The organism is Candidatus Poriferisodalis sp. (assembly GCF_965219595.1).
Lineage (GTDB): Bacteria > Actinomycetota > Acidimicrobiia > Acidimicrobiales > Poriferisodalaceae > Poriferisodalis.
Genome location: NZ_OZ244781.1, coordinates 634387 through 692057 on the forward strand (window position 1 = coordinate 634387; position 57671 = coordinate 692057).

General features: G+C 66.7%; 53 protein-coding genes (2 of these 53 only partly in view). 26 read left to right on the plus strand and 27 right to left on the minus strand.

Going from position 1 to position 57671, the window contains the following annotated elements:
- Positions 1–218: the 5' portion of a PPOX class F420-dependent oxidoreductase gene (locus ACOQPE_RS02550; RefSeq protein ID WP_420610357.1), read on the minus strand. The gene continues 190 nt to the left of window position 1, outside the view; 218 of the gene's 408 nt are visible here — the first part of the coding sequence; the start codon lies at positions 216–218; the stop codon falls past the left edge of the window.
- Positions 219–347: 129 nt separating this feature from the next.
- Here ACOQPE_RS02550 and ACOQPE_RS02555 point away from each other — a divergent pair, with 129 nt between their 5' ends.
- The 11 genes from ACOQPE_RS02555 to ACOQPE_RS02605 all read left to right on the plus strand — a co-directional run bounded on the left by ACOQPE_RS02555 (position 348) and on the right by ACOQPE_RS02605 (position 10440).
- Positions 348–1325, plus strand: a complete 978-nt coding sequence (locus ACOQPE_RS02555) for an LLM class flavin-dependent oxidoreductase (protein ID WP_420610358.1) — start codon at positions 348–350, stop codon at positions 1323–1325.
- 80 nt (positions 1326–1405) lie between these two features.
- Positions 1406–2116, plus strand: coding sequence for a helix-turn-helix domain-containing protein (locus ACOQPE_RS02560; RefSeq protein ID WP_420610359.1), 711 nt, complete (start codon positions 1406–1408; stop codon positions 2114–2116).
- 5 nt (positions 2117–2121) lie between these two features.
- Entirely contained in the window at positions 2122–2349 is a 228-nt protein-coding gene (locus ACOQPE_RS02565) for a hypothetical protein (protein WP_420610360.1), read from the plus strand.
- The gene (locus ACOQPE_RS02570; RefSeq protein ID WP_420610361.1) at positions 2349–2687 is read left to right on the plus strand and encodes a hypothetical protein; all 339 of its coding nucleotides are present in this window, start codon (positions 2349–2351) and stop codon (positions 2685–2687) included. The genes ACOQPE_RS02565 and ACOQPE_RS02570 overlap by 1 nt, the downstream gene beginning before the upstream one ends.
- Before the next feature lie 148 nt (positions 2688–2835).
- The gene (locus ACOQPE_RS02575; protein WP_420610362.1) at positions 2836–4239 is read left to right on the plus strand and encodes an ammonium transporter; all 1404 of its coding nucleotides are present in this window, start codon (positions 2836–2838) and stop codon (positions 4237–4239) included.
- A 170-nt stretch (positions 4240–4409) separates the two neighbouring features.
- Positions 4410–4622 (plus strand): hypothetical protein, encoded by a 213-nt coding sequence (locus ACOQPE_RS02580; RefSeq protein ID WP_420610363.1) that lies wholly within the window; start codon positions 4410–4412, stop codon positions 4620–4622.
- A 28-nt stretch (positions 4623–4650) separates the two neighbouring features.
- Positions 4651–4794 carry a hypothetical protein gene (locus tag ACOQPE_RS02585; RefSeq protein ID WP_420610364.1) on the plus strand — a complete coding sequence of 48 codons (144 nt, stop codon included), beginning with the start codon at positions 4651–4653 and terminating at the stop codon, positions 4792–4794.
- Between the two features lie 144 nt (positions 4795–4938).
- Positions 4939–5379 (plus strand): hypothetical protein, encoded by a 441-nt coding sequence (locus ACOQPE_RS02590; RefSeq protein ID WP_420610365.1) that lies wholly within the window; start codon positions 4939–4941, stop codon positions 5377–5379.
- A 7-nt stretch (positions 5380–5386) separates the two neighbouring features.
- Positions 5387–7765, plus strand: a complete 2379-nt coding sequence (locus tag ACOQPE_RS02595; RefSeq protein WP_420610366.1) for a DUF1989 domain-containing protein — start codon at positions 5387–5389, stop codon at positions 7763–7765.
- A gap of 89 nt (positions 7766–7854) precedes the next feature.
- Positions 7855–9198, plus strand: coding sequence for a flavin-containing monooxygenase (locus tag ACOQPE_RS02600; protein ID WP_420610367.1), 1344 nt, complete (start codon positions 7855–7857; stop codon positions 9196–9198).
- A gap of 30 nt (positions 9199–9228) precedes the next feature.
- Positions 9229–10440 (plus strand): NAD(P)/FAD-dependent oxidoreductase, encoded by a 1212-nt coding sequence (locus ACOQPE_RS02605; protein WP_420610368.1) that lies wholly within the window; start codon positions 9229–9231, stop codon positions 10438–10440.
- A gap of 50 nt (positions 10441–10490) precedes the next feature.
- Here the strand turns inward: ACOQPE_RS02605 and ACOQPE_RS02610 are convergent, their stop codons facing one another.
- The 6 genes from ACOQPE_RS02610 to ACOQPE_RS02635 form a co-directional block, all read right to left on the minus strand.
- Positions 10491–11822 (minus strand): NAD(P)/FAD-dependent oxidoreductase, encoded by a 1332-nt coding sequence (locus tag ACOQPE_RS02610; RefSeq protein WP_420610369.1) that lies wholly within the window; start codon positions 11820–11822, stop codon positions 10491–10493.
- A 15-nt stretch (positions 11823–11837) separates the two neighbouring features.
- Positions 11838–12293: a hypothetical protein gene (locus ACOQPE_RS02615; RefSeq protein WP_420610370.1), complete on the minus strand. Its 456-nt coding sequence runs from the start codon at positions 12291–12293 to the stop codon at positions 11838–11840.
- Positions 12294–12295: 2 nt separating this feature from the next.
- Complete coding sequence (locus ACOQPE_RS02620; RefSeq protein ID WP_419855393.1) at positions 12296–13699, minus strand: FMN-binding glutamate synthase family protein; 1404 nt, start codon at positions 13697–13699, stop codon at positions 12296–12298.
- A gap of 20 nt (positions 13700–13719) precedes the next feature.
- Entirely contained in the window at positions 13720–14514 is a 795-nt protein-coding gene (locus ACOQPE_RS02625) for a GXGXG motif-containing protein (protein ID WP_420610371.1), read from the minus strand.
- Positions 14502–15431: a glutamine amidotransferase gene (locus tag ACOQPE_RS02630; RefSeq protein WP_420610372.1), complete on the minus strand. Its 930-nt coding sequence runs from the start codon at positions 15429–15431 to the stop codon at positions 14502–14504. Before ACOQPE_RS02630 ends, ACOQPE_RS02625 begins: the two co-directional genes overlap by 13 nt.
- A gap of 88 nt (positions 15432–15519) precedes the next feature.
- Positions 15520–16920 (minus strand): glutamine synthetase family protein, encoded by a 1401-nt coding sequence (locus ACOQPE_RS02635; protein WP_420610373.1) that lies wholly within the window; start codon positions 16918–16920, stop codon positions 15520–15522.
- Positions 16921–17197: 277 nt separating this feature from the next.
- Here ACOQPE_RS02635 and ACOQPE_RS02640 point away from each other — a divergent pair, with 277 nt between their 5' ends.
- On the plus strand, positions 17198–17398 hold the full coding sequence (locus ACOQPE_RS02640; protein WP_420610374.1) for a hypothetical protein: 201 nt from the start codon (positions 17198–17200) through the stop codon (positions 17396–17398).
- Between the two features lie 164 nt (positions 17399–17562).
- Here the strand turns inward: ACOQPE_RS02640 and ACOQPE_RS02645 are convergent, their stop codons facing one another.
- The 3 genes from ACOQPE_RS02645 to ACOQPE_RS02655 form a co-directional block, all read right to left on the minus strand.
- The gene (locus tag ACOQPE_RS02645; RefSeq protein WP_420610375.1) at positions 17563–18966 is read right to left on the minus strand and encodes a hypothetical protein; all 1404 of its coding nucleotides are present in this window, start codon (positions 18964–18966) and stop codon (positions 17563–17565) included.
- Positions 18967–19109: 143 nt separating this feature from the next.
- The gene (locus ACOQPE_RS02650; protein ID WP_420610376.1) at positions 19110–19673 is read right to left on the minus strand and encodes a DUF6642 family protein; all 564 of its coding nucleotides are present in this window, start codon (positions 19671–19673) and stop codon (positions 19110–19112) included.
- Between the two features lie 44 nt (positions 19674–19717).
- A complete protein-coding gene (locus tag ACOQPE_RS02655; protein ID WP_420610377.1) occupies positions 19718–20920 on the minus strand; it encodes an ATP-binding protein in 1203 nt (400 codons plus the stop codon).
- Positions 20921–21416: 496 nt separating this feature from the next.
- Here ACOQPE_RS02655 and ACOQPE_RS02660 point away from each other — a divergent pair, with 496 nt between their 5' ends.
- From ACOQPE_RS02660 to ACOQPE_RS02675, 4 genes are all read left to right on the plus strand, one after another.
- Positions 21417–21671: an antitoxin gene (locus tag ACOQPE_RS02660; RefSeq protein ID WP_420610378.1), complete on the plus strand. Its 255-nt coding sequence runs from the start codon at positions 21417–21419 to the stop codon at positions 21669–21671.
- 9 nt (positions 21672–21680) lie between these two features.
- Positions 21681–22076, plus strand: coding sequence for a type II toxin-antitoxin system VapC family toxin (locus tag ACOQPE_RS02665; RefSeq protein ID WP_420610379.1), 396 nt, complete (start codon positions 21681–21683; stop codon positions 22074–22076).
- Between the two features lie 221 nt (positions 22077–22297).
- A complete protein-coding gene (locus tag ACOQPE_RS02670) occupies positions 22298–22537 on the plus strand; it encodes a DUF1971 domain-containing protein (RefSeq protein WP_420611342.1) in 240 nt (79 codons plus the stop codon).
- Positions 22538–22683: 146 nt separating this feature from the next.
- Complete coding sequence (locus ACOQPE_RS02675) at positions 22684–23733, plus strand: transporter substrate-binding domain-containing protein (protein ID WP_420610380.1); 1050 nt, start codon at positions 22684–22686, stop codon at positions 23731–23733.
- Here ACOQPE_RS02675 and ACOQPE_RS02680 read toward each other — a convergent pair.
- The 7 genes from ACOQPE_RS02680 to ACOQPE_RS02710 all read right to left on the minus strand — a co-directional run bounded on the left by ACOQPE_RS02680 (position 23730) and on the right by ACOQPE_RS02710 (position 31535).
- Positions 23730–24575, minus strand: coding sequence for an MBL fold metallo-hydrolase (locus ACOQPE_RS02680; RefSeq protein WP_420610381.1), 846 nt, complete (start codon positions 24573–24575; stop codon positions 23730–23732). The two genes, ACOQPE_RS02675 and ACOQPE_RS02680, sit on opposite strands and share 4 nt — an antisense overlap.
- Before the next feature lie 119 nt (positions 24576–24694).
- Positions 24695–25489, minus strand: a complete 795-nt coding sequence (locus tag ACOQPE_RS02685; RefSeq protein WP_420610382.1) for an alpha/beta hydrolase — start codon at positions 25487–25489, stop codon at positions 24695–24697.
- Between the two features lie 20 nt (positions 25490–25509).
- Positions 25510–26382 (minus strand): hypothetical protein, encoded by an 873-nt coding sequence (locus ACOQPE_RS02690; RefSeq protein ID WP_420610383.1) that lies wholly within the window; start codon positions 26380–26382, stop codon positions 25510–25512.
- 359 nt (positions 26383–26741) lie between these two features.
- On the minus strand, positions 26742–27485 hold the full coding sequence (locus tag ACOQPE_RS02695) for an ABC transporter ATP-binding protein (protein WP_420610384.1): 744 nt from the start codon (positions 27483–27485) through the stop codon (positions 26742–26744).
- Positions 27482–28228, minus strand: a complete 747-nt coding sequence (locus ACOQPE_RS02700; protein ID WP_420610385.1) for an ABC transporter ATP-binding protein — start codon at positions 28226–28228, stop codon at positions 27482–27484. The genes ACOQPE_RS02695 and ACOQPE_RS02700 overlap by 4 nt, the downstream gene beginning before the upstream one ends.
- Entirely contained in the window at positions 28225–29250 is a 1026-nt protein-coding gene (locus ACOQPE_RS02705) for a branched-chain amino acid ABC transporter permease (protein WP_420610386.1), read from the minus strand. Before ACOQPE_RS02705 ends, ACOQPE_RS02700 begins: the two co-directional genes overlap by 4 nt.
- A gap of 107 nt (positions 29251–29357) precedes the next feature.
- A complete protein-coding gene (locus ACOQPE_RS02710) occupies positions 29358–31535 on the minus strand; it encodes an ABC transporter substrate-binding protein (RefSeq protein ID WP_420610387.1) in 2178 nt (725 codons plus the stop codon).
- A 188-nt stretch (positions 31536–31723) separates the two neighbouring features.
- Here ACOQPE_RS02710 and ACOQPE_RS02715 point away from each other — a divergent pair, with 188 nt between their 5' ends.
- Positions 31724–32179, plus strand: coding sequence for a hypothetical protein (locus ACOQPE_RS02715; RefSeq protein ID WP_420610388.1), 456 nt, complete (start codon positions 31724–31726; stop codon positions 32177–32179).
- 4 nt (positions 32180–32183) lie between these two features.
- Here the strand turns inward: ACOQPE_RS02715 and ACOQPE_RS02720 are convergent, their stop codons facing one another.
- The 4 genes from ACOQPE_RS02720 to ACOQPE_RS02735 all read right to left on the minus strand — a co-directional run bounded on the left by ACOQPE_RS02720 (position 32184) and on the right by ACOQPE_RS02735 (position 39548).
- The gene (locus tag ACOQPE_RS02720) at positions 32184–32873 is read right to left on the minus strand and encodes a potassium channel family protein (protein ID WP_420610389.1); all 690 of its coding nucleotides are present in this window, start codon (positions 32871–32873) and stop codon (positions 32184–32186) included.
- 10 nt (positions 32874–32883) lie between these two features.
- Entirely contained in the window at positions 32884–35340 is a 2457-nt protein-coding gene (locus ACOQPE_RS02725) for an efflux RND transporter permease subunit (RefSeq protein ID WP_420610390.1), read from the minus strand.
- A gap of 200 nt (positions 35341–35540) precedes the next feature.
- A complete protein-coding gene (locus ACOQPE_RS02730) occupies positions 35541–38222 on the minus strand; it encodes a Calx-beta domain-containing protein (protein ID WP_420610391.1) in 2682 nt (893 codons plus the stop codon).
- A gap of 15 nt (positions 38223–38237) precedes the next feature.
- Positions 38238–39548, minus strand: coding sequence for a hypothetical protein (locus ACOQPE_RS02735; RefSeq protein ID WP_420610392.1), 1311 nt, complete (start codon positions 39546–39548; stop codon positions 38238–38240).
- 334 nt (positions 39549–39882) lie between these two features.
- On the opposite strand from ACOQPE_RS02735, the gene ACOQPE_RS02740 reads away from it, so the two are divergent.
- Positions 39883–41145 carry a cytochrome P450 gene (locus tag ACOQPE_RS02740; protein WP_420610393.1) on the plus strand — a complete coding sequence of 421 codons (1263 nt, stop codon included), beginning with the start codon at positions 39883–39885 and terminating at the stop codon, positions 41143–41145.
- Complete coding sequence (locus ACOQPE_RS02745; RefSeq protein WP_420610394.1) at positions 41145–42071, plus strand: SDR family NAD(P)-dependent oxidoreductase; 927 nt, start codon at positions 41145–41147, stop codon at positions 42069–42071. The genes ACOQPE_RS02740 and ACOQPE_RS02745 overlap by 1 nt, the downstream gene beginning before the upstream one ends.
- A 107-nt stretch (positions 42072–42178) precedes the next feature.
- Here ACOQPE_RS02745 and ACOQPE_RS02750 read toward each other — a convergent pair whose 3' ends face one another.
- The 3 genes from ACOQPE_RS02750 to ACOQPE_RS02760 all read right to left on the minus strand — a co-directional run bounded on the left by ACOQPE_RS02750 (position 42179) and on the right by ACOQPE_RS02760 (position 44659).
- A complete protein-coding gene (locus ACOQPE_RS02750; protein ID WP_420610395.1) occupies positions 42179–42388 on the minus strand; it encodes a hypothetical protein in 210 nt (69 codons plus the stop codon).
- Between the two features lie 145 nt (positions 42389–42533).
- Positions 42534–44174 (minus strand): FAD-dependent monooxygenase, encoded by a 1641-nt coding sequence (locus ACOQPE_RS02755; RefSeq protein ID WP_420610396.1) that lies wholly within the window; start codon positions 44172–44174, stop codon positions 42534–42536.
- Positions 44175–44221: 47 nt separating this feature from the next.
- A complete protein-coding gene (locus tag ACOQPE_RS02760) occupies positions 44222–44659 on the minus strand; it encodes a nitroreductase family deazaflavin-dependent oxidoreductase (RefSeq protein ID WP_420610397.1) in 438 nt (145 codons plus the stop codon).
- A 223-nt stretch (positions 44660–44882) separates the two neighbouring features.
- Here ACOQPE_RS02760 and ACOQPE_RS02765 point away from each other — a divergent pair, with 223 nt between their 5' ends.
- The 3 genes from ACOQPE_RS02765 (at position 44883) to ACOQPE_RS02775 (ending at position 47472) form a co-directional block, all read left to right on the plus strand.
- Complete coding sequence (locus ACOQPE_RS02765; protein ID WP_420610398.1) at positions 44883–46172, plus strand: hypothetical protein; 1290 nt, start codon at positions 44883–44885, stop codon at positions 46170–46172.
- Between the two features lie 289 nt (positions 46173–46461).
- Positions 46462–46596, plus strand: a complete 135-nt coding sequence (locus ACOQPE_RS02770) for a hypothetical protein (protein ID WP_420610399.1) — start codon at positions 46462–46464, stop codon at positions 46594–46596.
- 54 nt (positions 46597–46650) lie between these two features.
- Entirely contained in the window at positions 46651–47472 is an 822-nt protein-coding gene (locus ACOQPE_RS02775; RefSeq protein ID WP_420610400.1) for a L,D-transpeptidase family protein, read from the plus strand.
- A gap of 144 nt (positions 47473–47616) precedes the next feature.
- Here ACOQPE_RS02775 and ACOQPE_RS02780 read toward each other — a convergent pair whose 3' ends face one another.
- Complete coding sequence (locus ACOQPE_RS02780; protein ID WP_420610401.1) at positions 47617–48225, minus strand: pyridoxamine 5'-phosphate oxidase family protein; 609 nt, start codon at positions 48223–48225, stop codon at positions 47617–47619.
- Positions 48226–48476: 251 nt separating this feature from the next.
- Here ACOQPE_RS02780 and ACOQPE_RS02785 point away from each other — a divergent pair, with 251 nt between their 5' ends.
- The 4 genes from ACOQPE_RS02785 (at position 48477) to ACOQPE_RS02800 (ending at position 55232) form a co-directional block, all read left to right on the plus strand.
- Positions 48477–51158 (plus strand): DEAD/DEAH box helicase family protein, encoded by a 2682-nt coding sequence (locus ACOQPE_RS02785; protein WP_420610402.1) that lies wholly within the window; start codon positions 48477–48479, stop codon positions 51156–51158.
- Between the two features lie 313 nt (positions 51159–51471).
- Complete coding sequence (locus ACOQPE_RS02790) at positions 51472–54264, plus strand: DNA methyltransferase (RefSeq protein ID WP_420610403.1); 2793 nt, start codon at positions 51472–51474, stop codon at positions 54262–54264.
- A gap of 25 nt (positions 54265–54289) precedes the next feature.
- Positions 54290–54517, plus strand: coding sequence for a DUF433 domain-containing protein (locus tag ACOQPE_RS02795; protein WP_420610404.1), 228 nt, complete (start codon positions 54290–54292; stop codon positions 54515–54517).
- 265 nt (positions 54518–54782) lie between these two features.
- On the plus strand, positions 54783–55232 hold the full coding sequence (locus ACOQPE_RS02800) for a hypothetical protein (protein WP_420610405.1): 450 nt from the start codon (positions 54783–54785) through the stop codon (positions 55230–55232).
- A gap of 152 nt (positions 55233–55384) precedes the next feature.
- Here the strand turns inward: ACOQPE_RS02800 and ACOQPE_RS02805 are convergent, their stop codons facing one another.
- On the minus strand, positions 55385–56764 hold the full coding sequence (locus ACOQPE_RS02805) for an alpha/beta fold hydrolase (protein WP_420610406.1): 1380 nt from the start codon (positions 56762–56764) through the stop codon (positions 55385–55387).
- 211 nt (positions 56765–56975) lie between these two features.
- Positions 56976–57671, minus strand: the 3' portion of a protein-coding gene (locus tag ACOQPE_RS02810) for an FAD-dependent monooxygenase (protein ID WP_420610407.1). It continues 885 nt past the right edge of the window; 696 of the gene's 1581 nt are visible here — the last part of the coding sequence; its start codon lies beyond the right edge, outside the window — the gene reads right to left on this strand; the stop codon is at positions 56976–56978.

Genomic DNA, 57671 nt, shown 5'->3' on the forward strand with positions numbered 1-57671 from the left:
CGGCCCAGCCATTTCTCGGGGAACACGCACAGCCACGACTGCGGGTCGCGATGCAGGTTCTTGACCTTGAACGCCGTGTCCCGGGTGCTCATCACCACCGTGTCATCGACCACGGCCAACGTCACCGGCGACAGCTGCGGCGTCCCGTCGCGTGCCTTGGTGGCCAGCACAGCGCGGTCGTTGCTGCGCACATAGTCCAATGCCTTGGAGATCTCCATGCGCGCAGCTTCGCACATACGAGCCCGGCGGCCGGGGCCGCCGACCCGGCCCGGGCCTCGCGCAACGAGCCGCAGCACGTCAGAACCGGCAGTCCTGTGGCACCGAGCGCGGTTCGCGAGACTGCCGCCATGAAGATCTCTGCTGCGTTCCCGCCCGTTCCCGAGACGCCAGACCACATCGTGCTGGCCGAAGAGCTCGGCTACGAGACCGCCTGGGTGTACGACACCCCGGCACTGCAGCTCGACGTGTGGATGACGCTCGCACTCGCCGGCGTGCGCACAGAGCGCATCCGCCTGGGTCCTGGCGTGCTGATTCCGTCGCTGCGCCACCCGATGACCACGGCTGCGGCCATCGCCACGCTGGTCGGGCTCATCGGGCCTGAACGAGTCATCATCGGTGCTGGCACCGGATTCACCGGCCGCCGGGCCATGGGCCAGAAGCCGCTGCGCTGGGCCGAGTTCCCCGGCATGGTCGCAGATACCCAGGCACTGCTTCGGGGCGAGACCGTCGAGGTCAACGGCAGGGCGGCACGCATGCTGCATTGGCCGGGCCAAGCGGTGGAGCGGCCCATCGAGGTGCCATGGATCCTGGGCGTGAACGGCCCTCGGGGCCTCGCCGCAGCTGCCCAGATGGGCTGCGGGGTGTTCACCTCACGGCCCCGCCCCGACGCCGACTACGCCGGGATCGACGACGTGATTCTCCTCGGCTTCGGAACCATCATGAACGACGACGAGACGATCGAGTCTGAGCGCGTCATGGACACCGCCGGACCGGGTGTGAGCGTGGCGTACCACGCCTTCCTCGAGCAGCGCGACGCCCGGCTCAGCACGCTGCCCAACGCCGAACGCTTCAGCGAGATCACCGGCCCCATGGACCCCGACACCCTCCACCTCTCGCTCCACGAAGGCCATCTCACCGAGCTCAACCCGATCGACCGGCAGGTGCTCACCCCCGAATCGCTGCGCATTGCCCCGTTCGTCTGCCATGCCGGCGAGGTGCCCGAGCGCATGGAACGCCTCGCCGCCGCAGGCATCACCGAAGTCGCGTTCCAGCCGATGGGCGATGTAGAACGCGAGCTGCGCGCCTTCGCCGCCGCGGCGCTCTGAGCCACGCAGCGCTTTCCGCCGGCGAGGGCAATGCAATGCTCAGTCCCGGCTCGCGGCTGCCATCTGGCACTATCGGGGCGATGACGAGCGGCAGGGAGGAGAACCCGGAGAGGGACGCAGATTCTGGGGCAACCCCCGATATCCGCCAGATCGACTCCTTGGAGCTCTCAGCGGCGGCAATGGACTCGCCGCTCACCACCGCGGAACTGTGCCGGGTGGTGGGCAGCCGGGTCCGCGAACTCCGCCAAGCGCTCAACATGACCATGTCGGCGTTCGCCGACGATGCCGGCATCTCGCTGGGGATGCTGTCGAAGATCGAGCACGGCCAGAGCGCGCCCAGCCTCTCGACGCTTGCGCGGCTGGCCGCGACCGCCAAGGTGCCGGTCACCGCATTGTTCCGCGGCCTTGACGAGGAGCACGACCTGGTGATCGTGCGTGCGGGCGAGGGTCACCAGATCCACCACGACCGCGGCGGGCCCGACCGGCTCTACCAGGATCTCGGGACACTGCGCGGCGCCAACCGGGTCATCGAGCCGATGATCACCACCATCACCGAGCGGGGCGGCGAGTTCCCCCTCTACCAGCACCCCGGCGTCGAATTCCTCCACGTGCTGGACGGGTCGCTCTACTACGGCTACGGGGGAAAGGCCTACCTGCTCAACACCGGCGACACCATGCAGATCCACGGCGAGGTAGCCCACGGCCCGGTCGAACTCGTCGAGTTGCCGGTGCGGTTCATCTCCATCAAGGTGTACCCCGCCAGCGAGTCGCGCACCGCGGCGGGAGGGTGACGCTTATGGGTTTCCTGCTCCTGATCGAATTCCTCACCCAGCGCCAGGGCATCGCGCAAAGCGTGATGCTGTGGCTGCTGCTCGCCGGGGCCGTCGCGCTGACGCTCTGGGAGTGCCGCGAACGGGGCTACCGGCTCAAGGTGCTGCTGTGGTGGGTGTCGTTCGCGGCGCTGACTCATGTGGTGGGCTACATCGTGCTGCGGCTCGTTCCACGCCGTGAAAGAGAATCATGATGGGAAATCGCAAGTGGGTGCTGATCGGAACCGGCGTGCTGCTGGCGATCATTCTGATCTTCTTCGACGGTTGCTCGGGCGTCGAGGTCGAGGAGGAAGCCGCTGTCGCTGCGGCACGAGCTGCGCTCGACGTGACGCCAGAAGGCTTCGAGCCCGACCGCTCAGAAGTGCGCCTGATCCGGCGGGGCTTCCCGCCACGGCCGGCGTGGGCGGTCGTGTTCACCCTCACCGATCCCGCTGGCGGCCGCAACGACTTCCTGCGGCAGGCTGCGATTGTCGTCGATGCCGGCACCGGCGCCGTCGTCGAATTCGAGTTCGTCGAACCCGACAGCGGTTGAGGGGCACAGATCACCCGCAAGGTTCAACATCCACCCGCCTGGCGGCAGGTGTCGGGCGCGAGATTGCAAACATGTTACGGTTTCCCGAACTGGTCTGCCGCTCGGATCATGGGGACTTGAGCGCAGAACGAGAACAGGGGGAGGCGCAATGGACATTGCTGCCGTGGCCACGGACGGGATTCTGACCGAGGCCTACTACTACTTCACCGTCGCGATCATGTGGCTATTGCACGTCGGCTTCATGACCTATGAGGCCGGCGTCAGCCGTCGCAAGAACATCATGTCGACGGCAATGAAGAACATCATGACCATCGCCGTGGTGACGCCGACGTTCTATTACGTCGGCTTCTGGGTGTACTTCTGCATGCAGGAGGGCCTGAAGTTCACAGGGACGGCCGACGGCAACGGCAACGCCGGCGAAGCGGCCTACTCCTGCGGCGAGGGTTACGTCGTGCCGTGGGACGCCAGCATGAGTCCCAACATCGGAGACAACCTCACGGGAGTCTTCTGGGCGGCGTTCGTGCTCTTCTCGTGGACGACGGGCTCGATCATGTCGGGCTCGGTGCTGGAGCGAATCCGGATCTCGGCCTATCTCTGGCTGACGGCCCTGATGGGCGGCATCGTCTGGGTGATCGCTGCTGCGTGGGGCTGGAGCTACGGAGGCTGGCTGGTCATCCACTTCGGCTACCACGACTTTGCCGCGTCGGGCGTGGTGCACGGCATCGCCGGCATCTTCGCCTTGGGCGTGCTGTTCAACCTCGGCCCGAGAATCGGCAGATACGACGCCAACGGCGGAACGCGAGCGTTCAAGCCCCACAACCTGCATCTCACGTTGATGGGGCTCATGATCATCTTCACCGGGTTCTACGCCTTCTACGCCGCATGCCTGTACATCCAGGCCGACACCACCGGCGGCTACGTCAACATCTACTTCGTCCCGGCCACGCTGTCGGCGATCACGTTCACCATCACCATGGCATTCGCGGGCGGCTTCGCCGGCGGCTACATCTTCGCCAAGGGCGACCCGTTCTGGACGCTGTCAGGCGGCCTGGCCGGCGTGGTGGCCGTATCGGCTGGTGCCGACATCTACAGCCCGTCGCTGACGTTCGTCCTGGCCTTTTTCTCGGCGGGGCTCGCGTATGCGGCAGGCAACTGGATCGAGCAGAAAGCTCGCATCGACGATGCTGTCGGGGCGGTCAGTGTTCACGGCGTGATGGGCTTCTGGGGCGTGCTGCTCCTGGGCATCTTCGCCGGCGGATTCCCCGCGAGCGGCGTGGTGGATGTCAAGACTTCGTTCTTGGGCCAGCTCGTCGGTGCCGCAGCGCTCATCGCCTTGGCGTTCTTCACGGGCTACATCGCTTCGTGGATACTCAAGAAGCTGAACCTGCTGCGGGTGCCGCCAGAAGTGGAGCTCGAAGGCCTCGACATGGCCGAGTTCGAGACGGACTTCTTCCCCGAATTCGGCCGCGCGGACGAGCCCATTGTCCACGCCGACGGTTCCGAAGAGCCCGCTGCAGGGGTCCTGCAGGGCGCCTACCGGGACAACCGTTAGCTCACGGTGTCGGGCGGATGGCTCCAGTTCATCGGCGCTCTCGTGCTGATGTACCTCGTGGTAGGTGCAGCAGGACTGTGGGCGAAGAAGCAGCGGGCCCGTCTGAACGACACCAGCGACAGCACACAGAACGCTGAGCACCCCGCTCACAATCGGTCTAGGAGAACCACATGAACACTTTTCCCTACGAAAGCTTCAATGAAGCCGTGGAAGCGGCTGGGGGCTATTCGACATGGGGCGCGCCCGCGGGCACCAACGGGACGATGGTCGTCCTCGCCCTCCTCGGCATCGCCATCTCGGTGATTTCCGCAGTGATGGTGACTGTCCGCGAAGACGCGCTGCTCAACCACGCGGCCGACCGGCTCGCTGAGAAGTACAACTAGCTCGTAGAGCTCACTCGTTAGGACTGACATGGCTCGCAGAAAGCAAATCGAGTTCCAGGGCTTGCAGGGACACAACAAGAACGTTGAGAGGGCCGTCGTGGTCTTCTGCGTCGCCTGCATCGTCTTTGTCATCATCGCCGTGCAGGCGGTCGGCGGCGGCACATTTCGCTGATTTCCGGCCTGGCCTGAGCAGTCAGCGCTTCTTGGGCCTGCGCACCGGCAAGCCTCGCGGCGTAAGCAGGTCACGGTGCCTGCTGGCTCACGTGCCAGCAGGCACCGGACTGACCGGTCGTCACGCGATGCAAAGATTGGCGCCGTGAACACTTCTCGCAAGCTGATCGCTCAGGCGTGCTTGGTGGCGGCGGGCGCAGCGATGCTGCTGCCGTGGCACCTCAACGCCGGTCTCAGCGGCAACCAGACGGTGCTCGGCATCAGCATCGGCGAAGGCCGGCTGCTCATCTTGGCCTGCGCGGTGACGATCGGGCTGATACGGATCGCATGGCGTCCTGCGTGGATCGGTGCCGGTTTCGCAGGTGCCATCGCGGCACGAGAGATCTTTGATCCGTCCGGGATCGGCCCGCCCGGCCAACCGCCCGATCCGGGCATCGGCGTATGGATCGCTGTTGTCGCCTCCGCAACGGCCGTTGTGCTGCTGGTGTGGGAGATGTTCGCCGACGTCTCGGGTGCCGCCGGCGGCGGTGACACTGATGAGCCGCCGAGACGCGGATTCTCGGGGCCGCTCGGCCGGCGGAGATGACGTCTCGATGACGTCTGTGGCCGCAGTCCAAGCCGAGGTCGTGGTGCCGGGCCTGATGCTGCTTGGGCCGGGAGTAGAGCGCTACCGGGTGACGGGGGGCGGAGCGACGGTGCTCGCGCTCGCCGCCGGCGATGAATTGGAGATCGTCGACCCCGAAGGCTGCCAGCCATGCGAGCTGGTCGCTTTCGATGCCGACGGGCAGTCGGATCCGGGCCTGCTCGAGGTAATCAATGGCAGCGCTGCAGCGTCCGCCCCAACCGACCCGGCGGCTGTCGGCATCCTCTCGGCAGCGCTGACCGACGCCCGCCGAGTACGGGCCGGTCTCGAGCGCGTCGGCGTCGACATGCGCGCCGTGCAGGCAGCGACTCCGCTGAGGCTGCTCGACGGTGACACGCCGGCGAACGTCACGGCTCGGGTGACCGCGCTCGACGATGTCGCCTGCGTGGTCGCGGCACCCGGTGGCCCCATGTCAGCGCACGAGGGTGCTCCGCCCACCGATCTCATCGCCTACATCCATCGCCGTGACCCTGCCGGCAACGACACCGAGCCGTTGCTGCCGACGCCGCTGGCCGACCCCAGCCAGGACTTCATCGTGCTGGCCAGCACGGCACGCGCCTACCAGGTGTCGAAGGGCGACTGGTTCCAGGTGGTGGACATGGAGGGACGGCAGTGCTCAGACTTCCAGTGCTTCGCCGTGGCGGATCTTGAAGCGGGCGAAGACCTCTGCCTCGATGCCACCATCACCCGGTCGCTCATGGGCGCGAGTTACCCGATGCCGGGCCTGTACTCCAAGTTCTTCAACGCCAAGATGCAGCCGCTCGTGGAGGTAGTGCAGGACACGGTGGGCCGCCACGACACCTTCAACACCGCCTGCAACGCCCGCTACTACGAGGAGATGGGCTATCCGGGCCACATCAACTGCACCGACAACATCAACGGTGAGCTCGAGTCCTACGGCGTCGCCGCACGGAGGGGCTGGGAGGCGATCAACTTCTTCTACAACACGCAGGTGGACGACGCGAATCAGATCTACCTTGACGAGCCGTGGTCACGCCCCGGCGACTACGTGCTGCTGCGGGCGCTGGAAGACCTGGTGTGCGTCAGCACTGCCTGCCCGTGCGATGTCGACGCTGCCAACGGCTGGAACCCCACCGACATCGCCGTCAGGGTCTATCCCGCAGCGAACATGTTCAAGAAAGCGACGGCCATCAGAATGACCGCGGACTCCGAAGCCCAGCTCACCAAAGAGACCGGATTCCACTCCCGCACCGCTGCGCTGACGCGCAGCTTCAGCGAGTACTGCGGGTACTGGCTCGCCGACCACTTCACGGCCCATGGCGCCGTCGAGGAGTACTGGGCGTGCCGGCAGGCCGCAGCCGCTATCGACCTGTCGCCGCTGCGCAAGTACGAGGTGACCGGGCCCGACGCCGAGCTGCTGATGCAGACCTGTGTCACCCGCAACGTCCGCAAGCTGGCTGACGGGCAGGTCGTGTACACCGCCATGTGCCATCCCACCGGCGGCATGATCGACGACGGCACCGTCTTCCGGATCGGGCGCGAGAACTTCCGCTGGATCGGCGGCCAGCTCGGCTACAGCGGCGTCTGGCTGCGCGAGCAGGCCGAGCGGCTCGGTCTGAATGTCTGGGTGCGCAACTCCACCGAGCAGCTCCACAACCTGCAGGTGCAGGGACCTCACAGCCGCCGCATCCTCGACGAGGTCATCTGGACGCGCCCCGACCAGCCGACGGTTTCCGAGCTGGGTTGGTTCCGGTTCGCGATCGCCCGCATTGGCGACTACGACGGCATCCCGATCGTGGTATCACGCACCGGCTACACCGGCGAGCTCGGCTTCGAGGTGTTCTGCCACCCCTCCGACGCCCCGGCCGTGTGGGACGCCATCTTCGACGCGGGCACACCCCACGGGCTCGTGCCCATGGGCCTGAACGCGCTCGACATGCTGCGCATCGAGGCCGGGCTGGTGTTCGCCGGCCACGAGTTCTGCGACCAGACCGATCCCTACGAGGCGGGGATCGGCTTCACCGTGCCACTCAAGACCAAGGAAGACGACTTCATCGGACGCGATGCGCTGTTCGACCGGCGCGACAACCCCCAGCGGAGGCTGGTGGGGCTGGAGCTCGACGGGGGTGAGCCGGGGGCGCTGGGCGACGGCGTGTACGTGGGGCGCAATCACGTCGGCGAGATCACCAGCGGCACCATCTCGCCCATCCTGCGCAAGAACATCGCCCTGTGCCGCATGACGCTGCCCTACAACGAGATCGGCACGGCCGTCGAGGTGGGCAAGCTGGACGGACACGAGAAGCGAATAGCCGCCGAGGTAGTGCGCTACCCCTTCTACGACCCGGACAAATCCCGAGTCCGCGCCTAGCTGCGTCCCGCGCCAGTGCACGCAAGTGCAAGACTGGGCGACGTTCTACTCTCATTGCATAAACGTCTAACCACATGGGGGATTCCGACATGACACGGGTAGCCATCATCGGTGCAGGACCGTGCGGACTGTCGCAGCTGCATGCGTTCGCCAGCGACAGCTCGGCAGAGGCCGCAGACGTCGAACTTGTCTGCTTCGAGAAGCAGGACGACTGGGGCGGTCTGTGGAATTACACATGGCGCACGGGCCTCGATGAGCACGGCGAGCCCTGCCACGGCTCCATGTACCGCTACCTGTGGTCCAACGGCCCCAAGGAGTGCCTGGAGTTCGCCGACTACGGCTTCGAAGAGCACTTCGGCAAGCCGGTGGCGTCATTCCCGCCCCGGGAGGTGCTCTACGACTACATCGTGGGCCGGGCCAACCGCAGCGGCATCCGCGACAAGATCCGGTTCAACCACGCCGTGCGGGGCGTGAGCCGTTCGGCTTCCGGCGACGGCTTCACGGTGACCACCCACAATCACGCCACCGACGCCACCACCAGCGAGGACTTCGACTGGGTGGTGGTGTCGACTGGGCACTTCTCCACCCCCAACATGCCTCACTACCCCGGCTATGAAACGTTCGGCGGCACGCTCATACACGCCCATGACTTCCGTGACGCCGTGCAGTTCGAGGGCGATGTGGTGATGGTCATTGGGTCGAGCTACTCGGCCGAGGACATTGCGTCGCAGCTGTGGAAGTACGGGGCATCGGAGGTCATCTGCTCGTCACGCAGCGGGCCGATGGGCTTCGACTGGCCCGAGGGCATCAATGAGAAGCCGATCCTCACCCACGTGGACGGCCGCACGGTGCACTTCACCGACGGCACCACCGCCGAAGTGGACGCCATCGTCTCGTGCACTGGCTATCTCCACCACTTCCCGTTCATGGACGACGAGCTGCGGCTGGTGACCGCCAACCGGCTCGCCAGCTCGATGCTCTACCGGGGCGTGGTGTTCCAGCCCGAGAACCGCGTCCTCTACCTGGGGATGCAGGACCAGTGGTACACGTTCAACATGTTCGACGCCCAGGCCTGGTACGCCCGTGACGTGATCCTGGGTCGCATCGAGCTGCCGAGCGCCGATGAGCAAGCTCGCTGGATCGACGACTTCCAGGCCGCCGAGGATGCCGTGGCCGACGACTACGAGGCCATCGACTTCCAGGGCGATTACACCCAGGACCTGCTCGACCAGACCGACTGCGGTGACCCGAACACGCAGCTCATCAACAAGATGTTCAAGGACTGGAAGAAGCACAAGAAGGCGTCGATCATCGGCTACCGCGACCACGGCCACACCTCGCCGGTGACCGGCACGATGGCGCCGGTGCATCACACGTCGTGGGAAGAGGCGCTCGACGACTCGCTGGCGTCGTACCTGGCCGAGTCCAGCTGATCGGCCGCAGCCCCAGCCCGGGCGCACGTCATGGCCGCGTTGCCCAGCGAAGCCGACGTCATTGTCATCGGCGCCGGGGTAACCGGTGCCAGCATCGGCTACCAGCTCGCCCAGCACTCGGACCTGCGCGTGGTCATCATCGATGCCCGGGCGCCGGTGGGCGGCATCTCGGGCCGTACCTTCGGCCAGATCCGCCAGCACTACTCCAATGAGCTGATGGTGCGGATCGCGCAGCGCGGCTTCCACTGCATCCAGAACTGGGATTCGGTGGTGGGCTTCGGCGATCCCGGCTACTCGCGCTTCGGCTACATGCTGCTTGTCGTTGAGGACCAGCTCGACGGCCTGCGCCACAACATCGAGCTCGGCCGCAGCCTCGGCGTGGACACCAGCTTCGTGGTGGGCAGCCAGATCACCGAGATCGAGCCGCTGGTGAATGCCGACGGCCTCGCCGGCGGTGCCTACGAGCCCGAGGGCGGCTACATCGACGTCACGAAGATGGTGCTGAGCTGGCTCACCGCAGCGAGCGCCGCAGGGGCCCATGTGCTCGCCCCGGTCAACGTCGAGGAGGTCATGACCTCGGGCGGGGCAGTCTCCGGCGTGAACACCGCCGGCGGCGAGATCCGCGCCCCAACTGTCGTTGCCGCTACCGGGGCATGGGCACGCGACCTGCTGGATCCGCTGGGTGTGGAGGTGCCCATCGAGCGGCGACGGCTGGAAATGGCAGTGCTCGAACAGCACGCCGGGGCACGGGCACTGGGAACCTGCATCACCGATGGCAACTCCAACCTCGTAATCCGACCTGACATGGGTCGTCACATCGTGGCGGTGGCCTACCCGCGGCAGATGCCTGTAGTCGACGATCCGCTCGCTGATGCATCCGGAGCTGACCACGCAGCTCACGACGTGCGACTGCGGGCCGCCATTTCCGAACGGCTCCCGAGCCTGACCATCGCATCCACCGTGAGCACCACGGCCGGGGCCTACGACGTCGCGCCCGACTACCACCCCATCCTGGGCTGGGCCTCGGAGATAGCCCCGGTGGAAGGCCTGTACCTCGCCGTCGGACTCTCGGGCCACGGGCTCAAGCTGTCGCCGGCCCTCGGCGAGATCGTGGCCGCACGCGTACTCGGCGTCGATCAGGTCGGCGACGCGCCCCCCATCGACATCAGCGCGCTGCGACCCTCACGCTTCGCCGAGGGCGACTTGATGCACCTGTCCTACGGCCCCAGCGCCCGCGCCTAACAGCCTTCTGGGGCGAGCGCCGGCGAAGCCTCGGCGCTCGCAGAGAACAGTTAGCTCCAGGGGTAAGGCGAGTTGCTCACCGGGTGGAGCCGGCCTTCGGCGTAGCGCGAGTAGCGAAACGGCTCCAGCAGCGCCTGAGGCTCGCCGAGCAGCTCCTTGGCAACCAGTGCGCCCACGCCGATCATCTTGTAGCCGTGATTCGAATCGGCGATGAAGAAGGCGTTGTCGCAGAAGGTGTCGAACACCGGGAAGTTGTCGGGCGAGAAGCTGCCGATGCCGCCTGAGGGCTCGTCGCTGATGAGGTGGTTCTTGCCCTCGAAACGCTTGTGGCAGTGCGCCAGCGCCGCTGTCCAGGTGCGGTAGAAGTCGCCGCCCACCACGAAGTCGGGCGAGTCAGGCCCGTAGGGGTCGACCGCCACTTGGTCGGACGGCTTGTCGACCACGTAGGGCATGTAGCCGCCCTGCACACCGCCGAAGTTGAAGTCGGGCTTGTAGTAGATGCCCCACGGGCCTTCGGTGACCAGGCCGTCGGTGTCGTACAGCGGGGCGTCGGTGTCGACGTGCACCACCGGCGGCATGTTGCCCTCGTTGTCGGTGAGGTAGCCGGGATCGACCGTCAGCGTGCCCTCCTGCAGGCACATGTAGGTCCACGTGGGCACGTTGTGCAGCTCACCGTCGCTGCCCGCGATGTCGGTGGTGGTGGGCAGGTTGAGCATCGCCCAGATCTTCTGCACCCACGGCCCCACGGCCACCACCACGTGCTCACAGCGCACCGGGCCCTGATCGGTGAGCACCGTGGTGACTGCCCCCGATGCGTCCCGGTCGAACCCGGTGACGGTCACGCCGCCGACCACGTTGACCTCTTCGGCTTCAGCCTTGCCCAGCAGACCTTTCAGCGAGGCCATGTTGTTGGCATACCCGCCGCGGTGCTCGTGCAGCACGCTGGTGATGCCCTGGGCCTGCCAGTCGTCGAAGATGCCCTTCATGTAGCTGTCAGAGGCAGCGGCGCCTTCGACGAACGTGGACGAGTAGCCGATGGCCTGCTGCTGGGCATGGATCGACGCCACATCGGCGCGCATCGCCTCGTGGCTGATCTGCATGTAGCCCACGGGGTGATACGAGAACGCTTCGGGATCGCTGTCCCACACGTCCACCGAGTGCGCCATCAGCTCCCGCATGGCCGGCTGGAAGTAGTTGTTGCGGATGACGCCGCAGGCAATGCCCGAGGCGCCCGCACCCACTCCCGACTTGTCGATCACCACGATGTCGGCGCCCGAGCCCCGACCCGACGACCGCAGATCGCGGGCCAGGTTCCACGCCGTGGACAGGCCGTGGATGCCCGAGCCGATGATGACGTAACGAGCGCCGCTCGGTAGTGCCATGTACCAGAACCTTCCTCAGTGAGCTGTGGGGGCTTCCCAGCCCTCCAGCACCGGCGGGCGCCATTCGGTGCCGACGATGCGGGAGTTCTCCACCCACGGTCCCAGCTCCACCTGCGGGAACTTGCAGTGGATGTCTTTCAGCGTGATGCCGTAGCTGTTGCCCTCGGTGAGGTGCTTCATCAGCACCTTGCGGGCGATCTCGTCTTCACGGCCCTCGGGGATGTCGAAGTAGATCTTCAGGAACGAGTTGGAGTAGCGGTCGAACACGGCGGGGACACCGTCTTCCTCCAGCAGCGTGATGTCCTCGAGCCAGTTGATGTCGGGACCCGGCGTGAGCGCTAGCAGGTCGATGTCCTCCACCAGCGACATGTCCTCCTGGTACCGGAACCGCTTGCCTGCCAGCACCTCCGCGTCGATGGCAACCGTGCGAGTCTCGCGGGTGCTCTCGCCTGTGCTTGCTGAGTTCGCCATGCCTACAGCCCTCCGTCGATTACGTGCTTGTCGAAGAGGTCACGGATCTCCGCCAGGGTCCGCTCCTCGGTGACGCCCGGGATGTAGTTGGTGCCGGCGATCGGCACCTTGGCCATGGCGGCCGCCTCGTGCGTCAGCGCTGCGAGGTCCTCGGGCTCGAGTGAGTGGATGTCGGTCTTGCCGCAGGCCCGGGCCAGCATCTGCACTTCCATGGTCAGGGTGATCAGGAAGTTGTAGACCCGCAGCGCCGCCTCGTCGACGTCGAGACGCTTGCGCAGCTCCACGTCTTGGGTGGCCACACCCACGGGGCAACGGCCGGTGTGGCAGTGGTAACACTCGCCCGCCGGTACGCCGATGGTGCCCTCATAATCGGTGACGCCGGGGATCTCCTTGTTGCAGTTGAGCGCCATCAGCGCTGCGGTGCCGAGCGCAACCGCGTTCGCGCCCAGCGCCAGGCACTTGGCCACATCGCCGCCGTTGCGGATGCCGCCCGCAACCACCAGGTCGATGTCGTCAGCCAAGCCGACATCCTCCAGCGCCCGGCGGGCCTCGGGGATGGCAGCCATCAGCGGGATGCCGGTCTCCTCAGTGGCCAGGTGCGGCCCCGCACCGGTGCCGCCTTCGGCTCCGTCGAGGTAGATGACGTCGGGGCCGCACTTGGCGGCCATGCGCACGTCGTCGTACACCCGGGCCGATCCCAGCTTGAGCTGGATCGGGATCTGGTAGTCGGTGGCCTCGCGCACCTCTTGGATCTTCAGCGACAGGTCGTCGGGACCGAGCCAGTCCGGATGGCGGGCCGGTGAGCGCTGGTCGATGCCTGCGGGCAGCGACCGCATCTCGGCCACCTGCTCGGTGACCTTCTGACCCATCAAGTGGCCGCCGAGGCCCACCTTGCAGCCCTGGCCGATGAAGAACTCCACGGCGTCGGCCAGCATCAGGTGGTGGGGGTTGAAGCCGTAGCGGCTCTGGATGATCTGGTAGTACCACTTGGTCGACAGATCACGCTCGGGCGGGATCATGCCGCCCTCGCCCGAGCAGGTGGCCGTGCCGGCCATAGAGGCGCCCTTGGCCAGCGCCATCTTGGCCTCCAGCGACAGCGCGCCGAAGCTCATGCCGGTGATGTACACCGGGATGTCGAGCTCGAGCGGCTTCTCGGCGAAGCGTGAGCCGATGACCGTCTTGGTCTCGCACTTCTCCCGGTAGCCCTCGATCACGAACCGGGTGAGGGTGCCCGGCAGGAACACCAGCTCGTCCCAGTGGGGGATCTTCTTGAAGATCGAGAATCCCCGCATCCGGTAGCGGCCCAGCTCGGACTTCACGTGGATGTCGTTGATGACCTCGCGGGTGAAGATCCGGCTCTTGCCGAGCACGTCGGTGCTCGCATTCACCTCGTTTTCGTCAGCCATGACTGTTCTTCCCCCTGCCTCTAGTGGATCACGAGCTTGCGCTCGGACGGCTCAAGCTGGTCGTAGTTGTGCAGCACCTTGCCGCAGACGAATTTCTGGAATTCGGGCGGGTCGCCGAGCCCGTGGATACGGAACTTGCGCTCGATCAGCTCGCTGTCGGCATCGTTCCACTCACCAGGAACACAGTCGACACCCAGCGAGGCCACCGTGCCGGCCACGTAGATCTCGCCGTCGTACATCGAGTCGCCCAGGTTCATGCCGGCGTTGCCGCAGATGATCTGCCGGCCCCGCTGCATCATGAAGCCGGTATTGATGCCGACGTCGCCGAGCACGATGATCGTGCCGCCCTTCTGGTCGATGCCGGTGCGGGCGCCCACATCGCCCTTCACGATCAGGTCGCCGCCGCGAATGGCGGCACCGGTCAGCGATCCGGCGCTTCGTTCGATGGTGACCACGCCCGACATCATGTTCTCGGCCACCGACCAGCCGACACGGCCGTTGATCGTCACCTCGGGTCCGTCGATGAGCCCGCAGGCGAACCAGCCCGGGCTGCCTTCGAAGTGGATGCGGCAGCGCTTCAAGATGCCGACCGCCAGCGAGTGCTTCGAGGCCGGATTCAGGATCGTGACGTCGGTGATGCCGTCGTCGTAGATGAGCTTGCGCAGCGCCATGTTGATCTGGCGGATGGTCAGATCGGCCGCATCGAAGCGTGCCCGGCCGCCCTCGACTTCGATGTTGTCGGGCATGTCGGCAGTGGGCTCGACCAGACCTCGGGCGTCGTAGGAGACGCCGCTGCGGGAACCTACACCTGCCACACCAGCACCTCCCGCTCGTAGGGATCGCGGGTCTCGACCTCTCGCTTCACCAATGACCGGATGGCCACTTCCTCAGTCGCGACCGCCACGAGCGGCTCCGACTCGAACAGCACCAGCGGCTTGGCCGCCATCTCGTCCTTGGCAACGCCCAGCTGGTTGCCGGTGACGCAGACGTAGGTGAACACGCCGTCGAGATCATCGAGGCTGTGCTTCATCGACGTTTCGAGCGTCAGGCCACGGCTCATGTACTCGGCGAGGTACACAGCGATGATCTCTGAATCGCACTCGCTCTGGAACCGGTGGCCGTGCTGCTCGAGGCGGCGGCGCCACTGGTGGTAGTTGGTGAGCTGGCCGTTGTGCACCACCGCCACGTCAGCGAAGGGGTAGGCCCAGTAGGGGTGGGCGCTGGCGAGATCCACCTCGGACTCGGTGGCCATGCGCACATGGCCGATACCGTGTGTGCCCTGGAACGAGCCCAGGTTGTACAGGTCGCTCACGGTGGAAGCGTCGCCCAAGTCCTTGATGATCTCCAGCGAGCTGCCCAGCGACAGCACCTCGCAGCCGGGAACGTCTTCGAGGTAGTCGGCCAGGGCCTTGAGGTCGCCGCCGTAGCGGATGGTGGCCCGGAAGGCGTACCCGGTCTCGCTGGTGACCGTGGCCACCTCGGCGCCGATCTTGGCCAAGCGGCTCTCCACCTCGGCCCGGTTGCGCTCGAGGCGCTCCGCCATCCCGATGCCCGTGCTCTTGTTGGGCTCGGCCAGCACGAACCGGATCACGACCAGGTCGTCGGCCGGCCCGTACACCGCGTAGCCGGTGGAATCGGGCCCCCGGTGCTTCATCGATTGGAGCATCGCCGTGAGCTCTGCTCCGATGTCGGCGGTTCCGTCGCGGTGGATCACTCCGGCTATGCCGCACATGGTGCTCCCCCCTTCGTGGGTGCTGTTGGTCTTTCAGGTTGTGTGCCGGGCCGCCTCGGCGAACCGGCCGGACGGCTGTCGGCCTCTCTCACGGCAGGACGTCGAGGTATTCCTCCACGTCCCAGTCCGAAACGGTGTGCAGGAAGCGCTCCCACTCGTCGGTCTTGTAGTGGAAGAACACCTTGGACATCTCGCCGGGCAGCGACCGCATCACGCACTCGTCGTTGCGCAGCGCCTCGAGGGCCTCGCCCAGCGTGAGCGGGATCTTCTGCACGTCCTTGCCGGCCTCCATGGCCTCGTAGATGTTGCGCTCTTCGGGCTCGCCCGGGTCGAGGCTGCGGTCGAGGCCGTCGTCCATCGCCATGAGCAGCCCGGCAAACGACAGGTGGGGGTTGACCGAGCTGTCCGCCGAGCGGTACTCGAAACGGCCAGGCGCGCTCACCCGCAGGGCGGTGGTGCGGTTCTGGAAGCCCCAGTCCGCGAAGACCGGCGCCCAGAAGCCTGTGTCCCACAGACGGCGGTAGGAGTTGACCGTCGGCGAGGACAGGCACGTCAGCGCCCGGACATGCTCGAGAATGCCGCCGATGGCCTTCATGCCGACAGGCCCGGGGAGCTGCGGATTGTCGCCTTCGGGCATGAACTTGTTGTTGCCCTCGGAGTCCCACAACGAGATGTTGTGGTGGCAGCCGTTGGCTGACACGCCCATGAACGGCTTGGGCATGAAGCACGGGAAGGCGCCCATCTCACGCCCGACCTGCTTGCACACCTGCCGGTAGGTGGTGAGGCGGTCCGCGGTGAGCTCGGCCCGGTCGAAGTTGAAGTTCAGCTCGAGCTGGCCGGGAGCGTCCTCATGGTCGCCCTGGATCATGTCGAGCCCCATGGCCTCGCAGTACTCGATCACCTTGTGGATGATGGGCTGCAGCTCGGCGAACTGGTCGATGTGGTAGCAGTTCGGCTTGGTCATGCCCTCCACGGTGGGCTTGCCGTCTGCATCGGCCTTGAGCCACATCATCTCCGGCTCGCAGCCGGCCCGCAGGTGCAGCCCGTGCTTGGCCTCGAAATCGGCGTGCAGCCGCCGCAGATTGCCCCGGCAGTCCGACGTGAGGAAGGCACCGCCGCCGACCTCTTCTTCGCGGCCCCGGAACAGGGTGCACCAGACCCGTGCCGTGCGGGGATCCCACGGCAGCGGCATGAACGTCTCGGGCTCGCCGATGCCCACGAGCTCGCGGGCTTCGGGGCCGTAGCCGATGTAGTTGCCATGACGATCGATGAAGAGGTTGGCGGTGGAGCCGTAGACGAGCTGAAAGCCCTTGCGGGCGATCATCCCGAAGTGCTTCGCGGGGATGCCCTTGCCCATGATCCGGCCGGTGACGGACACGAACTGGCAGTAGAGGTAACCGATGCCGTCGGCCTCTATCCGGCGCTCGACTTCGGCAATCTGTTCCTCGCGGCCGTCGGCGTTGACGAACATCTCAAGATCTGTGGCCATTGCTCCCCCTGTCGGCATGGCTGATGGATTCATGCGAACCGTAACGCCTCGCAGCATCCGCCTTCGAACGTGCCCGAACCACGCCGCAACCTAGCACAATTCCCGAGATGATGTCTAACCTGAGTAGCGACGCTTTCCCCTGAGTAGAGGATCACAGCACCTCCGCTTGCCCTGCTGCCCGACGGCGATCACTGCCGCGTTGGTGGCGGGGCTGTTCGAGCTCATGTTCTAAAGCCGCGACGGGCTGCGTGGTGACATCAGCGCGCTGCGCAGCCACATGGACACCCAGATCGGATCCCTGCGTGCCGACATGAACACGCAGGGTGCCTCGCTGCGTGCGGACATGGACGCGCAGTTCCGGGAAGTCAGCGCGATTTTGCTGGATCACACCGACCGGCTCGCCCGCATCGAGACGCATCTCGACATTCAGCCTCGTCCCGATGCGCCGCCGGTCGAGCTTCAAGGCCAGCCGGGCTAGGAGGGTGACAGTCCGACGCTGCGAGGACACACCGGCGGCCTCGGACGCACGGGCACGAGCAGCCGCGAACCGCAAGCCACGCTGCTGCTGTCGCGGCACGCACTGCACATCGCTGCGAAATCAGACGCCTAACGCCAGACGCCGACTCCGACGAGCAGCACCGTTCACCATGGCCGGTCACCCGCTCCCGCAGCGGTGTGGCGAAGGCGGGTGAGCACGGCTGCTGTGCCCGCCTCAGTCAGCGACTGTCGCTCATCTGGCCGTGTGCCTGCCGAACTGAGCAATCCACAAGCTGTCCACAGGTGCAGCGTTTCGGAAAACGCCCACGACGCTTCGTGCGCCGATGGCGTGCGTTGCTCGCCGTCGTTCCACGAGCGCCAGCCGCATTCGGTCGCCATCACGCTGACTTGGGCGTCGAGATCCCTGTCGGCCATCTCACCGCCGCTGCATAGGAGCGCCAGCGCTGCATTCTCGACGACGAAACCGTCCCAGCCGGTCGGGAACAGATGCTGCGTCAGCCGCTGCCACGCCAGCGACGGGTCGTGTGCCATCTTCGTGCCTGCCTGGGTGCGGTGCAACCTGTTGTGGCGCTTGCGCAGCGCATTGGCCCGCTGCAACCAGTGGCGCAGCGCCGACAGGATCACGTCGTCAGCCTCGACGTGGCGCTGCTCGTAGGGAGGCGGCGGCGCGAGCACCCGCCACGGGCAGTCCTGATGCACCGTGCGGATGAACGCCACTCGAAGGTTTCCCGCCTGGGTTAGCGGCTGTTCGTCGCCGAATCGCGTCAGCAGCCACATCGGCAGATGCAGAGCCTCGGCGACTTCGGACGGCGGTTCGATCGGATGCAGCAGCCGGTTCGCGGCCTGTGCCCGCGCAGCTCCCACAGATTCGCTCAGGGTGTCGCCCTGGCTGACCCAGCGGGCGAGCCGTTCAGTGACCAGCGCCGTGCGCCATGACTGGCCCGGCTGTGCATCGTGGTCAGCGTCGAGTGCCGTCGCCACTATCCTTTTCTGCTCCGCCCGCCAGCCCCGCGCTCCGACCGTCAACTCGCCGGCGGCGATCGCTGCTTCGAGCGCGTCTTGCGCGGCGGCATACGCGTCTGCCTCGTCGAAGCCCATGAACCTGTTCCATTCGAAATCGTCGAGATCAGGCGGCGAGATGCCCGAGTCGCGCATTGCCGTGCGCAGCGCCGCGAAACCTTCGCTGTCGCGCTCGCCGAATGCCGCGTGCACGGTCGCGGTGGTTTCGCTTCGACAGATCGCGGCGTAGCCATGCAGGCCGAGCTCGTCGAGCAGCCTGGCGGCGACATCCGCCAGGCGACCCATGTAGCCAGCCTCGTCGCTGACGTACTTGCAAGGCAGCTCATACCACAGCCACGACTGCACGCGAGCCTGCCTCAGCACGCCGGGTCCCTCACCCCATGTGAGCACCTCATAGACCTCGCGTGCGCGAGCGCCGACATCGGGGTCGTCTGCCTCGATGCGCCGCAGTGCCGCCTCCGCCTCGCTGTCGGCGATGTCGGCAGGGGCGAGGAGATTCTGGTGCTGTTGCGTGGGTGATGACGTCATCCGGCCATCTTTTCAGCCTCGCATGGCCGCGGAGGCGATCCGCAGGAAGCCACATCCTGGACAGTGGCGCTCTCGAAACCGCGGTCGCCCGCGAATGCGCCGACCGTCGCGCCCGCGCCATCGCCCGCCGAGCGGCCCGCGGATCAGCGGATGATCTCGAACCCGAGGTGCTCTCGAAGTTTGCCAGCGACTCTGTCGAGGTAGTTCGCGGCGTCACCAAGTCTCGTGTAGTGATGCAGGGCGTTGAACACCAGCGTTTCGAATGCCATGGACTCGGCCCAATCCACATCGGTGCGGTACCCCATGACTGCACTCGCGCCAGTCTGTTGGCGGAATTCCTGAAGCCGGGTGCTGCCGAGTCGAACGACAGAACATGCGCAGAAGTGAATGATCCGGCCCGCGGCCCGACCTTCGAGCCAGCCTCCTAGTTCTTCCAGCGTGAGGGGCCGCTTGCGCCCGTCCGGGAAGCAGAGCTCGCCGGGCGAGCCATGAAAGCTGAAGTACCCGATGTTGTACTTGCTGTTCTTGGCCAGTGTCCACTGCCGGAGGTAGTGCCTGAGTTCGTCGGCAGTGCCGATGTCTCGGAAGATGAAGTCCGTCCCGTTGAGGTCCCTGAGAAACTGCAGGATGGGCCGTACCGAGTAGCGGGCATTCAGACTCAGTTCAGGGTCTCCCTCTAGGGCGAAGATTCCGGATGCGACTCCCATGACTGTCTCCCGTGGCCGTTTGCTTGACGGTTGTGATGAGCGCGCTATGGGGCCGTGCCGAGGGTGCTGTGGTGGAGTTCGTGCCAGGCGACCAGTGATCCGTCGCTGCGGTGCTGGGTTTCGGTACCGCCGTAGACGGCGACGGCGACGGCGGACGCTCTTGGGTGCTCGTCCGTCAGATGTGCCCGGACGCGACGTGGACCGTCGAGCAGGCGCCCGCTTGGCGTGGCAGTGGCACGGGCTTCGACGAGGGAGATGCCCGCTTGCGGCTCGTCGGCGTTTTCCACCACGAGATCGACCTCGGTGCCGCTGCGGTCCCGGTAGTGCGTGACACCGCCGCGGACGCCTCGATTGGCACGATGCTTGACGATCTCCGAGGCCACCCACGTCTCGTACATCGCACCGCGCAGCGGATGGGAATGCAGCTGCTCGGGCGTGCGTATGCCCAGCAGCCAGCAGGCCAGCCCGCTGTCGTAGAAGTGCAGCTTGGGCATGCGTACCAAGCGCTTGCGTGTATTGGCGGCGAACGCGTCCAGGCGGAACACGACGAACAGCGCCTCCAACACGCTCAGCCAAGCTTTGGCCGTCGGCTGCGATATGCCACAGTCGCCGGCCAGCGCTGAGTAGTTCAGCAGTTGCCCGCTGCGGCCTGCACAGAGCTGCACGAAGCGGTTGAACGTGTTCAGGTCGCCGACGTTGGTGATGGTTCGGGCATCGCGTTCGAGGTACGTGGCGACGTAGGAGGCGAGCCAATCAGAGGCCTCGAAGCCGCGGTCGAAGATAGGCGGGAAGCCGCCGACGATCAGGGCTTCATCAAGGCTGTGCGGGAAGCTGTCGAAGCGGATCGCCTCGCTGCGAGCCAGCGGCAGCAAGTGCAGCACAGCGGTACGCCCGGCCAGCGATTGGCTCACTGACTGCACCAGCGCGAGATTGTGCGAGCCGGTCAGTATCCAGCGGCCGGGAACCGGGTCAGCGTCGATGATCCCCTGCAGGTACGACGGCAGGTCGGGAACGCGTTGCACCTCGTCGATGACTGCCCCGTCGTCGAACTGGGCCAAGAAGCCGCGCGGATCCTCATCGGCGAATGCGCGCGTGTCGGGATCTTCCAGAGACACCTGCGGACGGTCACCGAAGACCGCCGCACAGAGTGTCGTCTTGCCGCTCTGACGGGGTCCGGTCAGCGTCACCGCAGGCCACTGCTCGGCCGCCGCCCGGAGCTTGGGGGCGAGATCGCGCTCGATCGGCACGAATGCCAGACTACGCGACTGCGGGCTATTTCAAAATTTAATTTTGAATTAGCCGTCTAGAAGTGCTGGCAGTCTGCTGACCGAGAACAGTGACCTGCCTGCCGAGGTCGGGGTGCCGCGGTGGGTCTGGGCGACCAGATCGCGCACAGAAGCGATCAGCGTCGCGTCAATGGCCAGCGCAGACTGCTGCGGCGCTGTTCAATTGCAGAACTGAACGTGAAAGACGGCGTCGGCGGCGTCAGCGCAGAGAGAACGGCGGGTAGCGGTCGGTGATGAGGAGCCACATGTAGGCGCCGACTCGCAGACCCCAGCGATGCACGCCCAGCACGAAGTCGAACAGCCCTGGTGGGTAGCGACTCTTTCCTCACAGTAGATAGGCCGCTCGATGGAAGGCAGTCCGTCGTGCCGAGTGGCTCCCTTGACTGTGTTCATCCCTGCCAGTTGCGAGAGCATGAGTCAGTTTTGATATCTCTTGCAGTCAGATAGGCTAAGCCATGTGTCGAAACGACTTCAAGTCTTGGTGCATGAGGACGAATACACGGAGATCCAGGGAGCGGCGCGGACATGTCGCCTGACGGTCGCTGAGTGGGTCCGGCAGGCGATGCGCCAAGCGCTGCGCGACTCGAGCCGCTTGCCCGAACCGTCTGTGGCGAGGCTTCAGGCAATCGCAGAAGCATCACAACACGAATTCCCGACAGCCGACATCGACGGGATGCTCCGAGACATCGAAGCCGGCCGATTGGCCTCGTGATCTGCGGCAATGATTTTCGTCGACTCCAACGTGCCGATGTACCTCGTCGGCGCTGCACACCCGAACAAGGATCGAACGGTCGCTGTGCTGACTCGCCTGACGCAAGCCGGCGAGATGTTCGTCACTGACGTCGAGGTTTACCAAGAGATTCTCCACCGCTATGTCGCTCTCGGTCGGCTCGACGCAATCGACCCGGCCTTCGCAAGCCTCGATGCCTTGGTCGACGATGTCCTCGCATTCGGCGTGGCCGAGATTCGTGCCGCTCGGACACTGCTGGAGAACGTCAGCAGCCTGTCAGCCCGAGATGCGTTGCACGCGGCGGTGATGGGCAGCGCAGCTGTGACTCGCATATTCAGCTTCGATCAAGGCTTCGATGCCATCGGCGGACTCGAGCGCCTGAGTTAGCTCTCGCCCTTCTTGAACCGGCGAGCGTCACTCGCTCACTTGCAGAGCCGGAATCCTGCTGTCGCCGACGATTCGCCACAAGCACCGACGCCCTGGCGAGGCCTCGCCCCGGACCGAGCGTGACGCACGACTGCGCACATCGCGAAGCGCGCAGGTGAGAACATGATGCAGTGGACGGGCAGGGCCGGGACGGACACGACGCGGAAGTGCCGCCGACGGCCGTGCCGGTACGGCGAACCCCCAGCTTTATGGCTGCCTCCATGCCGCCCGCACTTGGCCGCGATCACCTCACTGCGGTATGGGCCGAGTTGGTCGTCGAGAAGGGATCAGTGCTCTTCGCTGACGAATCTGCACGCAGCGTCACCGTGCAAGCCGGCGGCACCGTCGCCATTCCGCCGAGAGTGCGACACCACATCGAGCCAGCCGACGACGCTGTGTTCCACATCCAGTTCTACAAGTGAGTTTCACCGACATGCTTCGATGCTGTGCCTCCCGTCTCACCTCGATCAAACCGAGCCGAAATGCGGTCCCGCCGGTGATGCGTCGTGCGACCGCCGGTGTCGGCAGCACGACGCGTGGGCGGTACGTGCGGATTGCGATTGCGGTGATGAGTGTCGTGCTGCTGGCTGTCGGCTGTACTTCGACAGAATCGGACGGAGGCGCAGAGGCAGCTTCGTCGGGGTCGAGCCCGCGCATCGTGCGTCTCGCGTTCTATGCGCACTACGCACCGGTCAGCAGTTCGCTGGACTCGCGACCGGGCACTGCGGGCTTCGACACTCATGTCGGCTACGAAGCCGACCTGCTGAGCGCTGTGGAAGCGATGCCGGGGATCGACATGACGTTCGAGCGTCACGGCGTGGACGCGTGGGACGGCATCTGGCTGCTGCCCACCGCCGAGGGCATTGACATGGCATGCGGCGGCATCACCATTGCCGCCGACCGCACCCGCGGCCCCGACGGGCAGGCCGTTCGGTTCACCGACGGCCACATCGAGTTCCGCCAGTCGCTGCTGGTGCGCGCTGGCGACGCTGACCGGCTGTCGTCCTATTCCGCGCTCGACGGCAGCGACCGGGTGGGGGTGCAGACCGCTACGACAGGCGAGTCGCGGCTGCTGCAGCTCATCGGCGTGGCGGATCAAGACGGCAGGCTGGCCGACGGCACACGCGTCGTCATCGACGCGGCTGACGGCAGCGGAGCAGAGCCGGTGGTGGAGGCCACAGCCGGCAACGATCTGTGGATCAGCCCAGGCGGTTCGTCGGACGAACTGGCGAGCAGGCTGCGGCTGATACCCGCCGACCCGGCCAAACCCAAGGTCGTCAACCTCGACCGGCTCCCAGAAGCCGATCTTCGCACCGAGGACTCATCCGAAACCCAGCTCGAGGCGCTGCGCAACGGCACCGTCGACGCCATCGCGCAAGGCATCGTCGAGACCGCTGCCACCGCGGCCGCCTACGGAGACGAGTTCGTTGTCAGCGTGGTCGACCGGCACATCGAGACCGGCGGATGCACCGTCGCCGCCGACGACACCGATCTCGCCGACCGCATCAACCTGGCGCTGGGTTATCTCACCGACGACGGCAGCATCGGCTTCGAGGACTGGGCCAGCAACCCCAACGTGTTCGCACAACGCGCCGCCGAGGGAGACTCGCTCGGCTAGCCGACGGTGAGGTCGTCGGAGAGGACGAGATCGCCGGTGTAGGTCGATGAGATGGCGGCGGCCAGTGCGGCGGGGTCGAAGGCGTCGGGGATGTAGTGGGTGAGCATGAGCTTGCCCACTCCGGCGGCCTGGGCGATAGCGCCGAGTTGGGTCTCGTCGGTGTGCCACTCGGCCATGACAGCGAAGACTCGTTCCTGGTCGGCCTCCGGCAGGCCGAAGGCCTCGAGCTGGGCACGTGTGGAGGCTCGGTGCTCGATCTCGTGCACCAGCACATCAGCGCCTGCCGCGAGCTCGACAAGGGCCTCGCTGGGCGAGCAATCGCCAGAGATCACGATCGAGCGGTCAGGCGCATCGAACCGGAACGCGAACGAGGGGACACAGTCGCCATGAGGGACGACTGCTGCGGTCACGCGCAGACCGTCCTCGTCGAACACCGGCCCAGCGCCGGTGATCTCAGTGACGTCCTGGCGGCCGCCTTCGTCGGACTGGAGCACCGGCCGATGCTGGCGGTCGTAGCTGAACGCGTCGTGCGTCGCTGCACAGAACGTGCTGGTGAACGGCGGGCCGAAGACGCGCCATGGCTTGGCGCGGCCCATCTGCCACCCCGACATCAGCAGATCGGACCAGCCGACGTTGTGATCCATGTGATGGTGGGTGAACAGCACCGCGTCGAGATGAGGCCACGGGATCCCCGCCTGCTCGAGCCGCAGCGACACCCACCGCCCCGCATCCACCAAGTAGTGGTGCGCCGGAGAATCCGGACGGCGTTGGTAGGTGATCAGCGCTGCCGGCCCGGCCCGGGTGGCGCTCACCATCGGCGACCCGGTCCCGAGAACGGTCACTCCGAGCATGGTGCCTCCCAACGGCGAGCCGGCTCGCCGGCAGCGACAAGCGGCGACGGCGCCAAGTATGGCAGCGCGGTTGGGGTCTCAAGAGCACACAGGCCCATTGGTGCGGGGCGCTAGGGCGCCGGTTCTGCGTCGACGATCTGGCCCATCTCACGATCAGGCGAGCCGTCCGTCGGCCCGGTCATGTGCTCGATCAGAAACTGCGCGGCAAAGTCCACCTCGTCCAGCGGAATCTCCGCATGCACGCCGGGATTGAGGTGAAGGCGCTTGTCGGCCGAGCCGATCGCAGAGAACAGCGAGACCGATCCGTCGACCGGGAGGAACTCGTCGTCGAGCTGGGTCAGGAACAGCGTCGGCGCGGTGAGGGCGCGTGCGCAGGCAAGCACCGTCTCGTTGTGAGGGATGGCCTCGACATCGGCCCACAGGCCGAGCACCGCCACCGCGACACGGCTTCGCTGGGCGAGGAACCCGATGCCATAAGCCGAGCCCATCGAGAGCCCGAAATAGCCGATCCGGGCGGGATCGAGTGCGTTGCGGGCGCATACCAGCTCGACCGCCTCGTTCCAGTCGTCACACATATCCGACATGGCGTCTTCTCGCAGCAGGTCGGCGATCATCCCGGCCCGTCCGCCCTCACCGGTCTGCCGCAGGCCATGATCGGGGCCCTCCACGCTCAGCATCGCGATGCCCTGTGCCGTCAGATCGGCTGCGAGCCGAGACGCAGGGAACTGATACCGGTCGCCAGAAGCACCGTGACCGAAGCACACCAGACTTCGTGCCCCCGAAGGCGTGTCCGGCGTCCACAAGGCACCGGTGATGTCCCGCCTCCCCACACGAGAAATGCGGAACTCGCGAGTCGCGACCCCATCGGGGCTCCGACCGGCCCACTGGTCAAGTCTCGTCGTCATCGCCAGCTTCAGCTATCGGGCTATTGCGGCACGCCGTTGATCGTCCAGGCGGTGCCGTCGGGGGCCATGAGCAGACCGTGGATGTCTACGATGTCGCCGTCGAAATGCATGCCGTCGACATCGATGCCGTCGATGCTGCCGGCGAGCAGCACCGTGCCGTCTCCCTCTACGGCCACCGTCAGTTCGCCGACTTCGCATACGTCGCCCGGGTACAAGATCAGCCAGGCCGTGCACAGGCCCCAGCCGCCTCCGACGCTGGCGCCGTCATCGGGCATCGAGCCGGCAGCGGCCGCCGGGTCGCCGAAGCCGGTCTCGATGTCACACGATTGAACGGCTTCGCCCAAAATGGCGCTCTCGGCCGCGGTCAAGCCTTCTGCGGAGGGATCGGCGCCGGTGAGCACCTCCAGGATCCGCTCACCGGCCGGCTCGCCGCTGAGTGCCTCCATCAAGCACCCCACCTCAGCGGGATCCGGTGCCGCGCCGTCACCTGGCGGCGTGAGCGCGGCGGCCTCCTCCGACGTCAGGCACGCGAGCACCTGCAGCATCGCCGGGCCTTCGACCGGCCCGCCCACAGCGAGGAATGTGTCCACCAGCGACGGATCCTCCACCAGAAGGGCAACCACGCAGTCATGGCTCGCGTCGCTCAGCCCGCCGACCGCAGCCGAGAGCCCAGAAACGATGGTCTGCGCCTCCGGCGACACTCCGGCGTCGGGGGCGTCCGTGACCGCGGCAGCGCTTGTCGAGGACGCGACGGTCGTCGAGACCGGCGCCTCAGCAGGAGCGTTGGTGCTGGGTGTCGCTGCAACAGCCTCGGATGCCGCAGGAGGCGCAGTCTCGGTCGAACCGCACGCGCCGGCCAGCAGCACCATCACCAGCAGATGCACAGCAAGCACCAGCGCCCGCGGCCTCCGGCGGCACCGCCCAAATCGTGGCGGCCGTGGCCGCGATGCCGAGCGATCCGGCGGCGACAGAACTGCGCCGTCGCCGATCATTCCACAGCAAGGAGTTCGGCTGCTTCCATGCAAACCCAACGTACCGTGCTCGACTTGGCAGCCACCGCATAGCAAGATGACATGAGATGCGAGCATGACGACGTGACGTAACCCCAAAACCCCACCACTCACCGGGACGCTGCGAGCTAGACGGTCTGCGGAAAGCGGCTGAAGACAGCGGACGGCAACTGCTCGCTGGACTGCTGCCGGACTTGGGACTGCCAGAATCCCGAGCGTCTGACAGACTCGGGCACGCTGGCTCAGCGGGCGCCGAGGAACGTCCGGCGAACGTCGGCATCGGCGAGCAGGTCGTCGGCTGCGCCGGAATGGGTGATCTCGCCCAGCTCGATCACATAGCCACGGTGGCTGGCTTGGAGGCCTTGGCGGGCGTTCTGCTCGATCATCAGCACCGTGAGGCCGATATCGCTGTTGAGCTGGGCGATCACCTCGAAGATCTGACGGGTGACGATCGGCGACAGCCCGGCCGATGGCTCGTCCATGAGCACGAGATCCGGCGACCACATGAGCGAGCGGCCGATCTCGAGCATGCGCTGCTCGCCGCCCGACATCGTTCCGGCCTCTTGGCGCGCACGCTCGGCAAGGCGCGGGAACAGGCCGAAGACGTAGTCGATGCGGTCGCGAATCTCGCCTTTGTCCCGCGACAGGTACATGCCCAACTCGAGGTTCTCATACACGGTCATCTGCGAGAACAGGCTGCGCAGCTGGGGCACGATGGCGATGCCGGCAGTGCCGAGCGCGTCCTGCGGCGCGATGTTGGTGATGTCGACCCCGGCGCAGATCACCTGCCCCGACCGCACCGGCGTCAGCCCGTACACGGCACGGAACACCGTCGTCTTGCCCGCTCCGTTCGGCCCGATGACGCACACGACTTCGCCTGCATGCACGTCGAGACTGACGCCGCGCAAGATGTCCTGGCCCGGCAGGTAGCCCGCTGCCACGTCGCAAACCTCCAGCAGCGGCGCCGGCGTGCGGGCGGCGGTCATCGATCTCTCCCGAAGTACGCCTCGATGACGTCGGGATTGCTCATGACCTCGCCAGGAGTGCCCTCGGCGAGCTTGCGGCCCTGATCCAGCACGACGACCCGTTCGCACAACTCGGCGATGAACTGAACGTTGTGCTCCACAAGCAGCAGCGCGACGCCCTCGTCGGCGTTGACTGCGGTCAGCCGGTCCTTGATGTCGTTGATGAGCGTCGGATTGACGCCGGAGGTGGCCTCGTCGAGCAGGATCAGCCGCGGCTTGCTCATCAGAGCCATGCCGATCTCGGCCAGGCGTCGCTGGCCGCCCGACAGCGTGTCGGCGCGGTCGTCTCGCAGCGGCCCCAGCAACAGGAACTCGATGAGCTGATCGGCGCGGCGGCGGGCAGCGGCGTCGGTGCGGCTCAGCATGCGGCGCAGCCCGACATGTGCCCAGCTCGCGCTGAGCTCGAGGTTCTCTCGCACGGTGAGCGCGCCGTAGACGCGAATGATCTGGAAGGTCCGCGACATGCCCAGCCGCGCCACGTCGTGGGGCGCCCGGTGGGCGATGTCGGCGCCGTCGAACCGGATGTCGCCGCTGTCGGCGCGCTGCACGCAGCTGAGACAGTCGAACAAGGTGGTCTTTCCGCTGCCGTTCGGGCCGATCAGCCCCACGATCTCGCCCGGCGCCACGGCGATGTCGACGTTGTCGACGGCTGCCAAGCCGCCGAAACGCTTGGTGACGCCCGCCGCTTCCAGCAGAGCGCTCATGGGTCCTCCCGCGGCGTGCTCTCGACGCCTCGGCGATCATCGCTGCGGGGGCGGACCGGGAGCGACCCGCGTCGCAGCCAGCCCGACCACATCTCGGTGATCGACGTGCCTCGCCGGTCGAACCATCCCGCCAGCCCTCGCGGCATGAACAGCACAATGACGATCAGCAGCACGCCCTGCGCGATGAGGTGGACATCGAGCAGGTTCGCCCAGAGGAACTCTCGCAGCCAATACAGCACCACCGAGCCGAGGATCGGCCCGGCGACCGTGCCGATGCCGCCCAGCATCGTGCCCATCACCGCGTCGAGCGTGCGCACCTCGGTGAACGCGACGTCAGGGTCCACGAACGTGTTCTGGTACGCCCACAGCCCTCCGAACAGGCCGGTGGATGCGCCCGCGAAGCTGAACACGGCCACCTTGAGCCGCGTCGTCGCGATCCCCCGCATCTCCGCCCCCACCTCGTCCTCGCGAATCGCCACCAGGGCCGTCCCCACCCGGGTGCCGCGCAGCCACCACACGAACACGCCGAGCGCCACCACCAGCACCAGCTCGATGAAATAGAAGAGCGAGCGGTTCAGGTACGGCGGCAGCGTCAGCCCCACGCCTCCTCCGGTCAGGCCGCCCCAGACGCGCACGATCTCGCGCATCGCGACGAACGTGGCGAGCATCGCTACCGAGAAATACGGGCCGCGCAGCCGCATCGTGGCCCGGCCGATGAGCGCCGCCGCCACGCCCGCCGCCACGACGCCGAGCGCGATCGCGGGAATCGGCGGCCATCCGATGCCCAGGCCGTTGGTCTGGCGCGACATCATGATCGCCGTGGTGTATGCGCCGATGCCGAACCACACCGCATGCCCGAAGTCGATGTAGCCGGTGAACCCGCCGGTGAGGTTCCAGTTGATCGCCACACCGATGCTCGTGAACATCAGCGTCATCGTGAACAGCGTCGAGTCGCTCGTCGCGGGCCACAGCGGCAGCAGCACTAGCCACGTCAGCACCAGCGCCAACAGCACGGCACCCACGCGCTCCGCCCTTCGCCGCAGCGCGCCGCCGGGCGGCCACCCGAACCGCCCAGTGCCGCCACGCCTCGCGGCGCGGCCCGCCGCGCCGCTGGGTGTGCCCGCAGACGTCATGACGCCGTCGCATCCACTGGGCGCAGGCCGCCGAACAGCCCTTGGGGCCGCAGCACCAGCGCCGCCACCAGGATCACGAACGAGGCCACGACCGCCAGATTCGTGCCCACCCCTCCCACATACACCGCAAGCCCCGCTTCGACCAGCCCCAAGACCATCGCACCGCCCAGCGCCCCCCGGATCGAGCCGAGGCCGGCCATCGCGGTGATGGCGAATGCCTTGAGCGTCAGCGGCGCGCCCTGAAACGGCTGGATGGCCAGCACCGGGCTCACCAAGGCGCCGGCCGCGCCGGTGATGCCGATGCACAGGGCGAACGTGATGACGTACACCTTGCCCACGTCGATCCCCACGATGCGCGCCGCCTCACGGTTCTGAGCTGCTGCCCGGATGCTCTTGCCGAGTCTCGTGCGCGACAGCAGCGCGCTCAACCCAGCCAGCACCGCGAGCGCGACGATCAGTATCCAGAACTTCGTCACCGGCACGCTCAGGCCGTCGGCTATCCGCCAGCTGCCGTCCAGCGCCGTGCTCGTGCGTCGGAAGTCCGCGGCAAAGATGAGCTTCATGACGTTCTGCAAGATGATCGCCAAGCCGAACATCACCAGCAGCGACACCAGATGGGGCCGGTCGATGATCCGATTGACCAAGCCCCGCTGGGTGAGGTAGCCCAGACCTGCCATCAGCACGAACACCGCAGCGACCGACACGAAGGGGTCGATGCCCCACAGATCCTGGGCCAGCCAAGCCAGGTAGGCGCCGATCATCACGAACTCGCCGTGAGCGAAGTTGATCACCCCCATCACGCCCCAGATCACCGAGAACCCCAGCACCAGCACCGCATACATGCCGCCGAGAGCGATGCCGTTCACGAGCGCTTGAGGCAGCTTGCCCACCGCCGTCGACCCGCCCGCTGCACCACCCTTGCCGTCGCCCAACGGGTACTCGAGCTGGGTCCGTGCTGCGGAACCGGGCGCGACCACATGAATGTCCCCGCGCTGCACCTGCACCAAGCCCATCGGCTTTTTGGTGTTGACACCCCGCTCGTCGAAGCCGATCGGACCGTAGAACGTGTCGGCATCCAGCGACCGCAAGGCGTCGCGCACGTCGTCGGTGTCGAGCGAGCCGGCCGATTCGATGGCCAGTTGCAGCGCCAGAGCCGCTGCGGTGGTGCTGGCGGCTTGGTACACGGGCAGTTCGCCCCACAGCTGCTGGTAGTAGGCGGCGTAGTCGGCGGCGCGGCCGAAGTACGGCCCTTCGTAGCCCATGGTGGGTTCCCACTGAGTGGGGCCGAGCACGCCGTCGACATCGGCGCCGAGCTCGTCGATGAGCTTCGGGTTGGACGGACCGACGGTGATCAGCATGCCGTCGGGCACGAACCCCAGCTCCTTGGCCGCGTTCACGAACAGGACGGCGTCGTTGTAGTGCCCGCCGCCGATGAACAGGTCGGGGTTGAGATCGCGGAACTTGGTCATGATCGCCGAGACGTCCTGGATGTCCTTGGGATAGGTCTCAGTTGCCAGCACCTCGATGCCGTTGGCTTCGAGATGGCGTCGGGCGCCGTCGGCGACTGCGGTGGGGAACGCCGTGTCCTCGTAGGCGATCACTGCGGTCTTCGCGCCCTGATTCGCCAGCGTCTCGACGCCTGACAGCGTGTAGTCGCTGGCGACTGTCGCCACCAGGAACAGGTTCTGAAAGCCGCGCTCGAACAGCGTGTCGGCAGCGCCGGTGCCCTCCACCATGATCACGTCGTTGGCTTCCGCGATGGCGCTGGTGCCCGACGTGAGGCCGCTGGAGTACGGGCCGAGCAGGAAATGGACCTGATCGTGGTCGATGAGCCGCTGGGCCAGGTTGGCGGCAGTGTCGGGGTCGGACTCGTCGTCGTAGTAGATGATCTCGGCCCGGTAGCGGCCGTCGCCGATCCGAATCCCCCCGTACTCCTCGTTGACCCAGCTGACCCAGGTGTCGTACCCCTGCCGAGCGTCCTTGCCCTCCACCGAGTACTTGCCCGTCTCGCTCAGCGCAGCACCGAGCCGCACCGTGCCGTCGAAGCCCGCCGCGGTGTCGGCGGCTGTGGCCGACCCGTCGCGCTGCGCATCGATGCCTGCGCTGTCACAGGCGACAGCTGCCGGTGCTGTGAACAGCAGCGCCGTCAGCAGCAGCAGTCTGGGCAACCGCATTGGGGCGCTCGGTCCCAACGGCATCCGGGCGCCGGCGCAGAGGGCACATCGGCCATGTCGGGGAGGATACGGCGCTCGCGCCGGAGCAGTCATGAGCAGAAAAACCCTTGGGGACGCCACAGAGGCGCGACCTACCGTCGCAGGTGATGCGACATAGGACCTGAACGCCTCCAACCGATCGGAACGCCATGAGTACGATTGCCACCATGCCCGACGAGGAGGCGCCGGCTGCCTCCGCTGCGACTTCGAAGCCAAGCGGCGCTTCGCACGACGCGGACGGCCAAAACGGCACCGGCAGGCGAGCACGCTCCTTGACCGTCCCGATGCCCACTGCGATCACCGCGGCGTTGATCGCAGGGATGTTCGGATTGCTCTTCCTCAATCTCAACGGCCTGCGAGACGACATCGACACGCTGCGCGCCGACATGAACCGGCAGTTCGACAGGGTTGATCAGCGGTTCGAACAGGTCGACAGACGAGTGGACGGTGTCGATGCCCGTTTGGATCGGATGGAGACACGATTGGACCGGATGGACGACCGGTTCGACGAAGTCCAGGCAGTCCTGCTGGATCACACCGATCGACTCGCTCGCATCGAGAAGCTTCTCGACCTCGACCCCCGCACGGGCAACGCGAGTCAGTAGGCCGCTACGGGCCGCCTTCTTCGCCGCCTTCTTGGCTTGGCGCGCCGCCAGGAGGCTCGGCTGAGGGAGCGGCGAAGCCGGTGACGAGGCGTGCCACGGCAATGGCCACGTAGAACACGCCCGCCATGGCTTCGAGCGTCACGATGACCCGGCCGCCGTCAGCCGAGGGCGTGAGGTCGCCGAAGCCCAGCGTGGTGAGGGTGACGAAGCTGAAGTAGACAGCAGATTCGGGCGTCAGCGCTTCGCCGGAATTCAGGAACGCCGATCCGCCGACCCGGTCGATCACCAGGTACAGCGAGGCGAACGCGTAACCGATGAGCAGGTACGCACACGCCGAGGCAGCTATCGAGGTGGTGCCCGCGAACGGTCGCAACAGCACCTGGCGGGTGACGACCGCGGCAGCCGCCAAGCCGATCAGCGTGAGCACGGCCGGCCCTACCACGGCGTCAGCGGCGTCGGCAATGGCGATGTCTGCCACCGCGGCGACCGCGGCAGCTGCGAGCAGCAGCCACAGCCGTCTCGGCGGCCGCTCGGCCGACTCGATGAGCGTGCCCACAATCAGCAGCAACCCGACGAGGCCCCCAGCGGAACTCAACGCGCTGACGCCGAACGCGGACAGCACCACGATGGCGACGCTGACCACCAAGATGAGGTCGTAGCGCTCCTTGCGCAGCGCGTCCAGCAGCGCCTTCATGGCGTCGCGCTCAGGCCGCGTCCATCTCGGCCATGTGGTTCTTGCGCCACTGGTGGTATGCGGCCCAGGTGACCAGCATCGGCGGCAGCACCACCACGGCAGCGATCAGCGAGTAGGTCACGGTGATGGCGGTGAGCAGGCCGAACTGTCCCATCGGGGCGATCGGGCTGAACACCAGCACCATGAAGCCCAGCGCCGTGGTGAGCGCCGAGCCGATGAGCGCGCCGCCAGTGGTGCCCATGGTGATGTTGATGGCCTCGCCGATCGACTTGCCGTGGTCGACTTCCTCGATGAACCGGTGGGTGACGTGAATGGTGTAGTCGACGCCGATGCCGATCGACAGTGCCGTGATGAGCGCCGTGATCACGTTGTAGCTGTAGCCCAGCAGCACCATGGTGCCCAGCACCCACACCAGCACCAGCAGGATCGGCAGCACCGACAGCACAGCCAGCATGGGCCGGAACTCGGTGATCCAGAAGAACAGGATCAGCACCATCAGCGCCGCCACGATGGTGAACACGATGGAGGTGGCCTGGCTCTCGGTGAGGCTGTCGGTGACCTCCAGCGAGGTGATCTCGCTGGCCACCGGGGTGATGTCGGCGTCGTCGCCGAACCACAGGCCGTCCACGTCGGCAAACAGTTCGCGGGTGCGGTCGGCATCACCGGTCAGCGCGTTGAATTGCAGGATCGTGCGGTCGTCGTCGCCCGCGGCGCCCAGCGCCACCAGCGAGTCGAACTGTGCAGGGTCGTGGTCGCGCATCAGTGTCAGCACCCGGTCGATGGTGGCGCTGTCGACGCGGAGGGCGCCGGCCTGGCCGAGCTGAAACTCGCTCTGGATCTGGGCTTGCAGGTCTGCTGGAAGCGTGCCGAAATAGACGCCCAGCGAACTGGTGATGTCGCTGCTGACCGCTGCGGGGCGCTGCGACGGGTCCTCGATGGCGGCGGAGAAGTCGAGCAGGTTGCGGATGGTGCGATCCTCGGAGAGGTCGGCCTCCACCAGCACGGTGACCGGCTCGGTGTTGCCGCCGAGGTTCTCCGACAGGAACAGCGCGTCTTCCTTGCTCTCGGTGCCGTCGGGGATGAAGTCGTTGGAGTTGAACTCGGTGCCCAGCTGGGTCGCGAGCGACATGAACACCACCGTGACCACGCCGGTGAGCACCAGGATGAGCGCCGGCCGGCGCACCGTGGCACCGCCGACCGATCGCACCAGCGTGCCCGCGCCGGGGATGGCTTGGTCGATGGGCCGCAGCTGCGGCTGGCGCCCCTTGGCCTCGCCCCGCCGATCCAGGATGGCCCGCACCGCAGGCACCGCAGTCAGGAACACCGTCAGGCCGCTCAGCACGCCCACGGCGGCCACCACGCCGAAGTCGCCCAGCCCCGAGATGTCGCCGAACAGGTTCGTGAGGAAACTCACGATGGTGGTGACCCCCGCGAGTCCCAGCGGCAGCATCACGCCGGCCACCGACTTTCCGATGCCGTCGGTCGCTCCCGCACCCTCCGCGCGCACCTCGCGATAGCGCGACGTGCCCTGAATGCCGTAGTCGACGCAGAGGCCGATCAGCATCACCGGCACCATCTGGCCCAGCACGCTGGGCGCGCCGATCACACCGAACCCGTCGGGGCCGAGCAGCCCCTGGAAACCCAGCGCCCACAGGATCGTCAGAACCAAGCCGCCCATCGACAGCAGCACATCGGAGAGCTGCCGGTAGAACAGCGTCAGCAGGATGGCGATCACCACGAAGGCCACGCCCATCAGCAGCATCATCGACGACTGGCTGGAATCGTCTGACTCCTGGTCGCTCTTGCCGCTCGATGAGGTGCGGGCCGAATCCAGACCGCCGAGTGACAACGACTGCACCGCGTCGTCGGCGGCCAGCTGCGCCTCGGCCAGACCGTCGGGATCGCCGTCGGCGTTCACCGTCACGATGCCGATGCCGCCGACCACGTTGCCGACGCTGTCACGGGCGACCAGCTCTTCGAGGAAGCCGGCCCGCTCGGGATCGGCCTCGGCCGCTGCAGCAATGCCAGCGTCGATCTGGTCTTGGGTCATCGACGCCAGGTCCACGCTGCGCGGGTCGCCGCCGGGCCCCGCTGCCATCACAGCGAGCACATGGCCCGGCGACACCGGCGGACGGGGCGCGAACAGGTACTGCGACAGCTCAGGGTGCCCGGCAGCAGTCTCGGTGGCCGCAATGGCGTCGGCTGCGCCCGCGGGGCTGAGCACGTCGCCGCGCAGCACCACCTGCACCGCTTCCAGCTCGGCCGAGGCGGGGAAGCTCTCGCCCAGATTGTCGATGGCCGTCACCAGCTCGCTGCCGCCGGGCAGGAAGGCTTCCTGCACATCGGCGGTAGGGGCGGTGCGGGTGAAGCCGATCACCGCCACCACGGTGACGACCAGCATCACTGCGAGCGCTGTCCACGGCCGGTTTCCGACCCAGCGCCCGTACACCCCAAAGAGTTTGCTCACTTGCGGTCTCCTGTAGTTGTGCGCCGCGGCTCCCCCGAAGTGCCGACGCGCCGGTTCAGTCGTGCCACGCCGAAGGGTACCGATGGCGCAACAGGGGGCCGCGACATCGAAGGGTCAGCTTGGCACCGACGCCGATTCGCCGTGTCACGCTCGAGGTCTTGATACGCCGCTGCGGCCCTTGGGTGTGACCGAACCAGTGCTCAGCCGCCGACGGGGATGCGCAGCAGCCAGCCGGCGGCGATCCGGTCGCCGTGGACGAACGTCTGGCCGTTCGCCTGGCGCCGACCGCGGTTGGCCAGCACGATGCGGTTGTAGAACGCGCTGTCGCCGTACACTCGCCGCCCCACCGACGACAGCATGTCGCCGCTTCGGACGCGGTAGATCACGTAGTTCGACTCGGCCGCAGTGGCGTTGCTCGGCGCAACGATCGGCAGCGGCACCCGCAGCACCCAGCCCGCCCGGATCATGTTGGGGCTGGTGAATGTGTAGCCGTCGCTCTGGCGGCGGCCTTGGTTGGCGGCGAATATCTGGCGCCACCTCCGGTCGTCTCGATAGAAGGTCAACGCGATGCCGCTGAGCGTGTCGCCGGGCTTGACGGTGTACAGCACGTACCAGCCGTCGCCGGTCGAGGTGACGGTCCCCAGTGACTCCGGGTCGACAATGTGCCCGTCGTCGTCGACGGCCTTGTTGTCTTCGTCAGAATCTTCGGTTTCGGCGGTCTCGCCGTCGCCACCCTGATCGTCCGCACCATCAGACTCGTCCGATTCGTCCGCGTCATCGCTCCCGTCGCCAGCGTCGCCGTCGTCATCGCCGTCGTCATCCTGACCGTCCGCACCATCAGACTCGCTGTCGTCACCGCCGTCGTCATCCTGATCGTCGGCACCATCGGATTCATCCGATTCGTCCGCGTCTTCGCTCCCGTCGCCGGGGTCACCGTCGGAGACCGAGGCCTCGGGGTCGCCCACCGAGACGATCTCCGCCTCCCCGACCGGCTTGATCGTCACTACCGAGCTGGCCGCAAAGGTGCGGTCGCCGATGGTCACGCTCAACGTCACGGAACTGTCAGGCGCGCTGGCGTCCAGAGAGTTCACCCGCACGACGGCATCGGTGTCGTTCGGCGGCAGGTCGAACACCAGCCGTCGAGGGTTGCTGCCCAGCGAGACCCAGCCGACGCCCCAGTTGGCATCCACGGTGTAGTCGTGGCCCAGCACGGCCGTGCTGTCGATCTCCACGAACACCCGCACCCAGCGTGTGACGGCCCGCTCAAGGTCCACCGTCATCAGGCTCGACTCGCCCAACGCAATGCTCGACGGCGTCGCCACGCCCAGCGTCAGCTCCACCACCGGCGGCGCTGCCGGTGCAGCGTTCGCCGACGAAGAACTCCCGGAGTTGGTGTTGCCGGGGCTGGAATTGCCAGGATTCTGGTTCCCGGTGTCGCCGGGATTCTGGTTGCCGGTGTTGCCGGGATTCGGGTCAGACCGCGGCGCCGGGTCGTCGTCGGCGATCGTGACGGTGGTGGCCTTCGGAGCGCCCAGTGTGTAGCCCGAGCCGCTGGTGAGCGTCAGCACGATCGTCTCGGCATCGTCATCGACGCTGTCATCGGTGATCGTCACCGCAACCGTGGCAGAGGTGCTTCCGCCGGCCACGGTCACCGTGCCGCTCAACGCCGTGTAGTCAGAGCCCGACGTCGCGCTGCCCCTGACGCTGTACGTCAACGACAGCCCACCCGAAGGCGCAACCGACGACAGACTCACCCCAACACTCACGCTGCGGCTGCCCGACGCCTCGCCACCCGAGTACGAGGCAGACCCGAAGCTCGCACTCGGTGTCGACGGAGGTGTCGAGCCGGGGCACGCCTCGTGCGCGGCCAGCGTTCGGGCCACTCGATCCCACCGGTCGCCGACGACACTCGATCGCGTCTGCGCGTCGGCGGCCGTCATGGCCGTCTCGCCGGTGCTCTCGCCCATCGCAGCCAGAACCTGGTTCCAGCGCAACACCCGCGCAGTGTCACTGGGGAACTTGTCGCGCAGGCCCGTGATCTCCGCCACCGTCACCGCATCCGTCGGGAGCGTCAGCGTGCATGCCTGCCCGTCGTCGTCGGTCACGTCCACCGTCACGCCGTCGATCGAGAGACTGGTGGGGTATCCGGCACCGTCGCCGGTGGTGACCGTGTGCGAAATGGTCACGGTGCGCTTGCCGCCGGCATTCTGGACGCTGTCATCTGCCCCCTTCACCGTCACGGTCTGGGGCTGATTCCAGTCGCTCGTCGTGAACGTCAGATTTTGCGTCGTCGAAAAACTCGGAGTTGCGTCCGCGTCCACTCGCGCAGCGATACTCCCGCCGACCGTCGAGATAGCGGCCCTGACCGTGACACTGCTCGCTGGCTGGCTGTCGAGCACGACGGTGTAGGTCGCTGTGCCGGCAGCCTCGGCTACGGTCACCTTGCTCTTCGAGATCGTCACGCTGGCAGATCCGCCCGATCCTCCCGAGTCGTCGTCAGTGATGGTGATGGTGTGCACCGAGCTCGAGCCCAGTGTGTAGCCGGTGCCTGAGGTGAGCGTCAGCACCACCGTCTCGTCCGATTCGACAGCAGCATCATCGATGATGCTGACGGGGATCCTGACAGACCGCGTGCGGGCCGGCACGTCGATGGTCACGCTGTTGCTCGTAGCGCCGCTGATGCTGTAGTCGCTGTTCAAGGTGGCCGTGCCCGACAGGCTGTAGTTCAGCGCGACATTCGCGGCAGGGACTGGGTCGAGACGCACCCACACGTTGTCTGGGTCACAGCCGCCTGGACAGGTGGTGTCTCCCGTGTTGTAGTCCTCAGGCCGGTCGGATCCGTAGCCAAGGTCCATGGGCGTGGCCCGGGTGAACTCGACCACGGGCTGGGCCGGCGCCTACGTGTTGTCGTCGATGGTGATGGTGACGCTCGCTTGCGCGCCGAGCCGATACCCAGCGCCGTCCGTGAGCGTGATGGTCACGGTCTCGGGACCCTCGCTCGGCAGCGTGTCGTTCAGCACAGTGACCAACCGGCGTCTGGTCAGCGTCGACGTGCCCCCGTCGAATTTGATGTCGCCGTCCAACCCAACGAAGTCCACATCCTGCACCGCGCTGTTGGATGAGACCGTGTAGCCGATCTGGATGTCTTGGGCGGGTGCCTTGTTGATGGAGACGGTCACGGTCTGCGCGCCAGCGTCTTCGCTGATCGAAGTGAGATCGGTGCTCAGGTCGATGGCGACGTTCGCAGCGTCGTCGTCTGTGACTTTGGCGGCTTCTGGCTTGTGCGACCTCACCGTGACGGTGACGTTACTGCTGGGCCTGCCGGTGAGCGCCACACTGTACGTGTCAGTGCCACCGTTCTCCGCGACCGAAGTGCTTCCGCTGGTATGGACAATGTCCAGCTTGTCCGTCCACAGACTCCGGTCGACAACCTTTGTGAAAACAACGGGCGGTTTATCGGCTTTCCTGCCTCCTGCACTCACCGATGTGATCTTGACCCTCACCTCTCCTTTGTTGGAGTAATGATTGAAGTCGTAGATGCTGCACTGGCGGTCCCCCTGTTTGACATCAGGGATAGCGTCACCTTTCTTCTCGTTGAGGGTGTCGTTCGCATACTTGAATCTTCCGACGAAGCGGGGATTGTCGGGATGGAATGGACTGCTCGTGTCGCCACCGTGATTCCCTTCGCCGCTCGGGGGCTCTTCTCTCCACGGCAATCCGCTGCCATTATTCTTGCAATAATGTCCGTTGTATCTGCCGACATATTTGGCTTCGTCAATGTTGCCGAGGGCGACGCCGCTGATGTTGTCATATCCTTGGCCCCAAGCCTCATCTGCGCCTGCCCAGGCGTAGTATGTGTCGGGACGAACCGGGATTTCGACTGCCACGCTGGCTTGATTCGCCGGGATAGTGACGGTGTGGGTTCCCGTCTGGGCGTCAGTCAACGAGTCGTTATGGTATTGGCTCTCGTCGACCTCGTACGTCACGACGAGATCCTTCGCCGGAGCGGGATCGGCGGTGAAGGTGAACACTGCAGTGCCGCCTTCGTAGATCTTGTCGAATTCGGCGGCGACGCTGACGACCGAGGCGGCACTGGCCGCGGCGGGTTGCGCCAGCGGTACGAGCACCGCCGCCGCGACCGCTACGGCCAGTGCCGCGGCGAATCGGCCCCGCATGGCCGACGGTCGAATGCTGAGGCTTTGCGTCACGCGCTGACTCCTGGGGATGGCTCGCGATCACGAGTTCTGCAAAATGACTACGAGCACCGTGAATGCCGCGCGTCGTCAAGGGTCGTTCCGCGATTCTGAGATCCGATGCTGCCGACGCCCAGACGACACTGGTGCGACGCTCGGCGGGGCTGAGCGAAGCGGCGGAAGCTGTCACAGCGTTGGCGTAGGGTCTTGGCGGCTCGCAAGACGAGCTGCCGCCCTGCCCGCGCAGTCGGGTCGGGCGCCGCCGAGTGCACAGCACGACGGCACGAGAGCCGAGAGATCGACTGGTATCCACAGCACGGGAGGCGTCATGGGGCTGAGACCGGGGGACGTGAACTTGGCGAGCCAGGCCGACATGGCCCGCATCGGCGGCCCGCCGTACGAGTACCTGGAGGTGTTGCGCCGCGAGGCGCCGGTGTGGTGGAACCCACCCCCGTCTGTAGACCACATGCACATCCCGTGTCCGGGCTTCTGGGTTCTGAGCCGCTACGCAGATGTGGACGCAGCCTCGAAGGACCCGAGCCGTTTCTCGGCATGGGAGAACTCGGTGCTGTGGGTGGACGTCAAGGAGAACCCGATCGCGCTGCAGGCGCAGCGTTCGGGGCTGATGGGCATGGACCCGCCACAGCACACCCAGTACCGGCGGCTGCTACAGCCGGGCATGACGCCGCGGCGCATCGCTGCGCTGGAGCCGTTCATCGAGGCCGAGGCGGCGAAGGTGATCGACGAGTTGGCATCGCGCGACCGCGCCGAGTTCGTGTTCGACGTGGCCGCCGAGCTGCCCATGGTGCTGCTGTGCCAGATGATGGGCGTGCCCCAGGAGCAGCGTCGCGAGTACCTCCGAATTGCGAACAACGTTGCGAATGTGGAGTTCGCCGAGAACTTCGAGCACAACATGTTCGAGCTGTACCTGTTCCTCGACGCCTTGGTGAAGAACTCCGACAAACTCGACGACAACACGATGCTGTCGAAGTACACCCATGGCGAGGTCGACGGGCGTGCGCTCACTCCCGACGAAATCACGCAGTTCTTCGTGACCCTGTCGATCGCCGGGCACGAGACCACCCGCAACACCACCGCCCACTTCGTGCGGCTGATGGACGAGCACCCCGATCAGAGGGCGCTGCTGCTCGAAGATCTCGACGCCCGGCTTCCGAACGCCATCGAGGAGGTGCTTCGCTTCTCGCCGCCGGTGATGCAGTTCTGCCGGACTGCCACCGAAGATGTGGAGATCGGCGGTGCCGCCATTGCCAAGGGCGACAAGGTGTACCTGTCGTACATCTCGGCCAACCGCGACGACGACGTGTTCGACGATCCGAACCGGTTCGACATCCTGCGGCCGAACGCGCCGGCGCACCTGGCGTTCGGGTCGGGGCCGCATTTCTGCTTGGGTGCGGCGGTGGCGCGCACCCAGCTGCGCTGCGTGCTCGCCGAGTTGTACCGACGGCTGCCCGACATCACCCTGGCCGAGCCGTACACGCCGATGGGCAGCGTGTGGTTCAACGCCATCACCGAGATGCCCGTGCTCACCTGCCCCCACGCCGCTAGCGGGACTGGCAACGGCAACGCCGGAAGTTCGGAAGGCACGCAGTGATGAGCGAGAGCGGAGCAGACAGCGTGGTCGAGGGACGCCTGGTGGTGGTGACCGGCGCAGGCAACGGCATCGGCGCGGCGCTGGCGCACGAAGCTGCCCGGCGGGGCGCGGCGGTGGTGGCCGTTGCGGACATCGACGTCGCCGCGGCCGAGCAGACGGCCGCCCAGGTGCGCTCGGCTGGTGACGCTGGCGTGGCAGAGGCGGTGGCCGTGGCGTGCGACGTCACCGATCACGATGCGCTGGACGAACTGGCCCGCGAACTGTGCGCCGCGCACGGCACGCCGGGGCTCGTGTGCGCGAACGCCGGGGTGTCCGCGGCTGGGGGGCCGCTGCTCGACGGCGAAGCGAGCGATGCCCGCTGGGTGCTGGAGGTCAATTTCTTCGGGGTTCTGGCCACGCTGCGCGCCTTCGGACGACGCATGGCCGCTGTGGGAACGCCTGGCTGGCTGCTGGCAACCGGCTCAGAGCACTCGCTCGGCCTGCCCCATGCCGGCGCCGGCGCCTACACCGCATCCAAGCACGCGGTACTGGGCTTGTGCGAGGTGATGCGGGCCGAGCTGCCGCCCCATCTGGGCGTCAGCGTGCTGTGCCCAGGGCTCACCTCCAGCAAGCTGTGGGCCTCGGGTGGGCGGCGGCCCAGTGCATTCGGCGGCCCCACCGAGCCGCAGCCCATAGCGCAAGCCATTATCGAACGCGGCATGCCAGCCGATGTCGTGGCCCAGCGCGCACTCGACGGCGTCGCCGCCGGGCATTTCATCATCCCCACGCACTACAACGCCCGTTCGTACGCAGATTCCCGCGCCGGCGAAGTGGCAGCAGCTTTCGACCAGCTGGCCGAGGTCGACACCTCCAGCTGGGATGTCACCGAAGTAGCAGGAGCGGTGCTGAGCGAGCTTGCCGCCGCACAGCCCGGCACCGAACAGTAAGGACTCGCCCGGTCAGGCAGCGACCTGCTCGGCGTGAACTCGGATTTCCGCTCTGCTTGAACTGGAGCCTTCGCCTGCCAGCGCCGCGCCCGAGCGGCGACTGAGTGTCAGGCGAGACGACGGTTGATGCGGGCCACCTCGTCGATCAGCGTGCCGTTCACCGTGGCGATCTCGTCGACGCGAGCCTCCAGACGGTCGAAGCGCTCGTCCACCCGTGCCTCGAAGCGGTCGATGCGCTCGTCCATCCGGTCGAAGCGCTCGCCGACCTGGCCGAACATCTCTCCCAGCCAGTGCCGCATCGAGTCCATCTCGCTCACGCCCTCAAAGCCACTCTGCGCGGGCCGCGTTCCCGATGCAATATTCGGACCTGTCCGCTAGACGTCTCCGACGCGGTCGCCGAGGCAGGTGTTTCGTTGTTCGGGCGACAGGCCTGTCGCAGCTCCGCCAAGCCTGAAATGGAAATCATCCCGCGACGGCGCCGCGGGCGGGGTGAGGCAAGTATGCCGAAACCCCGGACAGCTCAGGCCGACCGTCGAAGTCGTTGCGGCACCAGGCGATGACGCCGTCGGGGCGGACGAGCACCACGGCGCCGGCTTGGTACGGGCCCCCACAGGCGTGAGCCGGCAGCTGACGTACCGAGACGGGCGCTGCGCCGGCCGGCAGGTCGGCGATCGCGGCCTGCCAGGCTTCAAGCGAGCACGCTGACCCCACGAGCAGCACATAGGAGTAGCCGTACCAGTCCAGCACCGACTCGGTCCCATCGGCGTCCACCCACACATGGGGGGCGCGGCGTCCTGACCGCAGCAGCGGGACGAATTCTGCGCTCACGCTCCCGCCCGGTGGCCGGCGCCGATTGGCCGGGTCCTGGCGGTCGGCCGGCGGCTCGGCATTGGGAGCGATCAGGCTCGACGACATCTCGAAGCCGAGCAGCAGGTCGTCATAGTCGGCGTACTGATGCGTCGCCTCGATGTGCTCGTCGACGTCGAGTCCGCCGATGTGGCCGAGCATCATCGCCGACATGTAGTCGGTGGTGCTGACGCCGTGCGCGATTCGCTCGACGGCGATGGGCCGATGCTCTTCCTCGTAGGTGTCGAGAATCGAGGGCGGCGCCAGGCCGCGCAGCACATAGGCAAGCTTCCACGCCAAGTTGCGGATGCCGGCGAAGCCGGTGTTGTTGCCCATGCCGCCGGTGGGCACCGACACGTGCGCCGCGTCGCCCGCGAGAAAGATGCGGCCCTTGGCGAACTGCGTCACGCAGCCCGGCGTCGGCTGCCACATGCGCATGCTGAGGATCTCGAGCTCCACATCGTCGTCGGTGCCCAGCGCCACCCGGATGCGGGCGCTCGCCGCCTCCTCGGAGACCAGGTTCTCGTCGCCCACCACCACTTGGCAGCGCCACCGGCGGCGCCCGTCGAGCGGCTGGAAGATCACCACGCCCTGCGAGGTCGTGGTGTACAGCAGCGAACCCTTGCGGTCGCCCACATACGCGTCGAGATCTGCGTGGAAGATCACGTCCTGGGAGTACACCGGCCGCGGCTCGGCCTCGAGGCGGGTGCCGATCACCTCGCGCGTGCCGCTGCCGGGCCCGTCAGCGCCGATGACGTACTGCGCCGTGACCGCTTCGCGTTCGTCGGTCTTCGTGTCGCGCAGTGTCAAGTGGGCGCTGTCGTCGGTCTGGCCGAGGTCGATGGCCTCGGTGTCGAAGCGGACCGTGATCATCGGGTCGTCGGCCACCCGAGTCATCAGCGCGGCCTCCACCTCGTCCTGCGCAGTCATCACGGGGATGCACGGGCTGTTCGGCCCCGGCACGCTGAGGAACGTGGGGCTCGGGATGGTCGCGTACGGCTCGGCGGCCAAGGTGTCCGACCACCGGTTGTACGCCGTCCAAGCGGGTCCCAAGCCCGTGTCCTCCACCCCCTTCTCCACGCCGAACTCGCGGAACAGCTCCATCGTGTTGGTGTCCACGAAGCGGGACCGGGGATGGGTGTTCAGCTCGCTGCGCCGCTCCACCAGCAGCACCGGCACACCGTGGCGAGACAGCAGCAGCGCACCGGTCAGCCCGATCGGCCCGCAGCCGATCACGCAGACAGGCACCTCAGTCATCGTTCTGCCCGATCCCCCGCAGTCCTGGTGTCGCCAGCCGAGCCGCCTCAGCCCGTCGGGCGCAAGGCCACGATCGGGATCTCCCGGTCGACGGATTCCTGATAGTCGCCGAAGCGGGGCATCGCCTCGCACATGGCGCTGAACGCCTCGGTGCGCTCGTCTCCCTCCAGGACAACCGCAGCAGCCGACAGCACATCAACGCCCACCTCCAAGGTGACTTGGGGGTTGGCGACAATATTGTGGTACCACGCCGGGTGGCTGGGATGACCGCCTGCTGAGGCCATCACGACGTAGTCGTCGCCGTGACGGTGGTAGGTCAGCGGGCTGGTGAGCTGGCGCCCGCTGCGAGCGCCGGTCATCGTCATCAGCAGCATCGGATTGCCCTCGAACATGCCGCCGCAGCGTCCTTCGTTCTCCCGGAACTCGGCGATGATCTGCTGATTGAACGACAGCACCTGGCCGTCTTCCATTCCCTTCATCGACATGGCGTTGCTGCTCCCCTCGCATCATTCGACCCGCGAACCCTATGTCAATACTGCGCAAGGCGGCACCGGCCCGTAGGTTGAGGCCGCTGCGGCAGCACCTCGATGCTGAGGCAACGGCGCAAGCAACCGGAAGGCAGACGTGGCGAGTAGACGAAAGCGCAGGGCGAAGCGCCGGCCCAGCCCAAAGGGCAATCCGCGTGCTGCGGCTGGCAGCAGCCGCCGTGTGACGCCCAAGGGCTCGGGCGGTGTGGCCGACCGAATCCTGCGGTCTTCGGCACCCACGGATTACGTGCGCATACGCATGTCGTCAATTGTCAGCGACGTGGCAGAGAACCTCGAGATTTGCGACAATGCGCCGTTCGCCGATGTCGAGGAGAACCTCGTCGCGGTGGTCATTTCCGCCGTGGAAACGCCTTGGAATCCGTGGGGCGACAGCGTCGGTGTTGCAATTCGGCATTTCGCTGCCATCGGCGGTACTCCGGGTGCCATTGCGCTGGCCGTCCTTGCCGCATTCGGCGAACCGACGGTCCAACCCGAGGCGCGCACCCGACTGCGGCGCCTCGTCGACGACGGCATCGAGGTGCCAGAGTGGGTACACGACCTCGGGACAGCTGAGCCCATCAGTGCCGTGATGACCAGCGATCAATGGGACGAGTACGTGTCGCTTTTCGTCGACTACCGGCGTCCCGACGGAACGATCCAAGAGGTGGGCGCAGCCTTCCACCCGCACGCCTGGGGTGCAGCGCACGGATTTTCTGTCCGTCCGGTGACGGCGTCCGAGTCTCGTGACGTCGCCGAAGGGCACCGCGTCGCCAGCATCAACCTCGCCGAAGCTCGGGCACTGATGGACCATGGGCTCGCCGAGTTCGATCGGGCGAGCCTGCGCCGTATCGAGGCAGCCGACGAGCTCGACGGTGATCCGGACTGGGGCGAAGCAGACGACGACCTCTGCCTGCGTGCGCTCATCGGACACTTCGTGCGCCTGCTGCCGAGCGGCGGTGAACTGCCCGAAGCTGTCGCGCCCGCTGCAGACCGGCACTTGATCGGCGACGATCCGCGTGCCGACCGCCAGTTCACCGAGGCCGTCGAGCGGTTCGTCGCCGACCGCTCGCTCGCCGAAGATGCCTCCGCTCTGAGTGACCTGGTCCTGATTGCAGCGATGTTTGCGAATTCATGCTGGATCGACGACGTGTTCCGCTGGAACCCACCGAGAGTGAAGATTTTCCTTGAACAGTGGATACCGAACTTCGGCTTCGAAAGCGGCGGCGCCCACATGGACTCGGCGGACTATCGGGAGACCGTCGAATACGGCTTCGAGCCGAGCGGCGAATGGCTCGCGACACTCGACGCTGCATTACCGCGGTGGCTGCGGCTCGCAGCCGAGCGGCGCTGCCACAGCGACGAACTGCTTCATGCCAATCTCGCAGCCGCCCGCGACTCCTTGCGAGAACTGCGCCGGAAGATGACCGGCTCGCCCGTACCGCTCACCAACCCACCGCTTCGCTTTCCCTGAGCACGCCAGACCTCTCCATCCCATCAGCGAGGCTGAACCCCGATCAGTCGCCTGCTGATGCCGACGGGAAGCGTCGGCCGCGAACGCAGGCCTCAGCCCGAGGGCCTTCCGACGACTGAGCGGCCCCTCGTCGGAGACCTGGGCGTTTCACCCGCCGCGCGAAGACGGCTTGCAGCGAGTTGGGTGCAGGCCTACGTTCACGTCGGCGAACATCCCCGACAGTGACGACCGACAGGGCAGGCATGGCGGCGTTGCGCTCTTCGACGACGCTGCCGGACTCTCGTCATGTGTGCTCGCCTCGAAGACGCTTCTGCGCACCGCCGTCGGGCTCGACGTGGCCGCGGCGATCGGGGTGCTGCCGTTCCATCCGGCGTCTGCCGCCGGCGCTGTCGCCGATCTGAGGGCCGAGCCCTCGCAGCGCTGACATCTCGATTTTGATGCGCCGTGGCACCCAGACGGCGGCAACAGAGCGATCGACTTGCCCGAGAAGGGGTCCGAGGCTCCGCCTGCTGCGATCGTGCTGGGTCCCGGCGAGTATCTGTCTGCTGGCCAGTCGGCAATATCGCCGAACGGTTGGTATCGGCTGACGCTCGAGCCCGACGGAAGGCTGGTGCTGAGCCCCACCGACGACGGGCTGGGTCTGCGGAGCATCCTGTGGTCGACCGAGCCGGCCCCCGCAGCGATGCCGCTGTTGGTGATGCGCGCCGACGGCGAACTCGTCCTCTACGACACGGCCCATCCCGCTTTCGGAGCCACGACATCCGACGGGGACGAGGCACGGCTGTGGACTGCCGATACGCGCAGCGCAACAGGCGCATCGCTGCAGCTTGCCGATGACGGCACGTTGTCCGCCCTCACACCACTGGGACAGACCTTGTGGCACGGCGGAAACACCGCACCCGATGTCGGGATCGTGGGTGCTCGCCATGTCATCTACGACCGGGGCAGCCAGTGGGTCTGGCTCATCGACGCCGACGGCGCCATGGTGGACAACTACCCGGTCAGCGGGCATGCGGAGTCGCCGTTGCCGGGCCGCTATTCGGTCACGTCGAAGTCGGAGGATGCGATCTCCTACAACTGGCTGGTCACCATGGAGCACATGGTGCGCTTCACCACCGACTCCGACGGGGACCAGATCGGCTTCCACTCGATTCCGCGCGGCAGGCGGGACACGCCCGTGCAGACCGAAGCCGAGCTCGGCGAGTTCGGGTCGCTGGGATGCGTGCGCCAGCGCGACGACAAGGCCGAACGCCTCTACCAATGGACCACTATCGAGACCCCGGTGGTGGTCATCGCCTGAGCGCGCGGGCGCGGGCCGGTAATCGAATGCGGGCGCCGGTCATGGTCACCAGCAGCATCGGGTTGCCTTCGAACCGCTCGCCGTGTGATCATGCAACTCGGCGTTTGCGGTGCTGCCGCAGGCATCTCCGGCAGCTGTGTTCGGTCAGTACAGGCGGTCTCGGTTGGCCTCGTCCTCGGACGCGTCGATTTCCACAGCGTCTGCGCCGTTGATCTGGTCGGCCAGCACTTGCCCGTAGCTGGGATACTCGGACCGGTCGATATGCACAGCGGGATCCCACAGCCGCGACCGGATGAGCGACCGTCCACAATGCAGGAATGCCTCTTCGACCGCGACCCGCAGGCCCGACAGCGGCGGCCGGTCCTTGATCGAATGCGGCGCCAGCAGGTCGGCGTCGGTCACGATCTCGGCGGTGCCGCTGACGCGCAGCGTCTCGTTCATGCCGGGCACCAAGAACAGGAGCCCCACATTCGGGTTGAAGAGGACGTTCTGCAAGGTGTCGACTTGCCGGTTGCCGGGCCGGTCGGGGATCAGCAGGGTCTGGTCGTCGAGCACCGTCACGAAACCCGGCGGGTCGCCGCGCGGCGAGGTGTCGGCCCGCCCGTCGGCCCCGATCGAGCTGATGACGCACAGCGGAGACAACTCGATGAATCGCCGCGAATGGTCGTCGATGCGGTCGAGCACCTTCTGGTGTGCCCGCGCCGCCGGCGGACGGTACGTCTCTCGCAGCTCGGACACGTTCGAGATAGCCATGTTGCCGCTCCCAGCAGCTGTCATTGTCGGGGGCAGATCAGAGGCCGTACGAGCCCCTCTGCCCCTCGATCAGCGTACGCCGGACCGTGGCCGGTGGAGAACCTCATGGCGTTGGCAAGCGCCATCGAGGCCGGCACTGCAGTGTCGCTCAGTCAGGCGAGAATCGAGCAGGCATGTGGACTTGCCGACGCACCTGCGGCCAAGCATGATGAGTCTCGTGGTCGAAGCGGGACGGACACGCGGCCTTGAGCGTGTCTGACGCCGCTGCTGCGCTCGAGTTTGACCCTGCGGTCGATCCGATCCTGTGCTCGCCCTACGACGAACCTGATCTGCACTGGGATCTCGATCAGGCGGGCCGTGCCATTGCGGGGCGGTCGCCGGCACCGGGTCGCAGGAGATCGGCCCTGCTGCGGCCGGTGCCTGACGACGACGCCACCGCCACGATGGCTCTTGACATCCCGACCGATCACGAGAATCGGCTCATCAACGACATCCGCGAGCGCGTCCGCGCCTGGCGGAATGACGGCTACCCGGGTACCACGCCGGTCACTCGCAAGCTGCTGGTGCACTGGGCCGAAGACTCCTCGCACCGGCAGCTGCGGCCGTTCTTCGCGCAGCGCGAAGCCATCGAGACGCTCATCTGGCTGCGGGAGGCCGCCCGGCGCGACGCGCGCGAACGGCGCGATCTCGAAGAAGCGTCGCGCGCCGCGAATGACGGCATCGTGCGCTATTGCGCCAAGATGGCCACCGGCACCGGCAAGACCGCGGTGATGGGCATGCTGATCGCCTGGCAGACGCTCAACGCGGCGCGCACCGAGCGCCAACGCAACCAGCAGCACTCGTCGAGATTCCTGGTGCTGACTCCTGGGCTCACGGTGCGCGACCGTCTGGGAGTGCTGCGGCCAGGCTCACCGGGGAACGTGTACGACGAGCTCGGGTTGGTGCCTAACGAACTCAAGGGCGACCTGACCGCGGCACGCGTGGAGATCGTGAACTTCCAAGCATTTCGCCGACGCGACCCCACCGAGTCCACCGGCGCGCAGAAGGCGCTGCTGGGCCACGACCGCATCGATCAAACCGAGTCGCCGCAGGCGATGGTGCGCCGAGTGGTGGGTGGCCTGCTGGCGCGCCGGGGCGCCCACGGCGATCTCGTCGTCATCAACGACGAGGCCCACCACTGCTACCTGCCCCGTACCGGCGAGGGAGACCCGAAGCAGACCGCCGAAGAACGCAGCGAGAACAAGATCGCCTCGGTGTGGTTCAACGCCGTGCGGACGCTGCGCGACATGGGCGCGCTCGGCGAGCGCGACCGGCTCGGCGGCCAGGCATCGCCGGTGTACGACTTCTCGGCAACCCCCATGTGGATCGGCCGAGCCGCCCGCGGCGAGGGGTCGCCGATGTTCGAATGGGTGGCATCGGACTTCGGCCTGATGGACGCCATCGAGTCGGGCCTGGTGAAGGTGCCACGGGTGCCTGTCGGCGACGACACGCCGCTGGCTCGCACGGCGTGGCGGCGGCTGTACGAGGCGACGCCCGCGAAGAAGCTCCCCAAGCGCAGCAGCGACCCTGCCGCAGTACTGCCGCAGCCGCTCGAGGACGCGCTGGCGGCGTCGGTCAGCGAGTGGCGTCGCACGTTCGCTTCCGCGCAAGACCGCGGACAGCCCACGCCGCCGGTGATGATCGTGGTGACCAACACCATCGACAACGCCGTTGCGCTGTACGAGCACATCGCCGGCTGCGAGACCGCGGACGGCCGGATCGTGGCGGGCCGCTACGACGAGTTCTCCAATGTTGTCGAGCCGCCCGCGGGTGGCTCCACACAGTGGCGGGCGGACCCTTGCACACTGCTGGTGCATTCGCGGCCCGACGACGATGACGCCATCACCGCCCGGTTCGCGAAGCTGCTCCGGCAACAGGCGGCGCATATGGGCGACGACATGCCGGCCGACGCGATCCGCGAGGCCCTGAACACGGTCGGCAAGCCGGGACGGCTCGGCGCCGGGGTGCGCTGCGTGATCTCGGTGTCGATGCTCACCGAGGGGTGGGACGCACGAACGGTGCACCAGATCGTGGGCTTCCGGGCGTTCAGCTCGCAGCTGCTGTGCGAGCAGGTCACCGGGCGGGCGCTGCGGCGCACGTCGTACGAGTCGTTCCGTGAAGAACCCGGCAAGACGCACCTGCTCACGCCCGAATATGCGGAGGTGCTCGGCATCCCGTTCGAGTTCATGCCGATGCGCGGCACGCGGGTCGGGCCGCCGCCGCCCGACCGCACCGAGGTGTACTCGGTGCGCGGCAGGTCCGGCCTGCGCATCATGTGGCCGCAGGTGCTCGAGTACCGCACGATCGCGTCGGAGCACGGCTTTCGGCTCCGCCCGGCGGCCGTGCAGCCCGCCAAGGTGTCCGACGATGCCCCTGCACAGCGGGTGGAGATGGCAGGCGTGGCGGGCGAGATGATCGAGCTGTCGCCCAACGATCTGCAACGCCACAAGGCTGCCCATGTGCGCTGTGCAGCCGAGATTGCCAACCTGCTCACCCTCGGAGGCAACGGCGCGCTGAAGCCGCCACGAGGCGACCTTCGCGACAGCGGGCGGTGCGCACTGTTCGGCTCGGTCTATCGGGCGCTGAGCGACTGGCTTGCCCATCCCGCTGTCGACTGTGCCGACGCGTCGGTGCTGCTGCGGCATCGCAACAAGCGCGACTTCTACCAGCAGCTGATCGCCGCGTGCGATTTCGGCACGCATGCAGCAGCGACCCCCCCCCGCGACAGATCGCGGTGCTCGGCCGGCCGTCGCTGGGCGACACCGCGGGGGTGCGGTTCGAGACCACGCTGCGCCACATCCACACGGCGAAGCGAAGCGAGCTGTCGCACGCCGCGTGCCACTCCCGGCTTGAGCTCGACGCCGCTCGCATCCTCGACAATCACCCCGCAGTAGCCGCCTGGGCTCGCAACTTCGGGCTCGACTGGGCACTGCCGTACCACTTCGACGGAGCCTGGCGCCGCTACGAGCCCGACTTCGTCGCCCGCTTGACGAACGGGCTGAATGTCGTGATCGAGTGCAAGGGCGTCGTCGACCCCAAGGCGCTCGCAGCCGAGCGCTGGACGCGCGAGCACTGGATACCGGCCGTCGCAGGCTCCGCTGAGATTCCCGAGGAACTGCGCCGCTGGGCCTACGAGGTGGTCACCGACGCCGCCCACCTGCCCGCTCGCCTCGACGCATTGACCGCCGACCCAGACAAGGAGCACCCGTGACGCCACCGCCTGCCGACGCCGAATCCCACTCCTACGAACACGCTTCCGCGCAGCGGCCCAACCAGCCCACAGCCGAGACGGCCGCTCTGATGAGCGACGACGATCGTGCGCCGACCCCCTTCGAGACGGCAAGGCGGCTCCCCAAAGCAGTCGCGCAGGTGTACGAAGCTGGCATCGACTGCGACAGCGTCAACCTCGACCGCGATCTGAGAACTCACCCCGTGCTCGCCTGGGATCGCCAAGGCGCTACCTCGCAGATCAGCGGCGATGCGCAGGCCGATGCCGTCCACAGCTTCGACGGTGTGCCGCTGTACACCCGCGAGAAGGTCACCCCGGCGCTGCTGGTGGAGCAACTGCGCCGGGGCGATGCGCACCGGGCACTGCAGCTCGACTTCGACGGACTCGACGACGAAGCGCTCGAATGGGAGTGGTACCAGCACGCGGGCCACTGGCAGAACCGCCTCGTCCACGGCGACTCCGCTGCGGTGATGCAATCGCTGATCGCCAAGGACGGCCTGCGCGATGCGGTGCAGATGATCTACTTCGACCCCCCGTACGGCCAGAACTTCAAGTCCAACTTCCAGACCACCACCGGCAGGCTCGAAACGCCCGAGAAGCTCGACGGGCTGCCGGTCGGCGACACCATGCCGCTGCGAGCGTTCCGCGACAGCTACCGCAATGGCATCCACTCCTATCTCGACGGCATCCACGAGCGGGCCGTGCTGGCGCGTGAACTGCTCACCGACACCGGCTCCCTGTTCGTCCAGATCGGCGACATCAACGTCCACCGGCTGGCCTTGGTGTGCGACGAAGTCTTCGGCCCCGAAAACCGGGTCGCGACTATCACCTGGCGCCCGACCGGTGGCTCCTCAGCGAGAACGCTGCCGGAAAGCGCCTCATACCTGCTCTGGTACGCCAAAGACAAGTCACGGTGCAGGTACCGCCAGCTGTACGAACCCCTGACCAGCCAGCGTGATGTTGCCGAGTTCTTTGGAATCGCTGCCATGGTGCAAGTAGCTCAGGGTGTGGACCGCAATCTCACCAAGAACGAAAGACGGAACGCTGATGCGGCACTACCGCAAGGTGCGGAGTTGTGGCAGCGCGGGAACCTCACGTCAATGGGCGCATCCACCACCGGCCGTACACGCTGGGTTGAGTACGATGGTCACCGGTACCACTGCGGGGACGGACGACAATGGCGCGTCTCCGTGCACGACGGAGACGCACCAGTGTGTACCCCGCCGGACGACAATGGCGCGCGCACGGAGGCTTCGCCTCCGTGTCCCGACCCCGAGCCATGCGGCTTGTGCTGGCTCGGATGGACGGGAAGACTCGGGGGCAGCGGAAAGATGCTCCGGTGGAAGCAATTTGCATCCGAGACTCCCGGCCGACGCATCGACAACGTCTGGCACCGTGTCACCTCGGCCCGCGGCCAAAAGCGCTATGTCGTTCAAACCGCTAGTTCGATCATCGAGCGTTGCATGCTGATGACGACCGATCCCGGCGACCTCGTGCTCGATCCGACGTGCGGGTCGGGGGTGACCGCCGACGTTGCGGAGGAATGGGGGCGGCGCTGGGTCACCATCGACGTGAGTCGTGTCGCGATCGCAGTCGCCCGCCAGAAGCTGGCCACCTCGGTCTACACGTGGCATCGCACAACTGACGGCGGTACCGATCCCGCATCGGACTTCGTGTGCGAGCAGATGCCGAAGGTGTCGGCCGGCCGTCTCGCCGACCCGAACACCGACTGGGACCATCCCGACAACGTCATCAAGCTCGTCGATCAGACCGAGACTGAGCCGAAACGCGTGCGCCTCGCCAGCCCGTTCACCGTCGAGTCGCACTCGCCGTACTCGTACCTGCCCTTCGACACGGCACCCGCTGACACACCAAGAGCCGACCCAGCATCGGCCCGCGGCAACGCAGGCAAGGACACCGCGCAGCTCAGCGTCGTCGACCTCGGCCTGGCTTCGGGCGAGATCACCGGCGCCGTCATCGACGCGCTGCATCGCTCGCCCGTCTGCGACTCCGGCGGCCGGCCGCTGCTGCAAATCGTCGATCACGAGCGTTGGCCCGAGACCCATCTGGCCACTCACGGCGTTACCTGCACCCGACCCGGACGCGACACGCAGACCCAAGCCGGACTCATGATCGCGGCCCCTGACGCCACCGTGACCGCACCACAGGTCACGCGAGCCGCCGTGGAGGCCCGTCGCAATGCACCCGACTGTGCCGACCTCATCGCCGTGGGCTTCGCCTTCGACCCTGACGTGCCTGCCGCTGTCGGCCCCTGCACCGTGCACCGGGTCGTGGCCTCGAAAGACCTGCAGATCCCTGAGTTGTCCAAGCAGGGCGCCGACGGCGGCACGTTCACCTTGCTCGGCGAGCCGGACTGCGAGGTGCGCCGCACCTCCGACGGCACCTCGCTGGTCGTGCGGCTGCTGGGCTGTGACACCTACGACCCCTCCACCGGCACAGTGCGCGAGACCGACGAGGACCACATCGACTGCTGGATGATCGACACCGACCACGACCAGATGAGCTTCATCGCCCGGCTCACCTACTTCCCCAACGGCCTGCGAAATGACGCGGGTCTGAAAGCGGCCATGCGCAGCCTCGGTCGCGACCTTGTGCCCGACGCGCAGTCGCACATCACCTCGTTCCTGTCGCAGCCGTTTCCGATCCCGCCCGACGGACGACCCGTGGCTGTCAAAGCCATCACCGACACCGGTGCCGAAATGAACACCGTCATCTACCCCTACGCCTGGCAGGACGCTCCCGACGGCTGACCGGCCTGCGGATTAGCCTCTGACTGTGCACTTGGACCGGATCACCGTTGATCCGCACCGCATGGGCGGCCTGCCGTGCATCAGGGACTTGCGGGTGACCGTGGCAACGCTGCTCGGGCAGCTCGCTGCGGGAAGGACCCACGAAGACTTGCTGTCCGACTATCCGTATCTCGAGACCGATGACATCACCGCAGCGCTGGAGTTCGCCGCTGCACGTGTCAGTGAGAGAGAACTCGCCGTTCATTCCGCGTGAGGATTCGGGTCCGAGAACTGCCCATCTGGTGAAGGCGCGCCGCGGCACCTCACGGCACTGGTCGTGGGCAGCCGCACATCGTGGCGTTCAGCTCGCAGCCGCTCGTCGGCCCCAGATCGCATCCCCGCTGTGGGTCGATGCGGGTCGTACGATCTGGTCTGGCGCAGCTCTTGCCCGTTCGATCGCCGCAGGGGGGCTCTGACGGCGGATTCGGGGGCATCGGCTCGCTGCCGACACAGCAACCCGATCATGAAACGGACAGCCCATGGCCACTTCATCCAATTCCAAGCTCTCGATGGGAACAGTGCTCAGCCTGTACTGGTTCCTGTTCTGGATCCTGAACGGATTCGACAAGTTCTTCAACGCCGACACGTTCTTCGGAGCGAACTTCAAGGTCGGCCTCGAGAACAACTTCCTGCCGGCACTCGGCCTGAGCACATCGCTGGCGTGGCCGATCGCCATCATCGTGGGCATCATCGAGCTGCTGCTAGGGCTGATGTTCCTCATGGCCCTGATCCGCTTCTGGGGCGGCAACGATGGGCGCTACGACACTGCTCGGACCGCCATCACCCTCAGCGTGCTGTTCTTCGCCCTGCTGTCAGCCGGCGCGATCCTGTTCGGCGCACGCGACCCCATGTGGCAGCACGGCACCTTCATCGCCACGCTGCTGCTGACCCAGCACGCACTGCACGTCGCCGCGAAATCCGACGCCTGACGCTGCAGCATTCAGAGCCGGATTCGGTGGCTGGCTTCCGTCCACGAGCGCATCGAGCAACGACCGGCTCCTTCTCGGTCCGGTTGATCGTTGATCAGGACTGACAGACCCAGTGGCGGGGGTGCATGACGCCGTGAACTGGGGCGTGCTGCTCAGAATGTGGCGTCTGCTTCGATGCAGTCGAGCACGCTGAGCAGATGTCCGATGAATGCTTCGGGCTGTTCTTGCATGGCGAAGTGGCCGATGCCGGCCATCTCGGCGAACGTCGAGCCGGCTATTGCCTCGTGTGCCGCTTGTCCGTGCTCGACGAGCCCAGACCAGTCGTGCTCGCCGCTGAGGATGTGAACGCCGACTCGGCTGGTGTCGATCTCGTGCGCTCTTTCTCGCAGGTCGTGCTCGACCATGTAGTAGTAGAGGTCGCCCCAGAACGCAGGCGGCCACGCAGCCGAGTAGACGTGCGACACCTCTTTCACATAGGGCGTGGGCGCGTCAGGACCGCACAGGCTCTCCATCAGTCGGGCCTTGGCGTGGCTGCTGACGGCCGGATGCGATGCCACGGCGAACCCGTCCCAGTCGCCGCCGACATGCAGCGCGCCGCCCACCGAGATCACTGCCCGGAACTCGTCGGGATGGCGCAACGCCAGGTCGAGCGCCAGCATGCCTCCGACTGAGCAGCCCAAGAACACCGGACGGTCCAGCCCGAGCGCTTCGCTCAGTGCCACGGGCACTTGGCGCAAGAATGCCCCTTCCAGCCGATAGTCCTCGCACCACCACGGCAGGCCGTGGGGCGGCAGTGACTTGCCGTGGTACGGCAGGTCGTAGGCGATGAGCCGGAATCGGTCGGTGATCTCGGAGCGCTCGAACAGATGACGCCACTGGAGGCTCTGCGCGCCGGCCGTGTGCTGGGCCAGCAGCGGGATGCCGTCGCCCGCCTCTTCGTAGTACAGCCGGTAGTCGGCGCGGCGCCCCGCCGAATCTCCCAGTTCGACATGCACGTAGCGGCCGACGGGACTGTCGTGGCGTGATGCTGAGCCATCCTGCGGTAAAACGGCTGTGGCAGCGAGGCTTGCTTCGTCTGCGAGTTCGCGCAGCAGTTCTGCTGTCCGCTCGAGCGCCGGCAGGTATTGCCACAGCGTGAGCTGCTCGGTCTCGCTGTTGTCGAGCACGCCGAGCACCATCATCGGCGCCAGACGGGCCAGCCGTGGCTGCGGAACCGCCAGCAGCGGCGCCCACCCGTCCGCCGATCCGGTCACGGTGACCACACCATCGCCCGCCTCAGCCGGCACCGAGCCAGTGATCTCGCCGTCGGCCACGGTGAAGCCGAGCCATTGGTCGCCGATTCCGAGACGGATGCCGCCGGTCCAGAAGCGACACGCCAAGACCAGCTCCCGATCGCCCGCACAAGCAAGGGCGAATGCCTCCTGTGCAGGCAGCGTCGCCGCGTCGGACTCGGTGCCGATCGACACCACACCGGGCGCATCGGCCGACGGCGCATTCGATCCGTTGCTGGCGGATGCTGCTGTCATGCTCATCGTTTCCCCCTCAACCTTCCAGCCACGCATGCCTCTTGGCGCCTCGCGGCGGTGGAATGCCGCTCTCGTTCTTATCAGTTGCTCTCCTCCGACAGCACCGAGCCAACGTCAGGCCCGCCTTCGTCTGCTGCTGTGCCGGTGCGGGATGGCGCCGCATGCCCTACAAGACCTTCATGGCGCCTCGCTCAGGCCGCTTCCAGTCCGGCGTGATTCAGTTCGGCAGGTATCGGGAGAGTTCTGAGAGGTCGGGCGGGCCGCCGGGGTCGTTGCGGCTGCAGGCGATGATGCCGTCGGGCCGCACGAGGACCCAGGCGTCGGCTTCGTAGGGGTCCGCAGCGATGCCGGCGGGGAACTGGCGCACCACAACCGGTGCTCTGCCGGAACCAAGGTCGGCAATGGCGGCTTCCCATTCGGTGCGGGAGCAGTCGGGCCCGAGCACCAGCACGTAGGAGGATCCGTACCAGTCGAGGACGGACTCGGTCGCCTCGGCATCGACCCACACGTGGGGGGCACGGCGGCCTGATCGGACGACCGGCACGAAGCCGGCGCTCCCAGCCCGGGCGGGCGGTGCGGGCTCGGTGTTCGGCTCGATGAGGTCCGATGTCATCTCGAAGCCGAGCAGGAGATGGTCGTAGTCGGCGTACTGGTGGGTGCGCTCGATGTGTTCGGCGATGTCGTCGCCTCGAACGTGGCCGCCCATCATCGCGGTCATGTACTCGGTGGTGCGGACGCCGAAGTCGATCCGCTCGACGGCGATGGGCCGGTGCTCGGTCTCGTAGGTGGCGAGGATCGACTCGGGGGCCAGGCCTCGCACCACGTAGGCCAGTTTCCAAGCCAAGTTGCGGATGCCGGAGAACCCAGTGTTGTTGCCCATGCCGCCGGTGGGAACCGAGACGTGCGCGGCGTC

Bases quoted from the DNA above. Each gene is read 5' to 3' on its own strand.
- ACOQPE_RS02555 (WP_420610358.1), top strand. From the start codon at position 348: ATGAAGATCTCTGCTGCGTTCCCGCCCGTTCCCGAGACGCCAGACCAC.
- ACOQPE_RS02560 (WP_420610359.1), top strand. From the start codon at position 1,406: ATGACGAGCGGCAGGGAGGAGAACCCGGAGAGGGACGCAGATTCTGGG.
- ACOQPE_RS02565 (WP_420610360.1), top strand. From the start codon at position 2,122: ATGGGTTTCCTGCTCCTGATCGAATTCCTCACCCAGCGCCAGGGCATC.
- ACOQPE_RS02570 (WP_420610361.1), top strand. From the start codon at position 2,349: ATGGGAAATCGCAAGTGGGTGCTGATCGGAACCGGCGTGCTGCTGGCG.
- ACOQPE_RS02575 (WP_420610362.1), top strand. From the start codon at position 2,836: ATGGACATTGCTGCCGTGGCCACGGACGGGATTCTGACCGAGGCCTAC.
- ACOQPE_RS02580 (WP_420610363.1), top strand. From the start codon at position 4,410: ATGAACACTTTTCCCTACGAAAGCTTCAATGAAGCCGTGGAAGCGGCT.
- ACOQPE_RS02585 (WP_420610364.1), top strand. From the start codon at position 4,651: ATGGCTCGCAGAAAGCAAATCGAGTTCCAGGGCTTGCAGGGACACAAC.
- ACOQPE_RS02595 (WP_420610366.1), top strand. From the start codon at position 5,387: ATGACGTCTGTGGCCGCAGTCCAAGCCGAGGTCGTGGTGCCGGGCCTG.
- ACOQPE_RS02600 (WP_420610367.1), top strand. From the start codon at position 7,855: ATGACACGGGTAGCCATCATCGGTGCAGGACCGTGCGGACTGTCGCAG.
- ACOQPE_RS02605 (WP_420610368.1), top strand. From the start codon at position 9,229: ATGGCCGCGTTGCCCAGCGAAGCCGACGTCATTGTCATCGGCGCCGGG.
- ACOQPE_RS02610 (WP_420610369.1), bottom strand. From the start codon at position 11,822: ATGGCACTACCGAGCGGCGCTCGTTACGTCATCATCGGCTCGGGCATC.
- ACOQPE_RS02615 (WP_420610370.1), bottom strand. From the start codon at position 12,293: ATGGCGAACTCAGCAAGCACAGGCGAGAGCACCCGCGAGACTCGCACG.
- ACOQPE_RS02620 (WP_419855393.1), bottom strand. From the start codon at position 13,699: ATGGCTGACGAAAACGAGGTGAATGCGAGCACCGACGTGCTCGGCAAG.
- ACOQPE_RS02630 (WP_420610372.1), bottom strand. From the start codon at position 15,431: ATGTGCGGCATAGCCGGAGTGATCCACCGCGACGGAACCGCCGACATC.
- ACOQPE_RS02635 (WP_420610373.1), bottom strand. From the start codon at position 16,920: ATGGCCACAGATCTTGAGATGTTCGTCAACGCCGACGGCCGCGAGGAA.
- ACOQPE_RS02640 (WP_420610374.1), top strand. From the start codon at position 17,198: ATGGACACCCAGATCGGATCCCTGCGTGCCGACATGAACACGCAGGGT.
- ACOQPE_RS02645 (WP_420610375.1), bottom strand. From the start codon at position 18,966: ATGACGTCATCACCCACGCAACAGCACCAGAATCTCCTCGCCCCTGCC.
- ACOQPE_RS02650 (WP_420610376.1), bottom strand. From the start codon at position 19,673: ATGGGAGTCGCATCCGGAATCTTCGCCCTAGAGGGAGACCCTGAACTG.
- ACOQPE_RS02665 (WP_420610379.1), top strand. From the start codon at position 21,681: ATGATTTTCGTCGACTCCAACGTGCCGATGTACCTCGTCGGCGCTGCA.
- ACOQPE_RS02675 (WP_420610380.1), top strand. From the start codon at position 22,684: ATGAGTGTCGTGCTGCTGGCTGTCGGCTGTACTTCGACAGAATCGGAC.
- ACOQPE_RS02685 (WP_420610382.1), bottom strand. From the start codon at position 25,489: ATGACGACGAGACTTGACCAGTGGGCCGGTCGGAGCCCCGATGGGGTC.
- ACOQPE_RS02695 (WP_420610384.1), bottom strand. From the start codon at position 27,485: ATGACCGCCGCCCGCACGCCGGCGCCGCTGCTGGAGGTTTGCGACGTG.
- ACOQPE_RS02700 (WP_420610385.1), bottom strand. From the start codon at position 28,228: ATGAGCGCTCTGCTGGAAGCGGCGGGCGTCACCAAGCGTTTCGGCGGC.
- ACOQPE_RS02710 (WP_420610387.1), bottom strand. From the start codon at position 31,535: ATGCGGTTGCCCAGACTGCTGCTGCTGACGGCGCTGCTGTTCACAGCA.
- ACOQPE_RS02715 (WP_420610388.1), top strand. From the start codon at position 31,724: ATGAGTACGATTGCCACCATGCCCGACGAGGAGGCGCCGGCTGCCTCC.
- ACOQPE_RS02720 (WP_420610389.1), bottom strand. From the start codon at position 32,873: ATGAAGGCGCTGCTGGACGCGCTGCGCAAGGAGCGCTACGACCTCATC.
- ACOQPE_RS02745 (WP_420610394.1), top strand. From the start codon at position 41,145: ATGAGCGAGAGCGGAGCAGACAGCGTGGTCGAGGGACGCCTGGTGGTG.
- ACOQPE_RS02755 (WP_420610396.1), bottom strand. From the start codon at position 44,174: ATGACTGAGGTGCCTGTCTGCGTGATCGGCTGCGGGCCGATCGGGCTG.
- ACOQPE_RS02760 (WP_420610397.1), bottom strand. From the start codon at position 44,659: ATGTCGATGAAGGGAATGGAAGACGGCCAGGTGCTGTCGTTCAATCAG.
- ACOQPE_RS02780 (WP_420610401.1), bottom strand. From the start codon at position 48,225: ATGGCTATCTCGAACGTGTCCGAGCTGCGAGAGACGTACCGTCCGCCG.
- ACOQPE_RS02800 (WP_420610405.1), top strand. From the start codon at position 54,783: ATGGCCACTTCATCCAATTCCAAGCTCTCGATGGGAACAGTGCTCAGC.
- ACOQPE_RS02805 (WP_420610406.1), bottom strand. From the start codon at position 56,764: ATGAGCATGACAGCAGCATCCGCCAGCAACGGATCGAATGCGCCGTCG.